Consider the following 56,897-nt stretch of genomic DNA (forward strand, 5'->3'; position numbering starts at 1 on the left):
GCGCGTTCAAGGCGGTGATCCCGACCTTGCGCGAGCATGTGCCCCTCAAGCGCATCGGCACCGAATCGGAGGTCAGCGCGGCAATTGTTTTCCTGCTGAGCCCGGCGGCGGCCTTTATCAGCGGCAGCACCTTGCGCATCGACGGCGCCGCCAGCCTGGGCAGCCGTGCCTGGCCGCTGTACAAGGCCCGCAACAGCGAGTCCTACAACGGCTTCCACCGTGCCTACCTGCCGGACGTCCTCAAGGACAAGGAGTAAGCCATGCCGGTAATCACCTCCCAACTCGACCCCCACAGCCCGCAGTTCGCCCAGAACCGGGCAGCGATGCTGGCCTGCCTCGATCACATCCGCCAGCTGGAAGAAAACCTGCTGCACAAGGCCGCCGAAGCCAAGGCCAAGTTCGAGAAACGCGAACAACTGCTGCCCCGGGAGCGCCTCAATCTGCTGCTGGACCCCGGCGCGCCGTTTCTCGAACTGGCCAGCCTGGCCGGCTACAAACTGCATGACGACAAAGACGGCAGCCAGGCCGGTGGCGGGCTGATTGCCGGCATCGGTTATGTGTCAGGGGTACGGGTGCTGGTGGTGGCCAACAACAGCGCGATCAAGGGCGGGACCATCTCTCCCAGTGGCCTGAAAAAGTCCCTGCGCCTGCAACAGATCGCCGTGGAAAACAAACTGCCGGTGGTGACCCTGGCGGAAAGCGGCGGCGCCAACCTCAACTATGCGGCGGAGATTTTTGTCGAAGGCGCCCGCAGCTTTGCCAACCAGGCGCGCATGTCGGCCATGGGCCTGCCGCAGATCACCGTGGTGCACGGCTCGGCCACCGCCGGCGGCGCCTACCAGCCGGGGTTATCGGATTATGTAGTGGTGGTGCGCGGCAAGGCCAAGCTGTTTCTCGCCGGGCCGCCGCTGCTCAAGGCCGCCACCGGCGAAGTGGCCACCGATGAAGAACTGGGTGGCGCCGAGATGCACGCGCAAGTGGCCGGCACCGCGGAGTACCTGGCGGAAAACGACGCCGACGGTGTGCGCATCGTGCGCGAGATCCTCAGCCTGCTGCCGTGGAACGCCCAATTGCCCCAGCAGGCACCGATCACCTATCGCGAACCGCTGTACCCCATCGACGAACTGCTGGGCCTGATCCCCGACGACACGAAGAAACCCTACGACGCTCGCGAGATCATTGCCCGCCTGGCCGACGGCTCGCAGTTCCTGGAGTTCAAGGGCGAGTTCGACTCGCAGACCCTCTGCGGCCATCTGCAGATCCAGGGCAGGCCGTGCGGTTTTATCGGCAACAACGGCCCGATCACGCCCCAGGGTGCAAGCAAGGCGGCGCAGTTTATCCAGTTGTGCGACCAGAGCCGCACGCCGTTGCTGTTCTTCCACAACACCACCGGTTTCATGGTCGGCACCGAGTCGGAACAGCAAGGGGTGATCAAGCACGGCTCCAAGCTGATCCAGGCCGTGGCCAATGCCCGAGTGGCCAAGCTGACCATCGTCGTCGGCGGCTCCTACGGTGCCGGCAACTATGCAATGTGCGGCCGAGGCCTGGACCCACGCTTCATCTTCGCCTGGCCCAACAGCCGCACCGCGGTGATGGGCGGCGCCCAGGCCGGCAAGGTGTTGCGCATCGTCACCGAGGCCAAGCACGCCAAGGACGGCCTGGTGGCCGACCCGAAAATGCTCGACATGCTCGAACAGGTCACCGCGCAGAAGCTCGACAGCCAGTCCACGGCCTTGTACGCCAGCGCCAACCTGTGGGATGACGGGCTGATCGACCCCCGACAGACCCGTACCCTGTTGGGCTACCTGCTGGATATCTGCCACGAAGCCGAACTGCGTCAATTGATGCCCAACAGCTTCGGTGTGCCACGCTTTTAACCCGGGCGCCCAGCGCGATCAGGAGCAGCATAAAAATGATCTTTACCCAGGAACATGAAGCACTGCGACGCACCGTGCGCCAATTCGTCGACCGCGAGATCAACCCCCATGTGGATGAATGGGAAAAGGCCGGGCGCTTTCCCATCCACGAGGTTTTCCGCAAGGCCGGGGAGCTGGGGCTGCTGGGCATTTCCAAGCCGGAGAAATTCGGCGGCATGGGCCTGGACTACAGCTACTCCATCGTCGCCGCAGAAGAGTTCGGCACCATCCATTGCGGCGGCATCCCGATGTCCATCGGCGTGCAGACCGACATGTGCACCCCGGCCCTGGCGCGCTTTGGCTCCGACGCGTTGCGCGACGAGTTCCTGCGCCCGGCCATCAGCGGCGAACAAGTGGGCTGCATCGGCGTCTCGGAAGTGGGCGCCGGTTCCGATGTGGCCGGGCTCAAGACCCATGCCCGCAAGGACGGCGACGACTACGTGATCAACGGCAGCAAGATGTGGATCACCAACTCCCCCAGCGCCGATTTCATCTGCCTGTTGGCCAACACCTCGGACGACAAGCCCCATATCAACAAGTCGCTGATCATGGTGCCGATGAACACCCCGGGGATCAGCCTCAGTTCGCACCTGGACAAGCTGGGCATGCGCAGTTCGGAAACCGCCCAGGTGTTCTTCGACAACGTGCGGGTGCCCCAGCGCAACCGCATCGGCCACGAAGGCGCGGGGTTCATGATGCAGATGCTGCAGTTCCAGGAGGAACGGCTGTTCGGCGCGGCCAATATGCTCAAGGGCCTGGAGTACTGCGTGAACAGCACCATCGACTACTGCAAGGAGCGCCAGACCTTCGGCAGCCCGCTGATCGACAACCAGGTGATCCACTTCCGCCTGGCCGAACTGCAAACCGAAATCGAATGCCTGCGGGCCCTGGTCTATCAAGCCACCGAACAGTATGTGCGCGGCCAGGACGTGACCCGCCTGGCCTCCATGGCCAAGCTCAAGGCCGGGCGCCTGGGCCGCGAGGTCAGCGACAGTTGCCTGCAGTACTGGGGCGGCATGGGCTTCATGTGGGACAACCCGGTGGCCCGGGCCTACCGCGACGTGCGCCTGGTGTCGATCGGCGGCGGTGCCGACGAGATCATGCTGGGCATCATCTGCAAGCTCATGGGCATCCTGCCGGGGAAGAAAAAATGAACGCCCTGCCCACTTGCCAGACCCTGTTGCTGGAGCCCCATGGCGGGGTCCTGCATATCACCCTCAATCGCCCACACACCCGCAATGCCATGAGCCTGCAGATGGTCAGCGAATTGCGCGCGGTACTGGCGGCAGTGCGCGGGGAACGTCGCGTGCGGGCCCTGGTGCTGAGCGGCGCGGGCGGCCACTTCTGCTCCGGTGCCGACCTCAAGGACATGGTCGAGGCCCGGGCCCAGGGCGCCGAGGCCTACCGCGAGTTGAACCGGGCCTTTGGCCGCTTGCTGGAAGAGGCCCAGCACAGCCCGCAAGTGCTGATCTGCGTGCTGCAAGGCGCGGTATTGGGAGGCGGCTTTGGCCTGGCCTGCGTCAGCGACATTGCCCTGGCCGATCATCAGGCCCAGTTCGGCTTGCCGGAAACCAGCCTGGGCCTGCTGCCGGCGCAGATCGCGCCCTTTGTCGTGCAGCGCATCGGCCTGACCCAGGCCCGGCGCCTGGCGCTGACGGCGGCACGCTTCGACGGGATCGAGGCCGAGCGCCTGGGGCTGGTGCATTTTGTCGAGCGCGACCCACAGGCCCTGGCCGAACGCCTGGACCAGGTGCTGGACCAAGTGCTGCGTTGTGCACCCGGGGCCAATGCGGCGACCAAGGCGTTGCTGCTGGCCAGTGCGCCAGCGTTGGCGCCGGGCTTGCTGGATCAGGCTGCCGAAGCCTTCAGCCAGGCGCTGACCGGTGAGGAAGGCGCCGAGGGCACCCTGGCGTTCGCGCAAAAACGCCCACCGACGTGGGCCGGTTGACGCCCGCCAGCGCTCAGTCAGCGACGTCTGCGCCGTATTAAAACCCGTTCGAACCCCATGGATTCCAGGGAGCCTGCTATGCCCGCCTTCAGCAAGATCCTCATCGCCAACCGTGGTGAAATCGCCTGCCGCATCCAGCGCACGGCCCAGGCCCTGGGCTATCGCACCGTGGCGGTGTACAGCGACGCCGACGCCGACGCCCGGCACGTGCGCATGGCCGACGAAGCCGTGCACATCGGCCCCTCGGCGGTGCAGCAGTCGTACCTGAACCCCACCGCCCTGCTCGACGCTGCCCGGCGCAGCGGAGCCGATGCGCTGCACCCCGGCTACGGCTTTCTGTCGGAGAACGCCGAGTTCGCCAGGGCCTGCCAGGCCGCCGGGTTGACCTTTATCGGCCCCAGCAGCGAGGCCATCGAATTGATGGGCAGCAAGCGCCTGTCGAAGGTGGCGATGCTGGCCGCCGGGGTGCCCTGCATTGCCGGCTACCAGGGCGCCGAGCAAGACGACGCGACGCTGCAACAACAGGCGGAGGGCATCGGCTACCCGCTGATGATCAAGGCCAGTGCCGGCGGCGGCGGCCGCGGCATGCGCCTGGTGCACCACGCCGAGCAATTGCTGGAGCAGATCCGCACCGCCCGCTCCGAAGCCCTGCACGCCTTTGGCAGCGACGAACTGATTCTGGAACAGGCGCTGATCGAACCGCGGCACGTGGAAGTCCAGGTGTTCGGCGACCACCACGGCAATCTGGTCCACCTTGGGGAGCGGGACTGCTCGATCCAGCGCCGCCATCAGAAAGTCATCGAGGAAGCCCCCTGCCCGGTGATGACCGTCGCGTTGCGCCAGGCCATGGGCGAGGCCGCTCTGAAGGCCGGGCGCGCGGTGAACTACGTGGGCGCCGGCACCGTGGAGTTTTTGCTGGACGCCCGGGGCCGCTTCTATTTCCTGGAAATGAACACCCGGCTGCAAGTGGAACACCCAGTGACCGAGTTCGTCACCGGCCTGGACCTTGTGGCCTGGCAACTGCTCGTGGCGGCCGGCGAGCCCTTGCCGTTACGCCAGGAGCAGGTGCAGCTCCGGGGCCATGCGATCGAGGTGCGGCTGTACGCCGAAGACCCGGCCCAGGGCTTTCTGCCCCAGACCGGGCATGTGCTGCGCTGGGAACCGCCGACGGACAGCCCGGTGCGCATCGACCATGGCGTGCTCGAAGGCCAGCGCATCAGCCCGTTCTACGACCCGATGCTGGGCAAGCTGATCGCCCATGGCGCCAGCCGCGAAGACGCTCGCCGCCAACTGCTGCGGGCCGTGGAAGACTTGGTGTTGATGGGGGTGACCAGCAATCAGCGGTTGTTGACCAACCTGCTCAAGCACCCGGTGTTTGTCAGCGGCCACTTCAGCACTGCCTTTATCGCTGAACAGTTCGCCGACGACCCCAGCCTGATTCCGCAGACGCCGAGTGCCGAGCAACTGGCGATTGCCGCTGCCCTGCTCTATCACCACGGCGCCCAGGCGCATGCCGGCCCCCTGGCCGGTTGGCGCAGCACGGCCAGCGTGCCCTTGCACTACCGCCTCGGGCTGCTGGAGAACAGTTGGTCCGTGGCCCTCACACCGCAGCCGTCGGGGGCGCTGCACATTCAGGTTGAGGGGCAGGTGTTGGCTATCGTCCTGCGGGAGGCCGACGGTCGCTGGGCCAGCCTGGAAGTCGACGGCCTGCGCCGTCGCCATGCCTATCTGCAGGACGCCGAGCACCTGTGGCTGTTCACCGCGCCCGGCTGCCTGGCCCTGCAAGACCTGACCCAGGCCCAGGCGCCGGCCAGGCCAGCGCCCATTCCGGCACCCTCAAGGCGCCCATGGACGGGGCGATTGTCGAGGTGCTGGTCAGCGAAGGCACAGCGGTAAGCAAGGGCCAGTTGCTGGTGGTGCTGGAGGCCATGAAGATGGAGCACCCGCTCAAGGCCGGCATCGATGGAGTGATCAAACGCCTGCAAGTCAGCCAAGGCGACCAGGTAAAAAATCGACAGATCCTGCTGGAGGTGGAATAAGCATCTAGGCGGACGTGCCGGCATTGGCTACGCTCAAGCCTCTTCACGATGTTCAAGGCTGGAATTTGCGATGCCCCACTGGCTGGTAATAGATCTGGAAGCCACTACGGATGAAGGGGGCTGGCCGGTGACGGAGATGGAAATCATCGAAATCGGCGCCACCCTGGTCAACCGCGAGGGCCGCGAGCTGGACCATTTCCAGCGTTTTGTGCGACCGCTCAGGCGCCCTGCCCTGACCCCGTTCTGCCGTGAACTGACCCACATTACCCAGGCCAATATCGACAGCGCCGCGCCGCTGACGGAGGTCTGGCCGCTGTTCGAGCGCTGGCTCGGCCCCCATCAGGCACGCCTGGAAGGCTGGGCCAGTTGGGGCGATTACGACCGCAAGCAACTGCTCCAGGAATGGCAGCGCCTGCGATTGACCAGCCTGCTCCAGCCCTTGCCGCACATGAACCTGAAACAGCGCTTTGCCAAGGCCCGTCGCCTGGAGCGCCCCCTGGGCCTGATCAGCGCCCTGCAACTGGCCGGTATGCACTTCAATGGCCAGCAGCACCGGGCCCTGGAAGATGCGCGAAATACCGCGCGCCTGCTGCCGCTGATTCTTCCGGGCTGAACCTTGCGGGCAACAGGTGACGCACCTGAAGCCCTTGTGCATACTGGCCAGCCTTTTTGACCCTTTTCGAGGAATCGCCCATGTTTAAAGTCAACGAGTACTTCGACGGCACCGTCAAGTCGATTGCCTTCGGCACGGCCGAAGGTCCGGCTACCATCGGCGTCATGGCTCCGGGCGAATATGAGTTCGGCACCGCACAGCGGGAAATCATGCACGTGGTCTCCGGCGCCCTGACCGTCAAGCTGCCAGACAGCAGCGACTGGGAAACCTTCGCCGCCGGCAGCCAGTTCAACGTCCCGGCCAACAGCAAGTTCCAGCTCAAGGTCGCAGTCGATACCGCTTACCTGTGCGAGTACCGCGGCTGAGTCGGCCTTAGGCTCCTCCCGCCGGCCAAAAAAAAATGCCCGTATCCTGCGATACGGGCATTTTTCGTCATGGGCCAGCCGTGCTACTCGAGCACGGTCACCGGCATGCCCACCTCAAGCAGGCCAAGGCCATCGTTCACCAGGTTCTGGCCGAACATCGCACCGTCTTCCTGGGCCCGGTATTTCTGCAGGGTTGCCAGGGGCTCCCGGTCAGCGCTGCGCTCGCCGGTCTGCGGGTCGATGGTGGTGAGGATGCAGCGCGAGCACGACTTGACCACGCGAAACTCCACGTCGCCAATACGCACCCGCTTCCATTGGTCTTCGGCATAGGCAGCACTGCCTTCGATCACCAGGTTGGGGCGAAAGCGCAGCATCTCCAGGGGGCGCCCGACTTGACCGGACAGCTCTTCAAGGGACGCCTGACCGATCAGCAACAGCGGGAAGCCGTCGGCAAACGCCACCTGATCATCGTCCTTGCCATAACCGGCCTGGGTGGTGCGCGCCCGCTCCAGGGGCACCTGGACCAACCGCGTAGGCTTGCCGATAAAGTCACTGACCCAGGCCCCCGCCGCATCGCCGGCATCCGGCACGCGCAACGTGTCGCGCCAGATGGTCACGCCACGCAAAGGCGCATCGGCACCGGGCAAATCGACGTCTAGGGTGGGTCGCCCGGCCGCACTCAGGGTCAGACCGCCCTGGGCATTCCACAGGGCCGACAGCTGGCTCATGCGCGGCTCGGCGCGCTGGGTCAGAAAGCGCCCGCTGGCCTCATCCACCAGCATCCAGCGGCGATCCCCGTCCAGGCCCAGCTTGTCCAGGGCGACCTGTTGCAGGGACTCGCCCCGGGCGGACTTCATGGGGTATCGATACAGCGCGCTCAGACGCATGGCAGCTCCCTGGGTTGGGCAAAAAACGCCACCCTATACGAGCTCACCGGCGAATAAAAGACACAGATAGGCGGACAGGTCGGGCGCCTGTCCGCCGGCCAGGGTCAGGCGCTGACTTCATCCAGCAACAGGCGTTGGCGGACCACGTCCACCAGTTTGTCCGGCTGGAACTTGGAGAGGAAGTTGTCGCAACCGACCTTCTTCACCATGGAGTCGTTGAAGCTGCCGGACAGCGAGGTGTGCAGCACCACATAGAGCCCACGCAGGCGCGGGTCGTTGCGGATTTCGGTGGTCAGGCGGTAACCGTCCATCTCCGGCATTTCTGCGTCGGTGAAGATCATCAGCAGCTTTTCGGTCATGTCGACCCCGGTGTCGGCCCAGGCCTTGAGCATGTTCAGGGCCTTGAGACCGTCGCTGGCGATGTGCATCTTCACCCCGAGCTGGCCCAGGGTGTCGCGCAGTTGCGAGAGAGCCACGTTGGAGTCGTCCACCAGCAGCACTTCACGGCCGCGGGCGCGTTCCAGCACCGGATCTTCCAGCTTGTCGCGGGAAACCTTGGCGTTGTAGGGCACGATCTCGGCCAGGACTTTCTCGACGTCGATGATTTCCACCAACTGGTCGTCGACCTTGCTGATGGCCGTCAGGTAATGCTGGCGCCCGGCGCTGGTCGGCGGCGGCATGATGGCTTCCCAGTTCATGTTGACGATGCGGTCGACACCGCCCACCAGGAAGGCCTGCACTGAGCGGTTGTACTCGGTGACGATGATGGTGCTGTTGGGGCCCGGTACCAGCGGACGCATGCCGATGGCCTGGGACAGGTCGATCACCGGCAGGGTCTGGCCGCGCAAGTTGACCACGCCACAGACGAAGGGATGACGCTGAGGCATCAGGGTCAACTTGGGCAGTTGCAGGACTTCCTGCACCTTGAAAACGTTGATTGCGAACAACTGGCGCCCGGCCAGGCGGAACATAAGGATTTCCAGGCGATTCTCACCCACCAGCTGGGTGCGTTGATCTACCGTGTCGAGAATGCCGGCCATTAATGACTCCTGGGCTTGTTCTGATGAATTCACTGAATAGAGTTATCGGCCGATCAAGCCGTAGCTTGACCCCCAGACAAAATGCCATGTAAAGGCATTGATGTCACATTAACATCATGCTTTACTGCGCCCAGCAGCTACCCCGCCCCCCATCCCTCGCGGCACGACCTTTATTTCGCCGTTAGGTTCCCGCGCCTAAGGGAATCCCCTAGTAACAATCAGGTCCAACCTGATATTCGCGATATCCAATAGCCATTAATGTGACGCCATTCTCAGTTGCATGAATGGAGTCAGGCTTTTGTTTTTTCTCGCAGGAACTTGGCTCGGTGCCTACTCATACGGCATGACCCCGACTCGTCGAGCTGCCGAGCCCGTGCGCCTGCGCCACTTGTTCAGTGGCCTGAAGACTCCTTTCAGCCCTCATAAAGACCGGTACGAGCAGCCCTGCGTGCACACAGCAAACACCTCGGCACTGCCTTCAATCGGCCAACCAACAACACGCTCTGCCTTACAACCGTTCAGCCAACGCACTCTCCCTTCAACGGACATCAGGTCATGGAGATAAGCATGCTCAAGGACGGCAAGCAGCCCATTCATCCCCAACCCACCTTCTTCATCGAAGCGCAAACCCTGTTGGCACGCTCGGAAGACTGCCTGAGCCATTTGCACCTGATCCATAACGATGAAGAGGCCATACAGTGCTTGCTTGGCAGCCTGTCGAACCTGGCGCAAACCGCAGCCGACCATGGCGTAGCGCCGCTCTGCGAATTCTCCCGGCATGTGCACAAATTGCTGCATCAGGCCCAGCGATCCATCGACCTGAATGAGCGGCTACTTGAGGTGATCAAGGGCTGCCTGACCTTGATGGCCTGGCAACTGGAACTGATCGATCCGCACGACGGCCAACTCCACATGGATGACAGTGAACAGGCCCTGCTGATTGCCGCACTGGCTGAACACGTCGGAGAACACGGCGCCCTGCCCATGCCCCACGCCAATCACTGATCCCCACCGTGAAACCTGATGCCGCCAAGCCACTCACAACAGCGCGGCCCCCTGCCACTACCCTCTGACTTACGGCGCCATTGCATATGTCGCAATTCAACATCACATGCCTGTAAACGACATAAGCAACTATGACCTTAACTAGGATGTCAGCGCTGATACTTGATCTTTCGCTGCCTTATCGGTTTTGCTGTTAAGCCCGATCAAACAGAGTGACTGATAAATACACTAGGGAGTAATAGCAAGAGCTGGCACTCACGTACCTAAAGCCCGTAATCCTGACCTGCCGGACATATATACCGATGCCCGGACACGCGACCGAGGGTAACCAAGAGTGATAGTATGCCGGCCACTAACCAACACAATTAGTGGCACATTGACTCAGGCTCTTGAGTCACTGCCTAACATGCTCGAAACATTTAGAACAACGTCAATTAACATCGTTTAATAAAACCGTATCGTTTTTAAACAGGGCCCCGTCAGTTTCCCAGGTGGCCTTACCGCAGCGAACATTCATTGGCTCCATCCGTTATGTACGCCAGCCTCAAGTCCGTTATCTGTTGGCCACTCCTGCGCAAAAACCTGCACTGGCTCTGCCTGTTGCTGGGGGTGTGCTCGACCCTTGGCAATTTGTTGATTTTTTACCTGGAGCGCCCCCTGTCCCTGGCGTTGCTGCTGTTGAACATCGCCACCCTGGCTTGCCTGTGGATCCAGTACGACTACTGGCGCAAGTCGATCAAGTTCCAGCCCCAGGAACTCGCCGACCGCCTGCTGCAAGTCCAGGAAAACGAACGTCATCGCCTCAGCCGTGAACTGCACGACGATATCGGCCAACTTCTGACGGCCGCCAAGCTCCAGAACGAGTGGCTCAAGCGCCGCCTGCCCGATGACCTGCAAGGGCATTGTGCGAGCCTGGGCAACACCCTCGACGAAACCCTGGCCAAAGTGCGCGACGTCTCGGCGATCCTCAATCCGCGGCAACTGAGCAGCCTGGGACTGGAAGCCAGCTTGCGCGCCCATTTACTCAAGACCCTGGAAAACACCTCGGTGCACTGGAGCCTGGAGTGCCGACAGCACCTGGCGGGGATCCCGGAAGAGATGGCCGTGGCCGCCTTCAGGATCACCCAGGAAGCGGTGACCAATATCCTCCGGCATTCCCGGGCGACGAACCTGCTGGTACGCCTGCAGCGTTTGCCCGAAGGGCTGTCGCTGCTGATCAGCGATGACGGCCAAGGCTTCTCCCCCGCCACCAACCCGGGCGCCCAAGGGCAGCGCGGCATGGCCGGGATGGCGGAACGCGTGGCGCAACTGGGAGGCACCCTGAGCGTCACCAGCCAGCCCGAGCAAGGCACACTGATCGAAGCACTTTTCCCCTGGAGCCCCCGCGCCCTTGAACGGGCCAGTACCGATAAGGTTCTACATTGACCTGTAATTTACTTCTGGTGGATGACCACTCTCTGATTCGGGCCGGCGTACGTGCCCTGGTAACGGACATTCCCGGCTATGCCGTGATCGGCGAGGCCAACGACGGCAATCAGTTGCTGGAGATGGTCGAACAACTGCGCCCGGACATCGTCCTGCTGGACATCTCGATGAAGAACATCGGTGGCCTGGAGGCCCTGCAACGACTCAAGGCGGCACGCCCCCTGAGCAAGGTGCTGATCCTCTCGATGCACACCGACCCGGCGCTGATCATGCAGGCCCTGGAGTCCGGCGCCCATGGCTACCTGCTCAAGGACACCACCGCCACCGAACTCGAACACGCCCTGGAAGCACTGCGCAACGGCGAGCGTTACCTGAGCCCGGCGATCGCCCACACGGTGATCGACCAGGCGCTGACCCGCACCCAGAAGAACCAGCCCGAGCCCACGCTGGTGCACAACCTGACGGCGCGCCAGCTGGAAATCCTGCGCCTGATCGTGCGCGGCAAATCCACCCGAGAGATCGCCCAAGGCCTGGGCCTGAGCATCAAGACCGTGGAAACCCACCGTTCGCAAATCATGAAACGCCTGCAGATCTATGACGTCGCCGGGCTGGTGCTGTTTGCCGTGCGCGAACAGATCATCAGCCTCGACGACTAACCCTGCTCCACGGCGCCCAGCAGTGGCGAGTCCGCCGGCAAATGCACGCGCAACGCCTGGGGCCGAGCGACAAAACGCAGGTCGTTGCCCTCCAGGGGCTCGCCATCGAGGTTGATGGACAAGCCCTGGGACGCCTTGATCTCGACCCACGGCAAGCGCGCCCGGACAAACATGCTGTCCAGCCCCCAACCATCGGTCATCAGCTCTTTCAGGGTGCCGACCACTTCCTGGGGCGCCGGCAAAATACTCACGTCCAGCAGTCCGTCATCCGCCAGGGCCTGGGGGCATAGCACATGCCCGCCGCCGGCTTGCCGGCCATTGCCGATCCCCAGGGCCAGCAGCTCGCCGCTCCAGTGAAAATCCGGCCCCTGCAACTCGGCAGAGGCCGCGTGCAGTTCGCCGAAACGCGACAACCCGGTGAACAGGTACGCCGCGCCACCGAGGACCTTTTTCAAGTCCTCCGAGGTGTTAGCCGTAACCTGGCTGCCGAACCCACCCGTCGCCATGTTCAGGAACACCTGGCCGCCGACTTCGCCGAGGTCGATGGCCCGCGCGGGCACATCCAACAGGTCGAGGGCAACCGCAGGCTCCAGCGACACGCCGGCGGCCCGGGCAAAGTCGTTGGCGGTGCCCAAGGGTAAGAGCACCAGGCTGGCGTCACCTTGCTCCTCGGCCAGGGCCTCGGCAATGTCACGCAAGGTACCGTCACCGCCGCCCGCGATCAGCTGCGGGTAGCCGGCGGCCAGGGCTTCCTGGACCAGTCGCCGGGCATCGCCCGCCTCCCAGGTCACGCGCACCGCCAACTCCCAGCCCGCCGCGCGCTTGGCTTCCACGGCCTGGCGCACGTCGTCGTTGAGGGCCTGCTTGCCATGCAAAATCAACAGTGCCTTACGCTCGCTCATGGATCACGACTCCCAGGATTCAAAAAGATGCTTGAAGGATGTTGACCCAAGCCGCAAACAAAAAAGTCGGTGCCGCCGAAGATATTTTTTCGCCTGGGTACGAGTGCATCCCGAGCGCACGGGCACTTGGCCCAACGATTACAGGCATCTGAAATTTTTCTGACCCCTTAGCCTGCTTTCTATTCGCCAGTCAGTGTTTCATGGGCTTTACTGAGCCGAAGTTCCTGAGATGACGAGTGGTCGATATCGGCGCGCGGCACTACGCCAGAAATTCAACTGAACTCGTCAAGAACACGGGTCTCTTAACATTCACGGGTCCCATATTGGCCGCGTCAAAGCTATCGTAGAAACATCAGGGATGGTCAGGCGTGACAAGTCGTTTTTTGACGCTCTGGCTGAAGGTGTTTTCAGCCGAGCCTGTCGCCAAGGGTCGAGGGAATTGATCTTATGCGGTTGCAACCAGTCGATAGTTTGTTACTTACCCGGCCGAGCATGGTCGAGTACTTTCTGTTAGGTATCCGCCTGGTCCACGGCGTTACGGCGATCCTCCCGGGGTTGCTGTTGATGATGCTGGTCCCCGATCCAAACCACGCGCAAATCAAGAATGACCTGACCGTCCTGCTGTTTTTCGGGGTCATCAGCGTGATGATTTTCCAGGCGCTGGGGGTCTACGCCGAAAGCATTTTCAGCAACCGGCTGCGCTTCCAACTGACCCTCTTTGCCTGGGCCTCTTCCTTCTGCGTGCTGATGTTCATGCACCGCGCCATGCAGATGTTCGATGACTTCAGCAACAGCGAATTGTTGATCTGGTTCTGCGGCAGCCTGGTGCTGTTCGGCATCGAACGCCTGATTCTCCTGACCCTGTTCCAGCAACTGATGCAACGCGGAGTGTTCCTGCAAAACGCGGTGATCCTCGGCGCCACCGAGAACGGCCAGCGCCTGGCCGAATACCTGGCCCAGCACCAGGACATCCGCTCCGGCGTGATCGGCTTTATCGACGACCGCATCGGCCGCCTGCCCAAAACCCTGTGCAACCTGCCACTGCTGGGCAACTCCAGCGACCTGGAAAAACTGATCCGCGAGGGCCAGGTCACCCAGGTGTTGGTGGCCCTGCCCTGGTCCGCGGAAAACCGCATGGCCTATGTGATTCGTGAGTTGCGCCGGTTGCCGGTCAACGTGCTGCTGGTGCCGGACATGGTCGCCTTTCGGCATGCCCACAACCGCATCACCGAAGTGGCCAGCCTACCGATGTTCAATGCCTCGGAAGTGCCGTTGCGCGGCTGGTCGCCGTTCTTCAAGCGCGCTGAAGACATGCTCCTGTCGACCCTGGCCCTGGTGTTGCTGTCCCCAGTCATGCTCGCGGTGGCGCTGGCCATCAAGCTCGACTCCAAAGGTCCGGTACTGTTCAAGCAGAAGCGTTATGGCTACAACAACCGGCTGATCAAGGTCTACAAATTCCGCTCCATGCACCAGCACTTGGCAGACGCCAATGCCGAGCAGCAAACCACCCGGGGCGACCCGCGCATCACCCGGGTCGGACGCTTCATTCGCAAGACCAGCCTCGATGAGCTGCCGCAACTGCTCAACGTGCTCGGCGGCAGCATGTCCATGGTCGGGCCGCGCCCACACGCCACCGCCACCAAGGCCGCTGGCATTCTTTTCGAGGAGGCAGTGAAGGAATACACCTCGCGCCACCGGGTCAAGCCGGGCATTACCGGGCTGGCGCAAATCAACGGTTATCGTGGCGAAACCGACACCCTGGAAAAAATCGAGAAGCGTGTCGAATTCGACTTGGAATACATCGAAAACTGGTCGGTCTGGTTTGACTTGTACATCCTCTTCCGCACCGTTCCATCCGTGATCATGACTCGCGAGGCCTTCTGAATGAGCACTCTCATTCCCTGCATCATCGCCGGCGGCGCCGGCACCCGCCTGTGGCCCGTATCCCGGGAGGCGATGCCCAAACCCTTCATGCGCTTGCCCGATGGCGAGAGCCTGTTGCAGAAGACCTTCGTGCGCGCCAGCGGCCTGGACGATGTGACGCGCCTGTTGACGGTGACCAACCGCGAGGTGTTCTTCCGCACCGTGGATGACTACCGCCTGCTGAATCGTCGCAAGCTGGACCTGGACTTCATCCTCGAACCGTTCGGCCGCAACACCGCCCCGGCGATTGCCGCTGCGGCGCTGCACGTCAGCCGCCTGTACGGTGAGGACGCGCAGCTGCTGGTGCTGCCCGCCGACCACCTGATCAAGGACCTCGGCGCCTTTACCGAAGCCGTGCACAGTGCCCGGCAACTGGCCGAACAAGGCTGGCTGGTGACCTTCGGCCTGGTGCCGGACAAGGCCGAAACCGGGTTCGGCTATATCGAAAAGGGCCAGGCCCTGAACAGCGACAGCTTCCAGATAAAACGCTTTGTCGAAAAACCCGATGCGGCCACGGCCCAGGGCTATGTCGATGGCGGCCTGCACCTGTGGAACGCCGGCATGTTCTGCATGCGTGCCGACAGCATCCTCCAGGAATTGCGCGAGCACGCCCCCGACGTGGTGAGCGCGGTCGAGGCGTGCCTGGACCTCAGTCATCGCCGTGAAGGCAACCACGAACTGCAACTGGAACTCGACAGCGACAGCTTTGCCCGGGTGCCGGATATCTCCATCGACTACGCAGTGATGGAGCGCTCGAAAAAAGTCGCGGTGGTGCCCTGCCAACTGGGCTGGAGCGACATCGGATCCTGGCAGGCGGTGCGTGAGCTGAGCCCAGCGGATGCCCAGGGCAACCAGTGCAATGGCGAGACCGTGTTGTACGACGTGACCAACTGCTACATCGATTCGCGCAAACGCCTGGTGGGCGGCGTGGGCCTGGACAACCTGATCATCATCGACACCCCCGATGCCCTGCTGATTGCCGATGGCAAGCGCAGCCAGGACGTCAAGCTGATCGCCCAGGAGCTCAAACGCCTGGGGCACGACGCCTACAAATTGCACCGCACGGTCACCCGGCCCTGGGGCACCTACACGGTTCTGGAAGAGGGTTCGCGCTTCAAGATCAAGCGCATCGTGGTGCGCCCCGAGGCCTCGCTGTCGCTGCAGATGCACCACCATCGCAGCGAGCACTGGATCGTGGTCAGCGGCATGGCCAGGGTCACCAATGGCGAGGATGAATTCCTGCTCAACACCAATGAATCGACCTTTATCAAACCCGGCCGCACCCATCGTTTGGTCAATCCCGGGGTGATCGACCTGGTGATGATTGAAGTGCAGAGCGGGGAGTACCTGGGCGAAGACGACATCGTGCGCTTCACCGATATTTACGGGCGGGTTCCCGCCACCTCAACGAGCTGAAACAGGCACCAGGCTTGACCTGCAACCCGACAGGGAGCTGTAACCATGGACGCCAGGAAGAACCCGCAATGAAAAAATGCCTGCTGATTATCAGCGCTCTGCTGCTCTGCGCCTGCAGCATTCCCGCCAAGGTTGAACTGCCCCAAAGCGAGGAACTCAAGGCTGGCCATGAGGCAGGGCTGGCCCTGGCCGGCAAGCCCCTGCCGCCGGAGCGGATCCGCGCCGGCGACACCTTGCGTATCGTGCGCAACACCGGTGAAGCGCCGTCGATCTCGGCCTTCACCGCCAACTCGATCTACGAACTGACCCTGTTCGTCGTGCTCAACGACGGCACTTTTGCCTATCCCTACGTGGGCCGGATCAAGGCCGCCGGGCTGACGCCGGACCAGTTGACCCAGGTGCTGGAAGCCAAGCTGAAGGACATCTATCAGGACTCGGCCCTGACCGTGAACATCTCCCAGACCCCGAGCAACACCGTGTTTATCGGTGGCTTCGTACGTAACCCGGCGTCACTGCCGGTCACGGTGGCGACCACGGTGGAGCAAGCGATCATCGGCGCCGGCGGCATCCTGCCAGTAGCCGACAGCCGCAATATCGCCCTGCTGCGCCAGGAGCAGGACGGTCGCTACAAGACCTACTTCTTCGACTATCGCAACTTCATGATCGCTGGCACCGCCGGTGCCGCGCCGGTGCTGTTGCAACGGGGCGATGTGGTGTTCGTGCCCAAGTCCAGCGTGGGTAACGGCATCGAATGGGTCGACCTGTACCTCAACCAACTGATCCCGTTCACCAAGTCGATCGGTATCGGCGCGAGTTACGAACTGAACCGCAATAACAACAACTGATCGCCAAGGACAGCCCAGATGATCAATATCCGTTCCTTCCGCGATTTGCTGCGTTTGTTCTTCATCTTCAAGCGCGAAGTGAAACTCACCGTGCTGGTGACCTTCATCATCATCCTGCTGGGGGCCTTCCTGCTGCCCAATCGCTTCGAGTCCACGGCGCTGTTGCTGGTCAAGCCCGGACGTGACACCAGCACTTTGCCGATCGAGATTGCCGATCGCCAGGCGGTGGTTATTCCCAGCGCCCAGCGTGACCCGATCATCGACGAGGAGCGCATGCTCAGCGGCGCGCCGATCGCCCGCAAGGTGGCGGAGAAGTACCTCGCCGACCTGTCCCGCCAGCCGGAACAGCAGGGCTTTCTGGCCAGCGTGAAAAACGCGGTGAAAAGCGCACTGGAAGGCATGGTCGAAGGCATTCGCAGCTTCCTGCAATTGCTTGGCCTGGTGGAAAAACAATCCCCGGTCGACCGCCTCACCGAACGCCTGCTCAAGAGCTTCAGCGTGACCCACGCCCCCGGCTCCTCGGTGATGGAAATCAGCTTTTCCTGGAACAACCCCGCCGTGGCCCAGGCCGTGGTCAAGAGTTGGGTCGAGCTGTACCAGCAGGAGCGCACCCAGACCCTGGGGCGAAAAAGCCTGTACGCCTTCTATGAAGGCGAAAGCACCGCCACCAATGCCCGCATCCTGGGCTACAAACAGCAGATAGCCGACTACCTCAATCGCCTGGGTGCGGTGAGCATTGCCGAGCGCTTGAATGACATTTCCCGCAACCTCAACAACCTGCGCGGCGAGCACCTCAACACCACCCGCGCCGTGGCCTCGACCCAGAGCGGCCTGGACACCATCCAGGCCCAGCTCAACAGCATGAAAAAAGAAATCAGCATCGGCCGGCAGATGAGCCTCAACCCGGATCGCCAGGACCTGTCGCAGCGCATCAACGCCAAGCAGATCGAGCGCCAAGAGATGCTCCGCACCTTCAAGGAAGGGGCACCGCCCGTGCGCGCCATGGACACCGCGATCGCCAACCTGCAAGCCCTGCTCAAGGCCGAAAACGCCACGGTGCAACGCAGCGAAAACCTCGCCCCCAACCCGGTGTACACCCGCCTGCAAAACAGCTTCGCCGACCAGCAGGCCAGCCTCAGCCGCCTGAAGACTCAAGCGGCCCAGCAGGAAACCCAGCTGGCCAAACTTGAAGAAGATCGACGCCAGGCCCTGGCCATCGAGCCCGAACTGGCGCGCCTGCAGCGTGAACTGGATGCCGCGGAAAAGAGCTTCGCCCTGTACAGCGACAGCACTGAAAAAGCCCGCATCGACCGTGAGCTCGACCAGAGCCAGATCAGCAACATCGCGGTGATTGAAGAAGCCACGTTCAAGCCCAGCCGCGTCTTCCCCAAAAGCCTGGCCATGCTGTTCCTGGCCCTGCCCCTGAGCCTGGCGGTGGGCCTGATGGCGCTGTATTTCTTCTACCTGCTGGACCAGCGCATCCACGATGGCGACCAGATCGAAGAACGCTTTGGGGTCAAGGTCTGGAGCAGCCTGCAAGACCTCGACAGCCACCTGCCACAACGCAACAGCGCCTTCATCGCCAGCCTCTACCGGCTGTACGGGATCCTGCCTCTGGAACAGGTGGCCGAACGCGGCTTGGCCATCGGCCTGACCTCGGCGCGCAAGGGCGAAGGGGTGACCTTCGTCACCGAGCACCTGCGCAACCTGCTGCAGGAGCGCGGGCACACCGTGCGGGTCAATGGCGCCCCTCCAGCAGCCCCGGGGGAAATCCTGCTGCTGGAGGCCTCGGGCTTCTTCTCCAATCAAGAGGCCTTCGTCACCCTGCGTGAAGCGGACCTGATCGCCCTGATCGTCGAGGCCGAAACCACCACGGTGCCGGTGCTGCAAAATGCCCTGTCGATTCTCAACACCGCTTTCAAGCGGGTCGACGGCATCATCATCAATCGCCGGCGCTTCGGCATTCCCGAGAAGGTGCTGAACGTCATGGCACGATTCAGGAGCCACGGCTGATGCACATTGCCCTGCTGGCCCCCTTGCCGCCGGAACAGAACGGCATCGCCGACTATGCCGGGCATCTGAAGGCTGCCCTGGAAAGCCATGGTGTGCGCGTCAGCACTCCCCTGGCCGGGTCTGGCAACCTGCTGCCCCGGGCGCTGCAACAGGTGGCCGAATTCGACTGGCAAGGCATCGACCTGGTGCATGCCGAAATCGGTGGCGGACGCCTGGCGGAATTCCATGCCTTGCGGGCCTTGCGCCAGCGTTTTCCAAACCTGCCCCTGACTGCCACCGTGCATGACCCGGAACGCCTGGTCTGGCGCCGGGCCACGCTGCCCTGGCCGCTGTCCCTGGCCAGCCGCTGGCCTTCGCCCCTGCCGCAGATCGCCACGGTACTCGCCGACCCGCTTTGCCTGCATGAAGAAAAGCAACTGGCCCGTAGCCTGACCCGGCTGATCACCCTGACCCAAGCCGGCGGCCACAGCCTGCGCCAACGCATGGGCCTGCGAGCCGAGCAGATGGTGGTGATCCCCCACGGCAACCTGGTGATCGAACCACAGCCCCTGCCACCACTGAACCCTATACGCCTGCTGTACTTCGGCTTTATCTACCGCGGCAAGGGCATAGAGGACCTGCTGGACGCCTTGGCCATGACCTTTGCCCAACAACCCGACTTGCGCAACCGCCTGCGCCTGACCCTGGCCGGAGGCAGCGAGCCGGAAATGGCCTTCGGCAGCAGTGGCAGCTACCTCGATCAACTGCGTCAACACATCCAGCGCCTGAACCTGCAAGACAGCATCGACTGGCGACTGGACCTGCCGGCCGCCGACATCCCGCGGGTAATCCAGGCCCACCATGTGATGGTCTTGCCGTACAGGGAATCGAGCAAACTCAAGTTACTCGGCCAACTGCGCGGCACCAGCGGCGCCTTGTCCTGGGCCGTGGCTTGCGGGCGTGGGGCGATCACGTCCGATGCCCGCTCCTTCGCCGAAGAGGTGGCCCAGGACAACGGCGTGATCTTCCCCCAAGGCAACGTCGCGGCCCTGGCGGCAGAGATCAGCCACCTGTGCGCCACCCCGGAACTGGCTGTGCGCTGGGCCGAACACGCCAGCATGATCGGCGCCCAGCGGGTGTGGCAGCACACCGCCGAACGTTTTATCCAGGTGTTCCAGGACGCCTGCGGAGGCCCCGGCCATGTGGCGTAAACCGGTGATCTGGCTGCCAGCGCTGCTGGTGCTGGCGTTCGCCATCAGCAGCCTGCCCTGGTCCGGAACAGCCGAAGCCCAGAGCCCGTTGCGGGCGCCTCGGGCGGTGCAGTGGAAGGATTTTCTCGGGGTCAACGCGCAGTTCCAGTACTTCAACCCAGGCACCTACCAAAAGCAGATGAGCCGCCTCGACGATCTGGGCCTGAACTGGGTACGCCTGACGATCCACTGGGCGATGATCGAGCCGGACCAGGGCCATTATCAACTCGACAGCCTGGATGGCGCGATGAATGCCATCAAAGACCATCGCTACAACACCTTGGCGTACCTGGTAGGTTCGGCGCCCTTTGCCACCTCGGCCCCAGCGGGCGCCAGCAATACCGATCAGTACCCGCCCAAGGACGCCAATGTCTTCGCCCAGCGCATGGCGATGCTGGCCCAGCGTTATCCACAGGTGAACACCTGGCAGGTGTGGAACGAGCCGAACATCGTCTGGCGCCCCAAGGAAGACCCGCTTGCCTACGGCCAATTGTTGAACACCACCGCCCAGGCGATCCGCAGCGCCATCCCCGGTAAACCGGTGGCCACCGCCGGCATGGCCTACTACAGCCAGATGCGCAACACCCCGGGCCTGATGCTGGAAAACCTGCTGCAACAAGGCTTGGGTCAGCAGGATCTGATCGCTGCCTATCACCCGTATTCGGAGCACCCCGAGGGTGACGACCCCGACGCCCGGGACTTTCTGGTGCAGGGCAACTTCCTCAACGACGCCCTGCACGGCCATGGTGTGAAACAGGTCTGGGCCACCGAATGGGGGTGGTCAAGCTACACCAGCGGCGCCCGGGAAATGCAGGCCATGATCGGCGTCGACGGCCAGGCCGACTACACCCTGCGCCGCCTGGCCCTGATGGCCAGCATGGATTATCAGCGGATCTTCCTGTTCAACCTCAGTGACCTGGATGCCCGTGCCAGCAACCGTGACCAGTCCTACGGCTTGCTGGACCTGAACGGCGAACCCAAGCCGGTGTACACGGCCCTCAAACGCTTCCTCGAAACCACCGGCCCGCGCCTGGAACCGGCCGACCCACCGGCCCTGAACGATGCCCCAAGTGACCTCTACAGCATTGCCTGGACCCGTCCCGACGGCTCCCACGTGTGGATGCTATGGAGTGCCAGCGGCACCAGCCTGCACGTGCCTTCGGTGCACAACGCCACCTTGTTCGACCCTCTGGCCGGCACCCAGACGCCTCTTGCCGATGGGCAAGGGGTGCGAGTGCCGCTGAAAACCAGCTTGCAACTCTTGGTGTGGTAACGATGAAAATTCTCTGGACCCTGCCCTATCTGCCCTGGCCGGCCACCAGCGGCGGCAAGACCCGCCAGTACCACCTGCTGCGTGCCCTGGCAGCGCGGGGGCATCGCATCACCTTGCTGGTGCAGTCCAAGACCGCCCTCGATGACGCCACCCGCCAGGCCCTGGAGCCCTGGCTGGAACGCCTGATCGTGCTGCCACGCCGCCCATTGCGCAGCCTGCGTACCCTGCTGGCAGTGCTGCTGGCGCCCTATCCGATGCTGGCCTCTGTCAACGGCCTGGCGCCGTCATTCCAGGCACGCTTTCGCCAGTTGCTGGACGAGCCCTGGGACGTGATCCAGATCGAACACAGCTACAGCTTCCAACCCTTTGAAGCCCCCCTCCAGCAGCTGCAGCGGGACTTTATCCTCACCGAGCACAACGTCGAGTCCGCCCTCGGCGCCGCCAGCTATGATCGCTTGCCCACCTGGGCCAAGCCCTTCACCCTTTATGACCAATGGCGCTACCGGCGCTGGGAGCACCGGGTGTTCAGCCAGGCGACCCAGGTCATCGCGGTCACTGAACAAGACGCTGCCAACCTCCAGCAACTGACCGGCAAACCCACGGCGGTGGTGGTCAACGGTGTGGACTGCGAGCATTACGCGGATGTGCACCCAGACCTGCACAGCCAGCGCCTGCTGTTTATCGGCAACTACGAATACAGCCCCAATCTGGATGCCGTGGAATGGGCCCTGGAAGCGATTCTGCCGCGCCTGTGGCAACTCAACCCGCAGGTGCGCTTTGCCATTTGCGGCTATGCCCTGCCCGACAGTTTCCGTCAGCGCTGGCCTGATCCACGCATCGAGTGGCAGGGGTTTGTGCCCGACCTGCGGGACCTGCAACAAAACTCGGCGGTGTTCTTCGCGCCCCTGCGCCAGGGTGGCGGTTCCAAGCTCAAGGTGCTGGAGGCCATGGCCGCCGGCCTGCCTGTGGTCACCACCGCTCAGGGCAGCTCCGGCCTACGGGTGAAAAACGGCGAGCATTACCTGGGCAGCGAAGACCCTGGCGCACTGGCCCAGATCCTCGCCGATGCCCTGGCCGACCCAGCGCGCCTGCTGCAAGTGGGCGAAGCCGGCCGTGCCTACGTCAAGGCCGAGCATGACTGGGCCGAGGCCGCCGCCCAACTGGAAGCGGTCTACCACCATCTTTCCCCTCTCAAAGAAGAAGTGTCCGTATGCGCATAGGTCTGGATTACCGCCCCGCCGCGGGCTACAGCAACAGTGGCATTGGCCGGCAGAACCTGGCCCTGGAAGACGCCCTGCGCGCCAACCCGCAGGTACGCCTGCAACTGTTCGGCGTGGCACCCGAAGACCACCCGCTGCGCCGCCGCGTGCATTGCCCAAGCTGGGGCGCGCCATTGCAAGGCATCCATCGCCTGCCCGGCCGACTCAGGTTCGAGGGCGCCTTTCTGCCCGACGCCCTGCGCCGGGCCGAGGTCGAGCTGTACATCTGCAACTTCAACATGGGCTTGCCCCTGGGCAAAAAGCCCGCCGGCCTGCGTTATGTCCTGCAACTGCATGACCTGTTCCAACTGACCCTGAACAACAGCCATGGCTCCCGGCTCAAGGAGCGCGTGTACCGGTTCACCGATCGCCTGTCGATCGGCCATTCGGTCAAACAGGCCGACCGTATCTGGACCCCTTCGCAATACACCGCGGATGAGCTGGTCAAGCTGTTCCCCGAAGCCCGGGACAAGGTGCGGGTGTTGCCCAACCTGGTGCCTGGTTTCACCGGTGCCGCGGCCGATATCAGCGACCTGCAACTGCCTGCCCGCTACTGGCTGGCCGTTGGCACCCGCGAGCCGCGCAAGAACATCCCGTGGTTCGTCAGTGCCTGGCACGCTGCTCGGCAGCAGAGCCCCGAGGTGCCGGAACTGGTGCTGGTGGGCGCCGCCGAGCACCTGCCGGATGAACTGCGGCACCTGCCGGGCCTGCACTACCTGAGCGACCTCAGCGATGCCCAGCTACAGGCCGTGTATCAACAGGCCCAGCGCTTGTGGCAACCGTCGTATGCCGAAGGTTTCGGCCTGCCGGTGATCGAAGCCCTGAGTGTCGGCACCGGCGTGGCAGTGGCCAGCGGCTCGGCCCTGGATGAGATCACCCCGCCCCACAGTCCGCGCTTCTCGCCCACCGACAGCCCGGCCCTAACCCACCTGATGGTGCAATTGGCCAGCGCCACGCCGGACAACCCCGACGAGCTCAAGGCCTGGGCCGCACGGTATGCCGAAGCGGCCTACCAGGAACGCTTCAACGCCTTGCTCGAGGAACTCCAGTAATGCCCATGGCCATGCCAATCGCGCTGATCTGCAGCCTGCTGTTCGGGGTGCTGGTCTGGTTGCTGCCGCCGCTTAAAGTGCTGGTGCTGATGGTTGGCATCATGGCGACGGTGACGATCATCCGGCGCCCGTTGCGTGGTTTGCTGCTGTTTGCGGTGATCGCCACCTTCCTGCCTTACTCCACCGTGCAGATCGGCTTGCGCACCACGGTGTCCGAGGCGCTGATCCTGCTGGTCTGGGGCAGCGTGCTGGCCCAGGGGCTGTTCTCCAACCTGACCCGCACCGGCAAATTGCTGCGCACCGAAAAACTCCTGCTGGCGCTGATGGCGTTCAGCGCATTCCCGTTCCTGATCGGCCAACTGACGGTCAATGCCGATGGCAATGGCCCGGTGAACTGGGTGCGCTGGCTGATGAACCTGTCGGTGCTATTCCTGGTGCCGCGCCTGCTGGACCAGGAAAGAACCCGGGAGCAGATGGTCATCGGCCTGCTGCTCGGCACCCTGCTGCTGTTGTTGCTGTCGATCCCGGTGTTCCTCAAGAACGGCACCGCCACCGCCATGACCCCAATCCTTGCCGGCCTTGGCTATGGCGGCATCGACGTACTGGGGGACAGCCTCAGCGCGCTGTCCACGCGCATGGGTTCGCCCTGGATGCACCCCAACGTCACCGGCGGCGCCATGGCCCTGACCTTGCCCCTGGCGTTCTGCTTTGGCCTGACCCGCAGCGGCTGGCCCCGGGCCCTGGGCCTGGCAGTGGCGGCATTGGGCGCGGTCGGGCTGTTGCTGTCCGGGTCCCGCGGGGCGCTGCTCAGCCTACTGGTGGTGCTGGTGTGGATGGCCCGCAACCGCATCCCCTACACCGGGCGCATGCTGATGGCCGGGTTCGCCCTGGGCACCTTGCTGCTGATGCTGTACCCGCCGCTGCAGGATCGCCTGGGGACCATGTTCTCCTCATCCGATGCCAGTACCAGCGTGCGTTTCGACGAGTACTCACACTTCCCCGCCGCCATGGCCATGTTCCCCTTCGGCATCGGTTTCAAGGTCGACCCGCCCGTACCCGGCACCGGATTGTGGGGCATCTCCAACCTCTGGCTGAACTTCATCTATAAGCTCGGCGTGCCCGGCATGCTGCTGTTCGTCGCGGTGATCTGGAGTTGGTGGCGAGAAACCCGCCTGCCGTTCAAACCCCTGACACTGACCCGAGACAACGCCATCTGGCTCGGCACCGGAGCCGGGGTCACGGCGGCGCTGATCAGCGGCGTGTTCGACCACTATTTCAGCTTCACCCAGGTATTGATCGCCCTGTTCTGGCTGCTGCTGGGCCTGAACCTGCACGAGGCCCAGCGCCTCAAGCGCAAAAGCGCCCCTACAGACTTATCTCCTTCAGGAAGCCGCCTATGAAACATCGCCTGATGCACTCGCTGAACCTGAGACAGGCCCTGCCTGAATACGCGCAAAAAATGGCCGTCAGCCTGGAAGAGCTCGAAGCGGCTTATGAGTGGATGCTGGAAAACAACGTGATTTTCGAGCAGCCCCTGAAGGGCAATGTGCTGACGTTCATCAGCTACCTGAACATCGAAACCCGCATCGAGCCGCCTCTGCCCCGGCGTTTCTACGGGGTGTTGGCACGCGAACTCAAGGGCGCGCTGATTCCCCTGTACGGGATCAATTGGCCCACCCTCCGCGACCGCATGCTGCGGGTCTGGGAACAGGCCTACAACATCCTCATCTGCAAGATTCCCAGCCACACCTTGCGCCTGCTGTGGTTGCGCATCGGCGGGGCGAAGATCGGCAAGGGCTCGTCGGTCTGGCGCAACACCGAGGTGCTGGGGGTCGACAGCCTGCGCATCGGTGCGGACAGCACCGTGGGCTGGCACTGCCAACTCGATGCCCGAGGCGGCCTGATAATCGGCGACCACGTCACCATCGCCTCTCATGTGCTGATCATCGCCGGCGGCCACGACTTGCAGGCCCCTGAATTCTGGGCCGTCGGCGGGCCTATCTACATTCATGACTACGCCTGGATCGCCAGCCGGGCACTGCTGTCTTTCGGTGCCGACATCGGCGAAGGCGCCGTGGTCGGCGGCAACTGCGTGGTGAGCAAACCCATCCCGGCCTACGCCATCGTCGGAGGGCCGGATGCCGCGATCAAAGGCGAACGCTGCCGTAACCTGACCTACAAAGTGGGCGGCAAAGGCCTGTTCACTTTGTTTCACTGAGCCGCGCCATGTTCGGCTCGACGCTTTGGCTGACCCTGGCCACCCTGACCGGGCTGGCTGCCGGCTTCGCCCGGGAATGGCTGCTGGTGGCCTCCTGGGGGGCCGGCGGGCAAAGCGACGGTTTCCTGGTGGCGATGTTTCTGCCGGAAGCCTTGCGCATGGCCCTGGCCGCCGGATTGCTCAGCGCCGCAGCGTTGCCCCTCTATCAGCAACGCAACAGCGCTGAGCAGCAGGCCTGGCTCAGCACCCTGGTGCCATGGCTGATGCTGTGCGGCCTGTTGCTCGCGGCGCTGCTGAGCGTCGGAGCCCCTCTGTGGGTACGGCTGATCGGGCCGGGGCTGGGCAGCGACGGCTATGCACTGGCCAGCAGCGGCCTGCAATGGCTGGCGTGGTGCGCCCCCGGGTTCCTCCTCCACGGCCTGTTCTGCGTGCCCTTGCAAGCCCGGGCGCGCTTCGTCCTCGCCGGCCTGGGCTCTTTGCTGTTCAACTTGCCGCCCGTGTTGTACCTGGCGCTGTACCGCCACGCCGCCAGCCCCGATGGCCTGGCGGCGGCCTGCGTGCTGGGTAGCCTGCTGATGCCCAGTGTGCTGTTGCCCAGCCTGTACCGCGACGGCTGGCGCCCCTGGCGCTGGCAGCGGCTGCCGGGCGCTGGCCGGGAACTGCTGCAACGCATCGGCCCGCTGCTTAGCAGCAACCTGGCCAGCCAGGGCCTGGCCCTGCTGGAGCGCATGGCCGCGTCGCTGCTCGGCGAAGGCGCGGTGACCTGGATCAACCTGGCGCGCAAGTTGATCAACTTGCCGCTGATCGCCCTGATGAGCCTCAACCAGGTGCTGCTCGGGCTGATGAGCGGCAGCGCCGGCGAACAGCGCCTAGTCCTGCTGCGTAAAGGCTTGAGCAGCGCCACCTTGCTGACCGTTCCGGCGGTGGTCGGGTTGATCGGCGCCGCCGCGGCCCTGGTGCACCTGCTGCTGCCCAACCAGGCGGCCGACAGCCCGCTGCCGGAACTACTCGCCTGGTTCTCGGTGCCACTGATGTTCGGGGCCTGGAACGCCCTGTTGGCGCGCTATGCCTACGCTGCCGGCGACACGCGCCTGCCCCTCAACTGCGAGCTGCTGGGCAGCCTGCTCAACGCTGTGCTGCTGGGGCTGCTGCCATACTTTTTCGGCTTGATCGGCATTGCCCTGGCAGCCATCGGCGGCGTGATCCTGACCGGGCTGCTGCTGCTACGTCGCCAGCAACTGCTGGGCCTGGTGCCCTGGCGCAGTCATTGGCTGATCGGTGCCGGCGGCATGCTGCTGGCAGCGCTGCTGTTGCATCCACTGCAATCGATTGCCTGGCAACTGGGGCTGAGCACCGCTGTGGGGCTCCTGCTGTTGCTGGTTCTTGCCGCCTGGTTACGACCCTGGCGCGCCCCTGCGTCCTGAAGCTGGAGGGTGAATGATGTCGACACTCAAAGTGGCCGTTGTGATTCCGACCTACAACGGCCGGAACGACCTGGCGCGCCTGCTGGACTCCCTGGAACGGCAGAGCGCACCCTTCGATACGCTGATCGTCGATTCCAGCTCCAGCGACGGCACCTGGGAGCTGGCCCAAGAACGCTGTGCCAACGTGCTGCGCATCGACAGCAAGGACTTCAACCACGGCGGCACCCGGCAACTGATGGTGCAGCGTCACCCCGACTATGACGTCTATGTGTTCATGACCCAGGACGCCTACCTGGCCGATTCGCAAGGGATCGCTGCGATCGTGCGACCCTTTGCCGATGCCCGGGTAGGCGCAGTCTGTGGCCGGCAATTGCCCCACCTCAATGCCACGCCGCTGGCTGAACATGCACGGCGCTTCAATTACCCCGCCGAGTCCCAGGTCAAAAGCCTGGAGGATGCGCCGACCCTGGGCATCAAGACGGCCTTCATGTCCAACTCATTCGCCGCCTACCGGCGTGAAGCGCTGATGCAGGTCGGTGGTTTCCCCGTGCACGTGATCCTCTCCGAGGACATGTACGTCACCGCCAAAATGCTCATCGCCGGCTGGAAAATCGCTTATGAAGGGCAGGCCTGCGCCCACCACTCCCACAACTATTCGCTGAAGGAAGAATTCCGCCGCTACTTCGACATTGGCGTGTTCCATGGCCGCGAACCCTGGATCCGCCAGACCTTCGGCGGCGCCGGCGGCGAAGGCCTGCGCTACGTCAAATCGGAGCTGGCGTTTCTCGGCCCCGGGCGCGTGCTGCAATGGCCCGGCTCGCTGCTGCGCAACGCGGTGAAACTGGTCGCCTACAAACTCAGCCAACAAGAGCGATTCTTGCCGCTGGGCCTGAAAAAGAACCTGGGAATGTACCGGCGTTACTGGGACAGCCCTTACGCTTAAGGCATGCCCGACAGCATGAAGTGACTTGTCTGACAGCATATTGAGAATCGCCTGAATTGACCCCCTTCAGGCAATCGGTGAAGGTTTATCGCAGGCGCAAATGCCTCACACAAGGAAGTGCACCGCGATGAACGACAAGAATATTTATGCTGGATCCCACCCGGTCAATCGCCTGGAAAACCAGGCCTGGCTGGCCAACCACTCCGCACAGCAACTCGATCGGCATCCGGCTCCCGAACGCCGTCAGCGCGCTGCGCGGCACCGGCAGTTGCTCAAGCGGCTCGCCTGGCTCGGTGCCTCGACCACGGTCATGCTGGCCTTGGTGACCTGGGGTTTCCACAGTCGTTTCGGGTTGTTGCTCCTGCTTCTGCTGCGCTGACCGCCAGGGACTCAAGCCCGGTCATTGCCGACCGGGCTCGCTCCGCAGGGTCAACCCAGGACTTCACTCAGCGGAATGAAGTTGACCGAGTCGCCTTCGGCCAGGGTCTGGCCTTCCAGAACTTCCACCAAGCCTTCGGCCCAGGCTGCGCTACGCAGGACGCCGGAGCTCTGATTGCGGTAGATGATTGCTCGCCCATTCTCAAGTCGCCCGCGCAGGTACTCGCGGCGATTGCCCGGCTTGCCCCAGGTAAACCCCGCCGGAACCGGAAACTGCAACGGCCGCACGTCCTGCACGCCCTGACGGCGCAACAGGTAAGGTCGTGCCAGCAGCGCGAAGGTCACCAGTGTCGATGCCGGGTTGCCCGGCAAGCCGATCACCGGCACCCCACGGAAATGGCCAAAGGTCAGGGGCTTTCCAGGTTTGATGGCCAGCTTCCACAGGGCGATCTCGCCCTCTTCACGCAGGGCAATCCCCAAGAAGTCCGCCTCGCCCACTGAAACGCCGCCGGTGGACAGAATCAGGTCGACATCCCCCAATTCCGCCAGGCGCTGGCGGGTGGTGGCCAGGTCATCGGGCAGAATCCCGGCATCCCGAACTTCGCAGCCCAGGCGCTGTAGCCAACTGCACAGCAGGACCCGGTTGCTGTTGTAGATCTGCCCCGGCCCCAACGGCTGCCCGGGCTCCACCAGTTCGTCGCCGGTGGACAACACCGCCACCCGCACCCGCCGAACCACCTCCAGCTCGGCATACCCCAGGGAAGCGGCCAACCCTTGTTCGATCGGCCCCAACTGCGTGCCGGCCTGCAGCACACATTCACCGAAGGTGGTTTCCTGACCCTGGGGACGGATGTTCTGGTCGATGCTCAAGGCCTCGGTGAACACCACGCGCTCGTCAGCCTGGACCTGGGCATTTTCCTGCATCTCAACGCAGTCGGCGCCTTCAGGCACCGGTGCCCCGGTGAAGATCCGGGCACAGGTGCCGGGGGTCAGCGGCTGGGGTGCTTGGCCGGCAAAAATCCGTTGGCTGACCGGCAAGGGCTGGCCTTGCCAATCCGCCACGCGCAAGGCGTAACCGTCCATGGCACTGTTGGGCCAAGGCGGCAGGTCGAGGGTCGAGATCAGGTCTGAGGCCAGCACCCGCCCCTGGGTATCGGCCAGCGGCAAACGCTCGCGCTCAACGATCGGAGCGGCCTCGGCCAGCGCCAGCAGACGTTCCAAGGCGTCTTCAACCGGCATCAAGGCACCGCCCTTGCCCGGCTTACCCACGGGATTCACAAGGAGCGGCCTGCTTCAAATGAGGCACGAAATTGCAGGGGCGGTGGCGTGAGTCCAACTGCTCGGCAAGGATCCCGTCCCAGCCGGTACGCACCGCATTGGTGGAGCCCGGCAGGCAGCACACCAGGGTGCCATTGGCCAGCCCGGCCAGCGCCCGTGACTGCACGGTGGACGTGCCAATATCGGCCACGGATATCTGCCGGAACAGCTCACCAAAACCATCGACTTGCTTGTCCAACAGGCAACTGACCGCCTCGGGGGTGCTGTCGCGGCCGGTGAAGCCGGTGCCACCGGTAATCAGCACCACTTGCACCACGTCTTCGGCGATCCAGTGGGCCACCTGGGCACGGATTTTATACAGATCGTCCTTGAGCAAGACCCGAGCCGCCAGGTTGTGGCCGGCGGCGCCCAGCCGGTCGACAAAGACCTGCCCGGAGGTGTCGGTTTCAAGGGTGCGGGTATCGCTGACAGTCAACACCGCGATGTTCAGCGGCACGAAAGGTACATCAGCCTTGGCTTTCATCGGCTCGTTCCAGTTGTCGGAGAAACAGCCCGGTGTTATATCACAGCGCTCTGTTTCACCGCCCCTCTGGAGACCCGCCATGACCCTGATCGCGCCGCTGCCCCCTTGCTCCGTCCTGCTGCTGGCGGGAGGTCGGGGCCAGCGCATGGGCGGCCGGGACAAGGGGCTGGTGGAGTGGCAAGGGCAGCCACTGATTGCCCACTTGCAGCGCCTGACCCGGGGCGTAAGTGATGACCTGATCATCTCCTGCAACCGCAATAAAGAGATCTACGCGCCGTACGCCGACCAGTTGGTGCATGACGACAGCGACGATTTTCCCGGGCCGTTGGCCGGTATCCGCGCCGGCTTGCGCGCGGCCCGCCACCCGTTCCTGCTGGTGCTGCCCTGCGACGTACCGCAAATCGATGCCACACTGATCCAGGCCATGCGCCACAGCGCCAGCCAGCAGCCGGAGCAGCCATTGATGGTGCGTCACGGCGAGCATTGGGAACCCTTGCTCTGTGTTATTCCCACCGTGCTGCTGCCCGCATTCGAGAACGCCTGGCAGGCCGGCGAACGCAGCCCCGGGCGAGTTATGCGCCACTTGCAGGCCCAAGCTCTGCAATGTCCGGAAAATGACCCAAGGTTAGCTAATCTGAATACACCGGAGCTGCTTCTTCAACCGTACAACGTGGCAGAATGACCGCGGTCAAGGAACTTGCAGACAGCCTATACGTCTGAAGATCAGCATTTAAAAGTACTCATTTCGGAGACACACCATGACTCAACGGACCCTCGCCACGCTGATGCTTGCATTGGGCCTCGGCACACTCGCCGGCTGCGCCTCGCCGACAGTGATCACCTTGAATGACGGCCGTGAAATCCAGGCCGTGGACACCCCTCAATACGATAAGGATTCCGGCTTCTACGAGTTCGAACAGTTGGACGGCAAGCAAACCCGGATCAACAAGGATCAGGTGCGTACCGTCAAAGAGCTGTAAGCCTCAAGACACTGCCCCAGCAATGAATAAAGCCCGACTCGTTCGGGCTTTATCGTTGTTGCGCTAAGAAAACACTTCACCACTGCAAAGTGATGCGGCTGTCGAATGTTCGCTCCTGGCCAGTGACCGGGTCGATAAACCGCAGCCCTTGGGCCAGTAACTTCAGGGGGTTGGCGTAATCATCGGCCGCATCCGGCAAGACCTCAGGGTAGAACGGGTCATTGCAGATACCCGCCCCCAAGGCACTCATGTGCACCCGCAACTGGTGCTTCTTACCGGTCACCGGGTACAGACCATAACGCCAGAGCTCACCGTTCTGTTCCCGAACCTCAATGGCGGTTTCGGTATTGCTCGGTCCCTCCCCCTCTTGCATGCGAAAAAACGGCTGCCCATCCACCAGGCGGCTTTTATGCACCCTGGGAAACGCCAACTCAGGCAGCGCCGGGGCAATCGCCTCGTAATGCTTTTCGATCTGCCGCGTGGGAAACAGTGCCTGGTAGGCCGAGCGCGTCTCGGGGTTGGCGGAAAACAGCACCAGCCCCGCCGTGTGCCGGTCGATCCGGTGCAACGGCACCAGATGGGGGTTATCCAGGCGCCGGATCAAACGGCGCAGCAAGGTTTGCTCAACGTACTCGCCTGCCGGCGTGACCGGCAGAAAATGCGGTTTGTCTGCCACCACCAGATGCTCGTCGGCGTACAGGATCGACTCCTGCACCGGAATGACCTTTTCGTCGGGCACTTCGCGAAAATAATGAATCCGCAGGCCTTCACGGTAAGCCAGGTCGATGGCGATGGGCTGCCCCTGCCCGTCCAGCACCCGGCCACGGGCGATACGGTCCAGCCAGTGTTCACGGCTGATGGCCTTGAAGTGATCACACAGGCAATCAAGCACCGTCAACCAGGAGCCGGGCGGCAGGTAAAGGGTGCTGGCCTGGTGCTGTGCAGCAGAAAAGGGTGCGGTGGACATACAAACGCTCAAGCGATCAAGGCAAGGCGGCATTATCCAGCAAGGGCTGCGGGGAGCCTAGGGGAGTTTCCCCGAACCCGGCACCTGACACACAACCGAGCCTAAGCCGGTGTCCCCTGGGCGTGGGCGGCGGCGTCGGTGAATTCCTTGAGCCAGCGCAGAACATCCACGGCGTCCCAGCGCCCCGGGTCATAGAGCGCATACAGCAGGCCCTGATACCCCACCACATCCAGTTGCCGGTGGTAACCCGCACGCTGGAACAGGGCCTCGATTTCAGCAAAGCAGGTGTTGAAGTGCAGCTTGTTGAAGGGCGTCTTGCCTTCCGTGACCAGGCCATCGAGGCGCAACTCAAGCACCGCCTCACGCACTACGTCGGCGGACATTCGGTTTACGCTGTTTTTCAGTTGTTCGACATTGACCATCATCTGTTCCTTTGTCCTCTTGATTCGCCCTGAGCCTCTGAAGCGGCATACCCTGGCCTCAACTGCGCCCCACATAACTGACCACCCACAACACCACGCCCCAGATCGCCCCCGTCTCCCGGTCATCCAGGGCAATGGATGGGATGGAAGGACGTGAGGCCTTGAGCAACAAGCCGCCCTTGGGGTCCGGCGCCACCAGGCGTACGCCGAAGGGGGCGGCCCCCTCCAACTGCACCACCACGTACTGGTCCACCACCGGGGTGGCCGAACGGTCGACAATCAACCGGTCCCCCGGGTAGATGCCAAAACCCAGCAGGCTGTCATCGTCGACCAGCACCGCACGAATCTGCGGCGCGCCAAGGCCCACGGTGCGATCGAGGGAGAACCCGCCGTCGGCGTGATCCACACCCCGCGACGCCCTGACGCCGTCAGGTTCGATGGAGGATGAGGGCAAATGCTGCAAACGCTCGGCGCGAGCGAGGATGGTGAGAGACATGGCGAGGCATTCCGAATAGCTGTACATGCATACAGTAAACGAATCAGCGGATCTCGCCAATGAATTAGATCAGGGGGCGACCAGCGGAACGCCGATCGTGAGAGGGCTCAACGTACAAAAGCCACCACTTGTTCGGCATCAAAGGGCCAGTCCAGCTCGGCACCGGTGTCAACCCGGCGCAACACCGGAATCCGCAAGCCGTAGGCGTCGAACAGCGCCTGGCTTTCACCGATATCCACCAGTTCGACCATCAACCCATGCTCCACCAGGGGCATCAGCTCGGCCTCGGCGAGTTCACAAAGGTGGCACCCCAGGGTGCCGAACAACTGGCATTCAGATGGCATGACCGTGCAACCAGAAAAGGACAGGCACGTATTCTAGGCCCCTGTAAAAAAGCCGTCGACCGCCACAGCCTCAGAGAATGAACTTGACCCGGCGGCTGGCCAGGATCAGCAGCGGCGCCACCGCGAAGGCCAGTACCAGCACCAGCCCGCTCATCACATTGCCATAGGCCAGCCCCGCGCCCAGCGCCGCGTAAATAAACCAGGGATGCACGTAATACACCGCCGAAGACAGCTTGGCCGGAATGCCGTTGCTGGACGCCCGGTAGTACACGAACGGTAATAGAAACAGCGCCGGGGTGACCACCAGCAATGAGGCAAGAAAATCGAAGTTCTGCTCAACGTCGGCGCGCAGGGCGAAGTTCAATCCGGCCTCCGCCAGGATCAATCCCAGGCCCAGCAGCAACCCAAGCCAGACCGCACGTCGAGTCACCTTTTCCGGGACCTGATGGCGTGCGAACAGAAAGCCGATGGTCATGAACGGAAAGCCCATGAACAGGAAATTGCGTGCGGTGTAGTCGTTCTGGTTGAAGTGCTGCAGGAAGGCGTTGGGCAACTCGTAGTACACCCGCGCATATTGCAGGCACAGGCCGATCGCAAACGCCCCCAGGGCCAGGCCGATCAGCAGCCCCGAGGCGCGCCGGCGCAGTATCAGCAACAGCACGCCGCCACCGAGCATGCCCAGCAGGTACCAGAGGTGGAAATAGCCGATCAGCAGTTTCTTCACCACGCCCAGCACGCCACCGAGACTGAACAGCGTTGCAGGGTCCACGTACTGAGGGCTGTACACCAGCATCCAGAACAGATAGATCAGCAGCCCACGCTTGAACCACTGGGCAAACGAATGCCCGGCGCTCAGCGTCTGGAACAGGTAGTAACCATTGATGATGAAAAACGCCGGCACCGCGACCCGGAACAGGCCATTGCACAGCACATACCCCAGGGCGTTGTAGTTGCCTCCGAGAAACTTGCAATGCAAGGCCACCACCATGACTGCGAGCACGACTTTGAGAAGGTCGAGATTGCCATTCAGGACTTTGGCCATCGAAGCTCCCTGCTGGAACGAGGCAGAACCGGCTTACACCGGATCGTAATGTTTGCGGCTCGGGGCCACGCGGAATCGACGTTTGCAGTAAGCCGTCGCCCGATCGAGGATCGGCTTCTCATAGAAGTGATAACCCACCCAGCCATAACAAAGCACCGCGGTCATCATCAGCACGGCAAAAAACACGTTGTCCCACGGGCTGGAAGGCCAGGCGCCGATCATTTGCCAAGCGCGACCGATCACCCCCAGCACCAGCAGGTGGGACAGATAAAGGGTGTAGGACATGTCGCCTACCGCCGTCAGGAACGTCGGGACCTTGATCAGGCTGCGCCGCTCCAGCAGCGCCAGGGACAAGGTCAGGGCACCAAAGGTCAGGCCCACGGCAACCATCCGCGGCAACCCTTCACTGGCGTACAGGCCACTCAAGTAGATCAACGGAAAGCCCAGCAGCAGCGCCACCGCCAGTGCCACCCAGAGCAAGGAACTCGGCAGCCTGCCACTGTGGGGGCCGTAGAAAAACAGTGCCAGGGCGCTGCCGACAATGAACTCCAGGGCGTAGGGGTGGAGCATGATTTTCAGCGCCGGCGAGTAATCCTGCCAATTGAACAGCAGGTTGAAGACCACGATCACCCCGGCCCAGCCCAGCAACAGCCACGGCAAGCTTTTCTCCCGCAGGCACATAAAGGCGCTGAACAGCAGGTAGAACCACAATTCGAACACCAGCGACCAGGCCACCATCACCAGCAGCACCCGTTCATTGGGCAATAACAGGAACGACATCCACAGGTTGGAACCGCCGTGTGAGCTGTTGACCAGGCTCGGCTGCCAGAGGTAAACGCCCAGGGTGATAAAAAAATACAACCAATAGGTGGGGTAGATCCGCGACAGGCGATTGAACAGGAAGCGCTGGGTCTCGACGACGTTCTGGAAGCGCCCGCGGCTGACGATGACCATGACAAAACCGCTGATGACGAAAAACAGATCGACACCCAATTGAAAGAACTGCAAGAACGCTGGCAACAACACATCGCCCGCGGCGTACTTGAACTCCACAGACGTCATATGAAACAGCACCACTCCCAGCACCGCCGCCCCGCGCAACCCTTGCAGTGAATACAGACGCTCCATAAACCTCTCCGGCTCCTCACTGACAGGCCACCCTGTGCCTGCTGCACCACGACCTTCGCCGGCCGCCCTTGAGCATAGCGAAGCATGTTCAATTTGAGACATCTTCCATAAAGAATGATGCACATCAGCGTCACGTATTCTGGATTGAGCGACCCTCGCGGCCTTTTTGCCGCTACGCTCGGTTATCGCCAGCGCCCCCTGTCGGGAGACATCTGTGTTCGCCAATCTGCTGATCATCCTCGCCTCCTCCCTGGTGGTCATCGCGCTGTTCCGACGCCTGCGCCTGCCGCCAGTCCTCGGCTATCTGTGCGTCGGCCTGCTGGTCGGCCCCACTGCCCTGGACTGGGTGAACGACAGCGAGGACCTGCCGGACCTGGCGGAGTTGGGGGTGGTGTTCCTGCTGTTCTCCCTGGGGCTGGAATTTTCGCTGTCGAAGATGCTCGCACTGCGCCGCGTGGTGTTCGGCCTGGGCAGCGTGCAGGTGCTGTGCACCGGCAGCGTACTCGGCGCCTTGCTGGTGGCGTTTGGCATGCCCTGGGTGGCGGCGTTGATGCTCGGCGCCGGGCTGGCGCTCTCCTCCACCGCCATCGTCAGCAAGGAGTTGAGCAGCCTGGGGGAGATATTCAGCAGTCATGGGCAGAACGCTATTGGCGTGTTGCTGTTCCAGGACGTGGTGGCCGTGCTGTTGCTGACCCTGGTCCCGGTGTTTGCCGGCAGCAGCGACCTGGCCTGGTATTGGGCGTTACCCAGCACCCTGGCCAAGACCCTGGTGCTGTTCGTCGGCCTGCTGCTGGCCAGCCGCTGGTTACTGCCGCGTCTGTTCCATGAAGTCGCCGCTTCCCATTCCGCCGAACTGTTTGTGCTACTGGCCCTGGTCATCGTCTTGCTGACAGCCTGGCTTACTCACCTGCTGGGCCTGTCGCCCGCCCTGGGCGCCTTCCTCGCTGGCATGCTGCTGGGGGAAAGCCATTACCGGCATCAGATCGAAGCGGATATCCGCCCCTTTCGCGACATTCTCCTGGGCCTGTTCTTTGTCAGCATCGGCATGCTGATCGACCTGCAATTGTTCACCAGTCACGCACTGCTGATCCTCGGTCTGACCCTGGCCCTGATGCTGATCAAGGGCGGCGTGGTGGCTGCCGTGCTGATCATCCGGGGCCGCGATGGCGAGACCGCCTGGCGCAGCGGCCTGGCCCTGGCCCAAGGCGGTGAATTCTGCTTCGCACTGATGGCGCAGATGCAACAGAGCAAACTGATGCCCGGTGAAATCAGTGGCCTGCTACTGGCCGCCACCTTCTGCTCCATGCTGCTGACCCCGCTGTTGCTGCGTGCCGCCCCCCGGCTCGCCGCCGCCCTGCACCGCAAGCCGAACCAGGAGGCACAACTGGAACACATCAGTGCCATGACCGCCGAGCTGGCGGGGCACGTGGTGATTTGTGGCTACGGCCGCGTGGGGCAATCCATCGGCCGCTTCCTGCGGCGCGAGCAACAGCGCTTCCTGGCCCTGGACGACGATCCGGTGCGGGTGCAAGAGGCCGCCGCCGGTGAAAGCTGCGTGCACTACGGGGATTCCCGCCGAGGTGAACTGCTCAGCGCGGTGGGCCTGGAACGGGCCCGGCTGCTGGTGATCGCGGTGGATAAAACCGACATCGCCCTGGCCGTCCTCAAAGCGGCGCGACACCTCAACAGCCAGGTGCCCATCCTGGTCCGCACCCGCGACGACAGCCAACTGGCTGAACTGAAGGCGGCGGGCGCCAGCGAAGTAGTACCGGAGTTACTGGAGTCGAGCCTGATGCTCGCGTCCCACGCCTTGATCATGCTTGGCGTGCCGGAGCAGCAGGTGCAAAGCAAGGTCGACGAAGTCCGCCACAACCGTTATCGCCTGCTGCATGGTTTCTACCACGGCGCCCAGAGCAACCTGCTGGATAACCGCGGCCAGCCCAAAGTGCTGATGCATGCGGTGAAGCTGGACATCGACGCCTACGCCTGCCAACGCCCCCTGCGGGACCTCGGCCTGGAGCCGTTAGGGGTGGATGTACAAGGGCTGCAACGGGAGGGCCAGGAGCAGGCCCTGGACACCAACCCGCTGTTGCAGCCCGGGGACACGGTGCTGATGTCCGGCCCCCTGGCGGCCATCGAAGCCGCTGAAGCACGGTTGCAGGGCGGACAGTGAAGACGCGCGGGGCTGAGGCACCGCCCGGCCCTCGCCCGCACCGCCCCCGACCATCAGTCCTGGCTGACAGCGCCGATCTTGTGCACCGACAGATCGGCGCCGTAATACTCTTCTTCCTGGGTCAGGCGCAGCCCGTGCAAGGCCTTGATCGCGCCGTATACGACAAACCCGCCCACCAGTGCCACCACCACACCCAACGCGGTGCCGATCAACTGGCTGATCAGGCTGACGCCCCCCAAGCCGCCCAAGGCGCCCTGGCCGAAAATACCGCAGGCAATGCCGCCCCACACGCCGCACAAGCCGTGCAGCGGCCATACGCCCAGCACGTCGTCGATTTTCCATTTGCCTTGGGCCGCGATAAAGCACCAGACAAACAAGGCACCGGCAATGGCCCCAGTCACCAGGGCGCCCACCGGGTGCATCAGGTCGGACCCGGCGCAGATCGCTACCAGCCCGGCCAAAGGGCCGTTGTGCAGGAAGCCCGGGTCGTTGCGACCGACAATCAGGGCCGCCATAGTGCCGCCGACCATGGCCATCAACGAGTTCACCGCCACCAGCCCGCTCAGGCCTTGCAGGGTCTGGGCACTCATCACGTTGAAACCGAACCAGCCGACAATCAGGATCCACGACCCCAGGGCCAGGAATGGAATGCTCGACGGTGCGAAGGCCACCAGCTTGCCATCGCGGTAACGACCGTTGCGCGGCCCCAGCAACAGCACCGCCGCCAACGCCAGCCAACCGCCCATGGCGTGTACCACGACCGACCCGGCGAAGTCATGGAAGCCGGCGCCGAAGCGGGCCTGCAACCAAGCCTGCAAGCCGAAGTTGCCGTTCCACACCATGCCCTCGAAGAAGGGGTAGACGAAGGCCACGATCAGCGCCGTCGCACACAACTGCGGCACGAAGCGCGCCCGTTCGGCGATGCCCCCGGAAATGATTGCCGGAATGGCAGCGGCGAAGGTCAGCAGGAAGAAGAACTTGACCAGGCCGTAACCGTGGTCGCGCTGATCACCGCCGCCGGCTGCAGGAAGCTCACGCCGTAGGAGATCCAATAGCCTATAAAGAAATAGGCCAGGGTCGAGACGGCGAAGTCGCTGAGGATTTTCGACAGCGCGTTGACCTGGTTCTTCTGCCGGACCGTGCCGACCTCAAGGAAGGCGAAGCCGGCGTGCATGGCCAGCACCATCACGGCGCCGATCAGGATGAACAGGGTATTGGAACCATGGACCAGACTGTCCACAGCGCTTTGCAAATTTTCCATGGAGTTGGCAGACCTGCTATCAGCAACAGCTTCAAGCCAATGATGGCGCCCTCCAAGTCGCACCAAGTTAGCGCCCGGCACGCTATTGAAGCGCGTTTGGCGAACCGTTTTGGCGCACGACGTCGAAGAGCGAAATCCTGCTTGAAGAGGTTTTGTTAAGTTTCTAATTTTTTAGGCTAAGGTTTCGCGCGCCCTGCGCCACCGCATGCGCGTTTTCAGCGCAATCGGCCTCCCTGGCGCACCAGCACAAAGCAAAAGCTGTACCAGACAATTGCAATGAACCTTCAGCCAAGGCTCATACTCGAAGCACACACAAGCCATTACGGAGATAACCATGGCCAGCAAAACGGCAAAGACGGCTCAAGAAATACTCATGGCGGACTTTCAGGCACTGGTCAGTGACACGGAGCGTCTGCTGGAACACACCGCCAGCCTGGCCGGTGATCAGGCCGATGAGTTGCGCGAGCAGATCCACGACAGCCTGCTGCGCGCCCGGGAAACCCTGCAACTGACCGAGGCCTCCCTGCGTGAACGCGGCCAGGCTGCCGTCACCGCCACCGAGGACTACGTACAGGCCAACCCCTGGCAGTCCGTGGGCATCGCTGCCGGCGTGGGCTTTCTGATCGGCCTGTTGGCCACGCGGCGCTGATCATGGCGATCGGTGAATCCGGCTCGTCCTCGACCTCCTCATCGCGGCGCCTGGGCGCGGCTGTCCTGGGCCTGTTGCACAGCCATGTCGAGCTGTTCGGCATCGAGCTGCAAGAACAGAAAGCCCGCACCGTCAGCCTGTTGCTGTTTGCCGGCCTGGCGCTGGTCTTTGCCCTGCTGTTGCTGGTGGGGCTGTCGGCGCTGGTGTTGATCCTGTTGTGGGACAGCTATCGCCTGGCCGGTATCATCGGCCTCTGCGTGTTCTATACCCTGGCAGCGATGTTCTGCGGCCTGCGCCTGAAAGCCGCGATCTATGATGAATCTTCGCCCTTCCACGCCACCCTCGAAGAGCTGGCCAATGACCGGGAGCGCCTGCTGCCATGAGCCTGCCCGAGATTCCGCAAAGCAACTCCCGCCGGGAAATGCGCAAGGCCCTGATCCGCCTGCGCATGGAAATGCACCGCCAGGAAATTCGTCATGAGTCCCAGCAACTCATGCAACCGTTGCAACGCATGCGCGGCCTCGGTCAGAACTGGCAGGAAGGCCTGGGCATCAAGCACGCGCCGTTATGGGGCGTGGCCGTGGTCACCCTGCTGGGGTTCATCACCGGCAAAGGCGCCAAAAGCCGCGGTGTCGGCAGCCTGACTCGTCTGGTGCGCCTGGGCACCGGCCTGCTGCCGCTGATCAAGTTGGTGATGCAAGGCTCCTCGCGCAAAAACTGAGCAGTCACTATCTGGCTACATTCTTGCTAAGCAACCTGGATAGGCCCTTTCGGGGGCCGACTCCTGCCTGTCCCCATGACAGTCACGGCTCCAATTCCAACAAGACTCTTCATAAGGAGGCCCTGTGATCGACGGGCAACCGCTTGCCTGCTTTCAGCCATTTATCGATACCGCCACCGGCCGTATCGCCGGCGTCGAAGCACTGGGACGCCTGCTCCAGGCCGATGGCCGAATGCAGTCGGTGGGGCCCTTGTTCGCCGAACCGAAGACCGCTTCCAGCGCCTTGCGCCGCCTTGACCGGCAGATCCGCGACAACGCCCTGAGCCGCCTGCATGAAGCGCCGCCCGACTGGTTCCTGAGCCTGAACATTTCCCCGCGCTGGATCAGCCGCCTGCGCGCCGGCCAGGCCCTGCCGAGCCTCAAGCAACTGCAACAACACGGGGTCGACCCGCGACGCATTGTCTTCGAGATCACTGAACTGGGCGGCAACAGCCAGCGCCTGGCCGAGGTGGTGGACCGCTATCGCCAGGCCGGAGCACGCATTGCCATCGACGATTTTGGCGCCGGCTACTCGCAACTCGACCGGGTCTTGGCGCTGCAGCCAGACATCCTCAAGCTCGACATGCGCCTGTTCCAAGCCGCTGCCCGTGGCGGCCCAAGCAGCGACGTGGTCAAAGCCCTGGCACAGATGGCTGAGAAAACCGGCTGCTGGATCATTGCCGAAGGGGTGGAAACCGAAGCCGAGCTGAATTTCGCCCTCGAATGCGGCTCACGCTACGTGCAGGGTTTTCTGTTCGCCCGGGCCGAAATCGACTTCTTTGCCACCGATGCCTTTGTCCAACCCTTCGCCCGACTGCGTGAGCGCTACGTGCAACAAAAGCTCATGGAACGCACTCGCCTGATGGACATGCGCCGGCAACTGGCGGAACTGATGGCCCTGCTGCAAGCCTGGGCCCAGGCTCGGGCGCCGATCAGCCAACTGCCGCAACTGGATGCGTTCCCCTGGCTGCTGCGCTTCTACCAATGCGACCGGCATGGCACCCAATTGACCCCCAACCTGGAATGGCGCAATCAGGGCTGGGTGGCGGACAACAGCTACGTCGGCCATAACTGGTCGTGGCGCCCGTACTTCTATCACCTGCTGGCCGAAGGCTGGGACGAGCGCCGCCTGACCCTGTCCAACACCTACCGTGACGCCACCAGCAACCAGTATTGCCTGACCGCCGGGCAGTTTTTCGACAACGGCCAGCGCCTGCTGCTGATCGATATCGACGCGGTCGGCCTGTAATCCCGATCGGTTGCAAGCCGGCTTGCAGGCGAACGCAGCGACCTGATGAATGTGCGACCAACGGGCCCTTTCGCCGGCGAACCGGCCCCTACAGGGGGGCGCAGGCCATGCCATTTCCGTGCAGGAGCTGGCTCGCCAGCGAAAGCGACGGCCAGGTGGGTACACAAGTACAGGCTATGCGCCTCTTGCGGCCAAGCCCGGGAAACCGGAAGCTCTGCCCTTCAGTCTTTTTCGGAGAGACCCCGCCTTGGATTGGCAAACCCTGCTCAACCGCGAACGCCTTGGAAAGCCTGTGCACAGCCCTGAAGAGCTGGGCCGCAGCCCTTTCCACAAGGACCACGACCGCATCATCTTCTCCGGCGCCTTTCGCCGCCTGGGGCGCAAGACCCAGGTGCACCCGGTTTCCAGCAACGACCATATCCACACCCGCCTGACCCATTCCCTGGAGGTCAGTTGTGTCGGTCGTTCCCTGGGCATGCGCGTCGGCGAAACCCTGCGCAGCGCCCTGCCAAGCTGGTGCGACCCCAGCGACTTGGGGATGGTGGTGCAGTCAGCCTGCCTGGCCCACGACATCGGCAACCCGCCCTTTGGCCACTCCGGCGAGGACGCCATACGCCACTGGTTCCAGCAGGCTGCCGGACGGGGCTGGTTGGACGCGATGAGCGAAGCCGAGCGCAATGACTTCCTCAACTTTGAAGGCAACGCCCAGGGCTTTCGGGTCCTGACCCAGCTCGAATACCACCAGTTCGACGGCGGCACGCGGCTGACCTACGCCACCCTCGGCACTTACCTGAAATACCCCTGGACCGCGCGCCACGCCGACTCCCTGGGCTACAAAAAGCACAAGTTCGGTTGCTACCAGAGCGAACTGCCGCTGCTGGAACAGATCGCCCACAAGCTCGGCCTGCCGCAGCTTGAGGAGCAACGCTGGGCTCGCCACCCGCTGGTGTACCTGATGGAGGCGGCGGACGATATCTGCTACGGCCTGATCGACCTCGAAGACGGCCTGGAGATGGACCTGCTGGAGTACGCCGAAGTCGAGTCGCTGCTGTTGGGCCTGGTGGGCGATGACTTGCCGGAAACCTACCGCCAATTGGGCCCGGGGGATTCGCGGCGGCGCAAACTGGCAATCCTGCGGGGCAAGGCCATCGAGCACCTGACCAACGCGGCAGCCCGAGCCTTTGTCGAGCAACAGGACGCCCTGCTGGCGGGCACCCTGTCCGGCGACCTGGTGGAACACATGCACGGCCCCGCCAAACGCTGCGTGCTCAACGCCAAGGACCTGGCCCGCAAGAAAATCTTCCAGGACAAGCGCAAAACCCTGCACGAGATCGGCGCTTACACCACCCTGGAGATCCTGCTTAATTCGTTCTGCGGCGCCGCACTGGAGCAGCATGGCGGTCGCACCCCGTCGTTCAAAAATCGACGGATTCTCGACCTGCTGGGCAACAACGCACCCAACCCCGGTTGGCCGTTGCACACCTCGTTCCTGCGGGTGATCGACTTCATTGCCGGGATGACCGACAGCTACGCCAGCGAAATGGCCCGGGAAATGACCGGCCGCTCAAGTCCCCAATAACCCGCCCTTGCGACGCCGCCCCAAGCCTGGGGCGGCGCACCTCATGCTTCTTCCCCCCTCGAACAGCATTCAAGAAAAAATTCGGCAACCCACGCCTCTTAATACTCGATAAACCTGGTTGTTTATTCACATTTAAATACATGTAGCGCCTTCTATTCCCGAAGCACTGTAATCCCTTCCCTTATTAGCTGTAGGACCCGTCTTAGATTGCACTAATACGGCGTGGGACACGTATATCCACCCTAATGACTGGGCTACTGTTCAGGCCTTATTTCAACTATTGCGAGTTTGGGTATGCGTTCGGTTTTTATCATTGATGACCATCCTTTCGTTCGTCTTTCCATCCGTATTTTGCTGGAGCACGAGGGTTATAAAATCGTCGGCGAAACCGATAACGGGATCGATGCCCTGCAGATCGTTCGCGAATGCCTACCGGACCTGATCATCCTCGACATCGGCATCCCCAAGGTCGATGGGCTGGAACTGCTGGACCGCCTCAATAGCCTGAGCCCGGCGCCCAGGACCCTGGTACTGACGGCACAATCGGCCGCCTTGTTCGCCGGGCGCTGCATGCAGGCCGGCGCCAGCGGGTATGTCAGCAAGGAACAGGACCTGGGTGAATTGGTCGGCGCCATCAAGGCCGTAAGCTCCGGTTACAACTACTTCCCCAGCCAGGCCCTCAGCCCCCTGCGCTCGGAAGACGGCTCCAACCTGGAGTTATTGTTATTCAGGAGCCTGAATAATCGGGAACTCATTGCCCTGCAACTTTTCGCACAAGGCTGCAGCAATAAAGACATTGCCAGCAGCCTGTTTCTCAGCAATAAGACCATCAGCACTTACAAGAAGAAAATCATGCAGAAACTCAACATTTCAACCATGAGCGAAATGATTGATATGGCAAAACGTAATGCACTGGTGTGAAACAGAGCGTCAATAAAGCGTTGCCGCATGAACCACACGGAAACCTCTGATCACGGTTCTGTAGCGCCCTTTGAACACAGGCTGAAAACACCGCCTTGGTCGCCCCGCCAACACTTGGTCGGCCCCTAAAAACAACGACCCGAGCATCTGCCCCTTGCCAGGAAACTATCAAAAAGCCACTATTTCGAGGTTTTCTCCAAGGCCCGCGTTCGCCAGGCCCTAGAGGCCTGCTGTCGTCAAGCTCGCCCCGCCGGTGTGCGAGGGTGCAGTGCTCCCGCTGTAACTACGCTAGACCGTTGAGCCACGCATCATGCCCCTTGGAGAGCGCTGGAATGCAAAGCACGCCACAGCCTGAAAAACGCCGCTTGCCTCTCCATGTTCACATCAGTGCGATGTTCACCTTCCTCCTGCTGCTGACCGGCGTAGTACTGGGCATCTTCAACTACCAGCAAACCACGCGGATCATCCTCTCCAGCAGCGAAAAGCTCTTCCAGCGCATCGAGCAGGACGTACAGAACGACCTGAAGTCCACCTATGAACCTATCCGCCACCTGCTCGACCTGCTGGCCCTGGCCCCGGCGAGCCAGGCACCCAGCCTGGAACAACGCCTAGGCCTGCTGCCGCTCTTCAGCCAGTCGCTGACCGACAATACGCGCCTGGCATCGCTGTACCTGGGGTACGCCAATGGCGACTTCTTCATGGTCCGGCCCTTGCGCAATGCGGCCCTCAGGGAAAAACGCCGGGCGCCGACGATGCCGCCTACGAAGTCTGGAGCATCGAGCGCAATGCCAGCAGCGGGCGGGTCCAGTCCCAGTCGCTGTTCTATAGCCGGCAACTGACGCTGATCAGCCGCCTGGAACACCCCGACGAACGCTACGACCCGCGTAATCGTGACTGGTTTGCCCATGCCCGCAGCGACGACACGCAAATCACCACCAAACCCTATGTGTTCTTTTCCACCCACAACGTCGGCACCACCCTGGCCCGACGCAGCGGCACGATGGCGGTGATCGGGGCCGACCTGACCCTGGAGCAACTTTCCGAAACCCTGGCCAAGCACAAGGTCACACCCGCCACCGAAATCGCCCTGGTGGATGCAGAGGGCAACGCCGTGGCCTACCCCGACAGCAGCAAGCTGATCGTCGAGGAACAGAGCGCGCGCCTGGCCAAGGCCAGCAGCCTGAACCCGGCCCTGGACGCCCTGCTTAAAGGCCAGGCCACCGACGGCCATTTGCAGACCCGGCAGCGTACCTGGATCGTTGCCAGCAGCCATATCGACGAAGGCGGCCCCGGTGGCTTGCAGTTGGCGCTGCTGGTGCCTGAGGACGAGTTGCTGGTGGATGCGTATCGCTTGCGCTGGCAAGGCGCCCTGATCACCTTGACCACCCTGTTGCTGTGCCTGCCCCTGGGCTGGCTGATCTCGCGCATTCTGGTACGGCCGCTGCGTAACCTGGTGCAGGAAGCCGACGCGATTCGCAGCTTCAACTTCAACTACCCGGCCGGCCGCCGTTCACCGGTGCTGGAGGTGGATCAGTTGAGTGTGTCCATGGGCCGGATGAAAGAGACGCTGGCGAGCTTTTTCGAAATCACCGCCAGCCTTTCGGCCGAAACCCGCTTTGACCCGCTGTTGCAGCGGGTGCTCTCCGAAACCGTGAAAATCGCCCAGGCCGAAGCCGGGCTGATTTACCTCCGCGAGAACAACGGACAGCACCTGGAACCCCACGGGCTGATCATCGATGGCCAGCACCAGGCGCTGGCCAGCTTCGATATTCGTACCCAGGACCCGGACGCCGCCCAGGCGCCGGCCTGGCTGCAACGACTGGGCAGCCACGACAACGTGGTAGCCACCCTGGGGTTCGACCAGGCGCAGGACCTGCAAAGCATCCTGCTGGCCCTGAGCTGCCCGAGGGCGCACCTGGTGGGTATCCGTCTGCGCAACCGGCACAACGAAACCGTCGGCGTGCTGGTGCTGTTGCTGGTCGACAGTGGCGACGAGTCGGACCTGGAAAAGCTCCGCCCGGACCGCATCGCCTTTATCCAGGCGATCTCCGGCGCCGCGGCGCTGAGCATCGAAAGCCAGCGCCTGCAAAACAAGCAGAAGCAACTGCTGGACGCTTTTATCCAATTGCTGGCAGGCGCCATCGATGCCAAGAGCCCTTACACCGGTGGCCATTGCCAGCGGGTGCCGGCCCTGACTCTGATGCTGGCCCAGGCCGCCGCCGACAGTCAGGACCCGGCCTTCCGCGCTTACCAGCCCAGCGACGATGAATGGGAAGCCCTGCACATCGCGGCCTGGCTGCACGATTGCGGCAAGGTCACCACCCCCGAGTACGTGGTGGATAAAGCCACCAAGCTGGAAACCCTGAACGATCGCATCCACGAAATCCGTACCCGCTTCGAAGTGCTCAAGCGCGATGCCTGGATCGATTATTGGCAGGCTCGCGCCGAAGGCCAGGAAGAAACCGTCCAGGCCACCAAGCGCGATGCCCGCCTGCAGCAACTGGATGAGGACTTTGCCTTTGTCGCCCGTTGCAACCTGGGCGGTGAAGCCATGGCCGCGGCCGATCTGCAACGCCTGGGCAGCATCGCCGAGTACACCTGGAGCCGCACCCTGGACGACCGTCTCGGCGTAGCCTGGGAAGAAAACCGCCGCCAGGAGCGCTCACCGGCCCCCGAACTGCCCGTGACCGAACGGCTGCTGGCCGACAAACCTGAACACCTGTTCGAGCGCAACCCGGCGGAACTGTTGAGCGCGGACAACCCCTGGGGCTTCAAGCTCGACGCGCCACCGTACAAGTACAACCGCGGCGAGCTGTACAACCTGAGCATCAGCCGTGGCACCCTCACCACCGAGGAGCGCTATGTGATCAACCACCACATCGTGCAGACCATCATGATGCTCAATCGCCTGCCGTTCCCCAGTCATCTGGCCAACGTCGCCGAGATTGCCGGCGGCCACCACGAAAAAATGGACGGCAGCGGCTACCCCAAACAATTGAAACGCGACCAGATGAGCCTGCCCGCACGGATGATGGCGATTGCCGACATCTTCGAAGCCCTGACGGCGGCGGACCGCCCCTACAAGAAGGGCAAGACCTTGAGCGAGGCCCTGATGATCATGGCGATGATGTGCCGCGATGCGCACATCGACCCCGAGCTGTTCGAGCTATTCATCCGCCAGCGGATCTACCAGCAGTACGCCGAACGCTTCCTGGCCCCACAGCAAATCGACACCGTGGACATCGAAGGCCTGCTGGCCAAGGCCGGCCTGCAGGCGTGAAGGCCGATCAGCAGTCGGTCAGCGCCAGGAAAATCGCTGCCAGGCGCTCGATGCCGGCTTGGTCTTCCAGGCTGAAGCGGGCCAGCTTAGGGCTGTCCAGGTCGAGCACGCCGATCAGCCGGTCGTCCTTGATCAGCGGCACCACCAGCTCGCTGTTGGACGCACTGTCACAGGCGATATGCCCGGCGAATGCATGCACATCCTCCACACGCTGGGTTTGCCGCGTGGCTGCCGCCGCACCGCAAACACCGCGACCAAAGGCAATGCGCACGCAGGCCACCTGGCCCTGGAACGGCCCCAGCAGCAACTCTTCATCCCGATTGAGGTAGAAACCCGCCCAGTTCAGGTCGTCCAGTTGGTTGAACAAAAAAGCCGAGAATTGCGCGGCGTTGGCGATGAAGTCCCGCTCATCGGCCAGCAGTGATTCCAGCTGTGCACACAGCAGCCCATAACCTTCCAGGCCCTTGCCAGCGTTTTGCAGATCGATCATGCCTTTTGCTCCAACAGCTTCAGTCCCACCCAATAGCGGGCAAATTGATAGGCACAACGGCCATTGCGGTTACCCCGCCCCGTCGCCCAGCGCACCGCCAGGATGTCCAGCGCCTCGTCACGCTGCCACTCAAGCCCGGCCTTGCCGGCCAGCTCGCCGATCCAGTGCTCGACCACATTGAGGAAATGCTCTTGGGTGAATGGATAGAACGACAACCACAGGCCGAAACGGTCCGACAGGGCAATCTTGTCTTCCACGGCTTCGCTGGGGTGCAGTTCGCCGTCGACGCGTTTCCAGTTTTCGTTGTCGCTCTCTTTTTCCGGCACCAGGTGCCGACGGTTGGAGGTGGCGTACAGCAGCACATTGTCCGGTGCCTGTTCCAGGGAACCGTCGAGGACACTCTTGAGCACCCGGTAATCCCCCTCACCGGCCTCAAAGGACAAGTCATCGCAGAACAGCACAAAACGCTGGGGCAGCTTCTGCAACTGCTCCACCACCCGCGGCAAGTCCGCCAGGTGATCGCGCTCGATCTCGATCAAGCGCAACCCGCCCTTGGCGTGTTCGGCCAGCAGCGCACGCACCAGGGAAGATTTTCCGGTGCCCCGGGAGCCCCAGAGCAGCGCATGGTTGGCCGGCATGCCATCGAGGAACTGGCGGGTGTTGCGGGCCAGTTGCTCGCGCTGGGTGTCGACCCCGATCAGGTCCGACAGGCGCATGTCGAGGCTGACTTCGAGGGGCAGGAGAAAACCACTGCGGCCTTCACGTTGCCAGCGGGCCGCCAGGCATTGAGTCCAGTCGATGGTGTGTCGTGGTGCGGGTAACAGGGGTTCGATACGGGCCAATACGGCATCGGCACGCTCAAGAAATGCATTCAATCGAGAATCCACGACTTTTCCTCAGGCACGTTCACAGTTAATGATGCAGCACACCGAGCAAAGGCCAACCTGAACGGCGGAACATTACGCGACAGTTCCAACGCCAGACCCCGCTGGCAAACACTGATGATCAGCTATGCTTGCGCAGCGAAAGGAAAGGGACGTGACTCAGCACCCCATGGACATCAAATTCACCAACCGCCTGTCTTACAAACAAGCCAGGCTCACTGTGCTGGTCGGTTTCATTCTCGGAACGGCGCTCAGCCTGCTGCAAATCGGCATCGATTATGCCAGCGAAGACGCCTCCATCAATCGGGAAATCAACTCGCTGCTGGAAATCAGCCACAACCCGGCGTCACGCATCGCCTACAACATCGATGCCGAACTGGCCCAGGAACTGACCCTTGGCCTGCTGAGCTCACCGGCGATCATCCGGGCCCAATTGATCGACAACAACGATACCGTGCTGGCCAACGTCGAACGCCCGGCACAACGCAGCGGCTACCGAACCATCAGCGACTCTCTGTTCGGCGCCAGCCGCCAGTTCGAAGACCGCCTGTTTCTCAGCCATCTACCGGAAGAATCCCTGGGCATCTTGCGCCTGGACGTCGATACCTACGCCTTTGGCAGCCGCTTCCTGCGTCGGGCCGAGGTGACCTTGATCAACGGCTTCGCCCGCAGCCTGATCCTCACCGGGATTCTCTTGGCGCTGTTCTACGTGATGCTGACCAAACCGCTGGTCGGGGTCATCCGCGAACTCAGCAGCCGCGACCCGCGCAGCGCAGAACAAGCTCGGCTGGACTGCCCGCCGGGGCATGAGAACGACGAAGTGGGGGTGCTGGTCAAGGTCGCCAACCAGCAGTTCGACACCATGTCCACCGAGATCCAGCAACGGCGCAACGCGGAAAACCGCCTGACCGACTACCTTGAGCAACTGGAAAATATCGTCTCGGCCCGTACCACCGAACTCAAGGCCAGCAACATCCGCCTCAGCCAGTCCAACGAAGAACTGGACATCGCCCGGCGCACCGCCCTGGACATGGCCCAGGCCCGCGCAGCGTTCCTGGCCAACATGAGCCATGAGATCCGTACCCCGCTCAACGGCCTGCTGGGCATGATCGCCCTGTCACTGGACAGTTCGCTGAACCCGGAGCAGCGCCAGCAGCTGTCCATCGCCCATGACTCGGGCAAGGTGCTGGTGGAGTTGCTCAACGATATTCTCGACATGTCCAAATTCGACGCCGGGCAACTGGAACTGGAGAGCATCCCGTTCGACCTCGCAGCCCTGGTCGAAGACACCGCCAACCTGCTGTCGCAGAACGCCGCCGCCAGCGTGGAGTTGGCCTGCCTGATCGCGCCGGACTTTCCGGCACTGGTCCTGGGGGACCCTACGCGGGTTCGCCAAATCGTCAGCAACCTGCTGTCCAATGCCCTCAAGTTCACCCGTTTTGGCCGGGTGGATGTGCGCCTGACCACCCAGGAACAGGGCGTGCGCATCGAGATCTGCGACACCGGCATCGGCATTGCCCTGGAAGCCCAGGTGAAAATTTTCCAGCCTTACACCCAGGCAGGAACCGGAATCACCCGTCAGTACGGCGGCACGGGCCTGGGCCTGGCCCTCACCAACAACCTCTGCGAAGCCATGCACGGGCGCCTGAGCATCAGCTCGGAAGTGGGCTTTGGCAGCCAGTTCTGCGCCGAACTGCCACTGCCCTGCCACACCCCGGCCCTCCCGGTACCGCCCCTGTCGGGCACCGTGATCGCCATCACCGAGTCCGGCAGCGGCCTGGCCGAACTGCTCGGCACCCTGCTGCCCGCCTGGGGCCTGGAGTATCGGCGGCGCGACATTCAGGACTCACGGAGTGGGTTGAGCGCCGACCTGCTGATCACCGACTGCCCGGAGTGCCTGTTCGGCCTGCGCCCGGGCCTGACCGCGCCGATTCTGCTGGTCACCGCCTATGGCAGCTTTCTGCCCAGCGAAGAAGCCAACGCCCTGGCGCCGCTGCAACAACAAGCCCGACCGCTGGCGCGCAACGCGCTGTACCAAACCCTGCGCCGCGCCCTGCGGGCAGAAACCATCACCCTCGACGAAACCTTGCTGGAACTGCGCACCAGCGTCAGCCGCGGGCGGATCCTGCTGGTGGAGGACAACCCGGTCAATCAACTGGTGGCCAAAGGCATGCTGAGCAAGCTCGGCTGCGAGGTCACGGTAGCCGTGCACGGCGCCGAAGCGCTGAACCAGCTTGAGCAGGCGCGCTTCGACTTGGTGCTGATGGACTGCAACATGCCGGTCATGGACGGTTATGAGGCCAGCCGGCAGATCCGCCACAGCGGGCGCTGGCCGGATTTGCCGATCATCGCCCTGACCGCCAACGCCATGCCCGAAGAGCGCGAGCGCTGCCGGGCCGCCGGCATGAGCGACTACCTGGCCAAACCGTTCCGCCGTGAGGAGTTGATCGCCCTGTTGGACCTCTGGGTGCCTATGACGACAAAGCTTTGACCTGGTCCAGCAACCGATCCAGGCCGTTGCGCAACTCGTCTAGGCTATTGAGATCGACTCCGCTGTCGCACAACAGCGCAGCCTTGAGTGCCGGCACCTTGTCGCGCAGGGCCAGGCCGGCCGGCGTCAGGCTCAGGTGCACCTCGCGCTCATCGTGCGCGGCCCGCTGGCGCTGCACCCACTGCAACTGTTGCAGGCGCTTGAGCAAGGGCGTAAGGGTGCCCGAGTCCAGGGACAAGCGCTCGCCCAGGGCCTTTACGGTCGGATACTCCGGCGGAGTCGCCTGCCACTCCCACAGCACCAACATGACCAGATACTGGGGATAGGTCAGGCCCAACTGGTCGAGCATCGGCTTGTAACCGCGGACCACCGCCCGCGAGGCCGCATAGAGTTTGAAGCACAGCTGGCGATCAAGCTTCAGCGAATCGTCGGACAGGTCATTCATTTGAGCAGGGCTTCAATCTCGCGGCTCAGGTCCTGGGGTTTGGTGGCAGGGGCAAAACGCTTGACCAACTGGCCGTCCTTGCCAATCAGGAACTTGGTGAAGTTCCACTTGATGCCTTGGGAGCCCAGCACGCCGGGGGCGCGTTTCTTCAACTGGACGAACAGGGGATGGGCGTCGGAACCGTTGACGTCGATCTTCTTGAACAGCGGGAAGCTGACGCCGTAGTTGAGCTCGCAGAACTCCGAGATCGCCCCTTCATTGCCCGGCTCCTGCTTGCCGAACTGGTTGCAGGGAAAGCCCAGCACCACCAGGCCCTGGTCCTTGTAGGTCTGCCACAGCTGCTCAAGCCCCTTGTACTGCGGGGTAAAGCCGCACTTGCTCGCGGTATTGACCACCAGCACCGCCTTGCCGGCGAAATCGGCCAGGGTCTTTTGTTCGCCCTTGATGGTGGTGCACGGGATGTTCAGCAGCGTGTCAGTCATGTCGTGGACTCCGGGAGGGATTCAAGGCAAACAAAATAGCGATCAATTAAATTGCGTGCAATTTAATTATCGGAAAAGCGATTTCGAAAAATCGCTCGCCTCGGCTAACGCGGCACCAGGTCCAGGCACACCGAATTGATGCAATACCGCAGGCCGGTCGGCGGTGGGCCATCCGGGAACACATGCCCCAGGTGTGCATCGCACTTGGCGCAAACCACTTCGGTACGGATCATGCCGTGGCTGATGTCACGGATCTCGACCATGGCACTGGCGCCGATCGGCTCGTAGAAGCTCGGCCAGCCGCAACCGGAATCGAACTTGGCGCGGGAATCGAACAGGGGTTCATTGCAGCAGATGCAATGATAGACACCGTCAGTCTTGGTGCCGTTGTACTTGCCCGAAAAAGGCCGCTCGGTGCCTTTCAACCGGCAGACGTTGTACTGCTCTGGATCGAGCATGGCCCGCCATTCTTCCAAGGTTTTTTCCAGCTTTTCCATGGTCCGTCCTCTGCAACTGAAAAAGCCCGATCTGTATCTTTTCCACGGATCAGGCGGCACGTATGATTGCGCCTCGTTAGACGCCAGTCTGGCAGTCACGTTACGTGCATTCAAACGGATTTTGCCGCAGCCAACGTCGGCTACAGGCCTGTGTGAAAACGCAGGATTCCCAGTGCGGTCATTCATCCACCGCCTGGATCGTTCATTTTCGGGATCACATCGCCATGCAGTTCAGCAAATCGAACAAGCTCGCCAACGTCTGCTACGACATTCGCGGCCCAGTGCTCAAGCACGCCAAACGCCTGGAAGAGGAAGGCCAACGCATCCTCAAGCTGAACATCGGCAACCCGGCGCCTTTTGGTTTCGAAGCGCCGGACGAAATCCTTCAGGATGTGATCCGCAACCTGCCGACTGCCCAGGGCTACAGCGACTCCAAAGGCCTGTTCAGCGCGCGCAAGGCGGTCATGCAGTACTACCAGCAGAAGCAGGTTGAAGGTGTCGGCATCGAAGACATCTATCTGGGCAACGGCGTGTCCGAGTTGATCGTGATGTCGTTGCAGGCGCTGCTCAACAACGGTGATGAAGTGCTGGTGCCGGCGCCAGACTATCCGCTGTGGACCGCTGCCGTCAGCCTGGCCGGCGGCAACGCGGTGCATTACCTGTGCGACGAAGGCGCCGACTGGTTCCCGGACCTGGCCGATATCAAGGCCAAGATCACCCCGAACACCAAGGCCATGGTGATCATCAACCCGAACAACCCGACCGGCGCGGTGTACTCGAAGGAAGTGTTGCTGGGCATGCTCGAACTGGCTCGCCAGCACAATCTGGTGGTGTTCTCCGACGAGATCTACGACAAGATCCTCTACGACGATGCCGTGCACATCTGCACCGCTTCGCTGGCCCCCGACCTGCTCTGCCTGACCTTCAACGGTCTGTCGAAGTCGTACCGCGTGGCGGGTTTCCGCTCGGGCTGGATCGCGATTTCCGGGCCAAAGCACAATGCCCAGAGCTACATCGAAGGCATCGACATGCTCGCCAACATGCGTCTGTGCGCCAACGTACCAAGCCAGCATGCGATCCAGACCGCCCTCGGCGGCTACCAGAGCATCAACGATCTGGTGCTGCCGCAGGGCCGTTTGCTGGAACAGCGCAACCGCACCTGGGAACTGCTCAACGACATTCCTGGGGTCAGCTGCGTCAAGCCGATGGGTGCGCTGTATGCCTTCCCGCGGATCGACCCGAAGGTATGCCCGATCCACAACGACGAGAAGTTCGTGCTCGACCTGTTGCTCTCGGAAAAACTCTTGGTGGTTCAGGGCACCGCCTTCAACTGGCCATGGCCGGACCACTTCCGCGTGGTGACCTTGCCGCGGGTTGACGACCTGGAACAAGCCATCGGCCGCATCGGAAGTTTCCTCAAGACCTACCGCCAATAGGCTTGCTAACCAGTGCGACTGTTCCGCAGTCGCACTGCGATTAATTCAGCAACACATCTTCACTCCCCTGCACCACCTCCCTTCTATAAGCTTGCACTTTCCGCCAAACCGACGGTCACAAGGGCTGGCAGAAACAACCACCTTCCCGACGTTCCCGGCCACCGTGGAAATGTCATGCAAGCGTCTAAACTCGGCCTATACGACACAGTTTGAAATAGTCACTCTGTTGAATAGCCCGGTGCCGCACCTTATATACCCCGCAGTACGCTACATCTTTAGCATGAGGAGATTTCTACAACCATGATGCGAATCCTGCTGTTTTTGGCCACTAACCTGGCGGTCGTGCTGATTGCCAGCATCACCCTGAGCCTTTTCGGCTTCAACGGGTTCATGGCGGCCAATGGGGTTGATCTCAACCTCAATCAGCTGCTGATTTTCTGTGCGGTCTTTGGTTTTGCCGGTTCCCTGTTCTCGCTGTTCATCTCCAAGTGGATGGCGAAAATGAGCACCAGCACTCAGATCATCACCCAACCGCGCACTCGCCATGAACAATGGCTGCTGCAGACCGTGGAGCAACTGTCCCGGGAAGCGGGTATCAAGATGCCGGAAGTGGGTATTTTCCCGGCGTACGAAGCCAATGCCTTCGCCACGGGCTGGAACAAGAACGACGCACTGGTCGCCGTCAGCCAAGGCTTGCTGGAGCGTTTCTCTCCGGATGAAGTGAAAGCCGTACTGGCCCACGAGATCGGTCACGTTGCCAACGGCGACATGGTGACCCTGGCCCTGGTTCAGGGCGTGGTGAACACCTTCGTGATGTTCTTCGCGCGCATCATCGGCAACTTCGTCGACAAGGTGATCTTCAAGAATGAAGAGGGCCAGGGTATCGCCTACTACGTGGCGACCATCTTCGCCGAACTGGTACTGGGTTTCCTCGCCAGCGCCATCGTCATGTGGTTCTCGCGCAAGCGTGAATACCGCGCGGACGAAGCCGGTGCCCGCCTGGCCGGTACCAGCGCCATGATCGGCGCCCTGCAGCGCCTGCGTTCGGAACAAGGCCTGCCGGTGCATATGCCCGACACCCTGAATGCCTTCGGCATCAACGGTGGCCTGAAACAAGGCCTGGCTCGCATGTTCATGAGCCACCCGCCGCTTGAAGAGCGTATCGAGGCCCTGCGCCGCCGCGGCTGATAGCCACTGGCGCAACACCCAAAAGGGCGACAAAAGTCGCCCTTTTGCATGGCCACCCAAAAACCACGCGCTGGTTACCCTGCGGTGTGAAAGTCCCCCAGGCGATAGGCCCGCTCTTCCAGACGCGGTACGCCGGCTTGCAGAAACTTCCCACTCTCGCCCAAGATGTCGCGCTGCCCCTGGACCGCCACCTGCCAGCGCGCAGCCAATAGACGCTCGACTTCCTCATCGAGCACGGCAAAGGGTGGTCCCTCGATCAGCGCCTGGTCGTAGTCCATGGTAATCAGCAGGCCATCACAGCACCGGGGAAGAATGGTGCGCAGGTGCGCGGCATAGCGCTCACGCATCTCAAGAGGCAAGGCAATCAGCGCCGCGCGGTCATAGAAGCCGGCAACGCCCGCAACATCCTCTGCGCGCAAGGCAAAGACGTCACCGCACCACAACTGGATCAAACCGTCCTGGTAGACCTTGAACGCCCCCTGTTGAGTGACCGTTGGCGCCAACCCTTGTTCGTGGAAGAAGCCTTCCACCGCTTTCTCCGAGAGCTCTACGCCCAGTACGCGATGCCCGCGATTGGCCAGCCACATCAGGTCCAGGCTTTTGCCGCACAGTGGCACCAACACCTGCGCCCCTTGGGCCACGGCCAACGACGGCCATAACGACTGCAGATAAGGGTTCACCTGCGCCAAGTGGAAGCCGATCTGGTCGCTCGCCCAACGCTTGTGCCAAAACTCCGGCTGCATAAATCCTCCCGTGAATTCGATTAAAAAGCCCTAAAACTTATATTAGATTTAGATCAATGATCTGATTGAAGATGGCGCATCTTAACGCTCAGGACCTTATTCATGCTGCCCAGCCTGTTTATCTCTCACGGTTCACCGATGCTGGCCCTGGAGCCCGGCGCCAGCGGCCCTGCCCTGGCCAACCTGGCAGCACAGTTGCCACGACCCAAGGCGATCCTGATGGTTTCAGCCCACTGGGAAAGCCAGGACCTGCGGGTCAGCGCCCACCCTCACCCGGAAACCTGGCACGACTTCGGCGGTTTCCCCCCAGCCCTGTTCGCCGTGCAGTACCCGGCCCCGGGAAACCCCGAGCTGGCGGCACAGGTGGTGGAGTTGCTCCAGGCGGATGGCCTACCCGCACAGCTTGATCACAAGCGCCCC

General features: G+C 62.6%; 53 protein-coding genes and 3 pseudogenes (2 of these 56 cut by a window edge). 38 read left to right on the plus strand and 18 right to left on the minus strand.

The window, feature by feature from the left end; genetic code table 11:
- From M1B35_RS06785 to ppnP, 8 genes and pseudogenes are all read left to right on the plus strand, one after another.
- Positions 1-257, plus strand: the final stretch of a protein-coding gene (locus M1B35_RS06785) for an SDR family oxidoreductase (protein ID WP_123328178.1). The gene continues 613 nt to the left of window position 1, outside the view; the window shows 257 of its 870 coding nt (coding positions 614-870); the start codon falls outside the window, past its left edge; its stop codon occupies positions 255-257.
- A 3-nt stretch (positions 258-260) separates the two neighbouring features.
- Positions 261-1,877 (plus strand): geranyl-CoA carboxylase subunit beta, encoded by a 1,617-nt coding sequence (gene atuC, locus M1B35_RS06790; RefSeq protein WP_268261561.1) that lies wholly within the window; start codon positions 261-263, stop codon positions 1,875-1,877.
- A 35-nt stretch (positions 1,878-1,912) separates the two neighbouring features.
- Positions 1,913-3,070 carry a citronellyl-CoA dehydrogenase gene (gene atuD / locus M1B35_RS06795; RefSeq protein WP_123328180.1) on the plus strand — a complete coding sequence of 386 codons (1,158 nt, stop codon included), beginning with the start codon at positions 1,913-1,915 and terminating at the stop codon, positions 3,068-3,070.
- A complete protein-coding gene (locus M1B35_RS06800; RefSeq protein WP_268261562.1) occupies positions 3,067-3,864 on the plus strand; it encodes an enoyl-CoA hydratase/isomerase family protein in 798 nt (265 codons plus the stop codon). The genes atuD and M1B35_RS06800 overlap by 4 nt, the downstream gene beginning before the upstream one ends.
- Before the next feature lie 78 nt (positions 3,865-3,942).
- Positions 3,943-5,619 (plus strand): annotated as a pseudogene (locus M1B35_RS06805) (acetyl-CoA carboxylase biotin carboxylase subunit); the annotation flags it as partial.
- A gap of 92 nt (positions 5,620-5,711) precedes the next feature.
- Positions 5,712-5,903, plus strand: a complete 192-nt coding sequence (locus M1B35_RS32525) for a biotin/lipoyl-containing protein (RefSeq protein ID WP_482827995.1) — start codon at positions 5,712-5,714, stop codon at positions 5,901-5,903.
- Positions 5,904-5,973: 70 nt separating this feature from the next.
- Positions 5,974-6,516 carry a 3'-5' exonuclease gene (locus M1B35_RS06810; protein WP_268261563.1) on the plus strand — a complete coding sequence of 181 codons (543 nt, stop codon included), beginning with the start codon at positions 5,974-5,976 and terminating at the stop codon, positions 6,514-6,516.
- 80 nt (positions 6,517-6,596) lie between these two features.
- Positions 6,597-6,881: a pyrimidine/purine nucleoside phosphorylase gene (gene ppnP / locus M1B35_RS06815; RefSeq protein WP_003226701.1), complete on the plus strand. Its 285-nt coding sequence runs from the start codon at positions 6,597-6,599 to the stop codon at positions 6,879-6,881.
- Positions 6,882-6,964: 83 nt separating this feature from the next.
- Here the strand turns inward: ppnP and M1B35_RS06820 are convergent, their stop codons facing one another.
- On the minus strand, positions 6,965-7,768 hold the full coding sequence (locus M1B35_RS06820) for an MOSC domain-containing protein (RefSeq protein WP_268261564.1): 804 nt from the start codon (positions 7,766-7,768) through the stop codon (positions 6,965-6,967).
- 104 nt (positions 7,769-7,872) lie between these two features.
- Complete coding sequence (locus M1B35_RS06825) at positions 7,873-8,808, minus strand: chemotaxis protein CheV (RefSeq protein ID WP_123328185.1); 936 nt, start codon at positions 8,806-8,808, stop codon at positions 7,873-7,875.
- 555 nt (positions 8,809-9,363) lie between these two features.
- On the opposite strand from M1B35_RS06825, the gene M1B35_RS06830 reads away from it, so the two are divergent.
- The 3 genes from M1B35_RS06830 (at position 9,364) to M1B35_RS06840 (ending at position 11,894) form a co-directional block, all read left to right on the plus strand.
- Positions 9,364-9,813 (plus strand): hypothetical protein, encoded by a 450-nt coding sequence (locus tag M1B35_RS06830; protein ID WP_268261565.1) that lies wholly within the window; start codon positions 9,364-9,366, stop codon positions 9,811-9,813.
- Between the two features lie 531 nt (positions 9,814-10,344).
- The gene (locus tag M1B35_RS06835; protein ID WP_123328187.1) at positions 10,345-11,238 is read left to right on the plus strand and encodes a sensor histidine kinase; all 894 of its coding nucleotides are present in this window, start codon (positions 10,345-10,347) and stop codon (positions 11,236-11,238) included.
- The gene (locus M1B35_RS06840; RefSeq protein WP_123328188.1) at positions 11,235-11,894 is read left to right on the plus strand and encodes a response regulator; all 660 of its coding nucleotides are present in this window, start codon (positions 11,235-11,237) and stop codon (positions 11,892-11,894) included. The genes M1B35_RS06835 and M1B35_RS06840 overlap by 4 nt, the downstream gene beginning before the upstream one ends.
- On the opposite strand, the gene yegS is transcribed toward M1B35_RS06840, so the two are convergent.
- Entirely contained in the window at positions 11,891-12,796 is a 906-nt protein-coding gene (yegS, locus tag M1B35_RS06845; protein ID WP_123328189.1) for a lipid kinase YegS, read from the minus strand. The genes M1B35_RS06840 and yegS overlap by 4 nt on opposite strands.
- A 447-nt stretch (positions 12,797-13,243) precedes the next feature.
- Here yegS and M1B35_RS06850 point away from each other — a divergent pair, with 447 nt between their 5' ends.
- The 13 genes from M1B35_RS06850 (at position 13,244) to M1B35_RS06910 (ending at position 28,770) form a co-directional block, all read left to right on the plus strand.
- Complete coding sequence (locus M1B35_RS06850; protein WP_123328190.1) at positions 13,244-14,680, plus strand: undecaprenyl-phosphate glucose phosphotransferase; 1,437 nt, start codon at positions 13,244-13,246, stop codon at positions 14,678-14,680.
- Complete coding sequence (locus M1B35_RS06855) at positions 14,681-16,135, plus strand: mannose-1-phosphate guanylyltransferase/mannose-6-phosphate isomerase (RefSeq protein WP_268261566.1); 1,455 nt, start codon at positions 14,681-14,683, stop codon at positions 16,133-16,135.
- Positions 16,136-16,203: 68 nt separating this feature from the next.
- On the plus strand, positions 16,204-16,980 hold the full coding sequence (locus M1B35_RS06860) for a polysaccharide biosynthesis/export family protein (protein ID WP_268261567.1): 777 nt from the start codon (positions 16,204-16,206) through the stop codon (positions 16,978-16,980).
- An 18-nt stretch (positions 16,981-16,998) separates the two neighbouring features.
- The gene (locus tag M1B35_RS06865; RefSeq protein WP_268261568.1) at positions 16,999-18,993 is read left to right on the plus strand and encodes a GumC family protein; all 1,995 of its coding nucleotides are present in this window, start codon (positions 16,999-17,001) and stop codon (positions 18,991-18,993) included.
- Positions 18,993-20,183, plus strand: coding sequence for a glycosyltransferase (locus M1B35_RS06870; protein ID WP_268261569.1), 1,191 nt, complete (start codon positions 18,993-18,995; stop codon positions 20,181-20,183). Before M1B35_RS06865 ends, M1B35_RS06870 begins: the two co-directional genes overlap by 1 nt.
- Positions 20,173-21,495, plus strand: a complete 1,323-nt coding sequence (locus tag M1B35_RS06875; RefSeq protein WP_268261570.1) for a beta-galactosidase — start codon at positions 20,173-20,175, stop codon at positions 21,493-21,495. Before M1B35_RS06870 ends, M1B35_RS06875 begins: the two co-directional genes overlap by 11 nt.
- A 2-nt stretch (positions 21,496-21,497) precedes the next feature.
- A complete protein-coding gene (locus M1B35_RS06880; RefSeq protein ID WP_268261571.1) occupies positions 21,498-22,715 on the plus strand; it encodes a glycosyltransferase family 4 protein in 1,218 nt (405 codons plus the stop codon).
- Positions 22,706-23,806, plus strand: coding sequence for a glycosyltransferase family 4 protein (locus tag M1B35_RS06885; protein ID WP_123328197.1), 1,101 nt, complete (start codon positions 22,706-22,708; stop codon positions 23,804-23,806). Before M1B35_RS06880 ends, M1B35_RS06885 begins: the two co-directional genes overlap by 10 nt.
- Positions 23,806-25,206, plus strand: coding sequence for an O-antigen ligase family protein (locus M1B35_RS06890; RefSeq protein WP_268261572.1), 1,401 nt, complete (start codon positions 23,806-23,808; stop codon positions 25,204-25,206). Before M1B35_RS06885 ends, M1B35_RS06890 begins: the two co-directional genes overlap by 1 nt.
- On the plus strand, positions 25,203-26,024 hold the full coding sequence (locus tag M1B35_RS06895) for an acyltransferase (RefSeq protein WP_123328199.1): 822 nt from the start codon (positions 25,203-25,205) through the stop codon (positions 26,022-26,024). Before M1B35_RS06890 ends, M1B35_RS06895 begins: the two co-directional genes overlap by 4 nt.
- Before the next feature lie 8 nt (positions 26,025-26,032).
- Entirely contained in the window at positions 26,033-27,448 is a 1,416-nt protein-coding gene (locus M1B35_RS06900; RefSeq protein ID WP_268261573.1) for a lipid II flippase MurJ, read from the plus strand.
- A 16-nt stretch (positions 27,449-27,464) separates the two neighbouring features.
- Positions 27,465-28,391, plus strand: coding sequence for a glycosyltransferase family 2 protein (locus M1B35_RS06905; RefSeq protein ID WP_123328795.1), 927 nt, complete (start codon positions 27,465-27,467; stop codon positions 28,389-28,391).
- A 127-nt stretch (positions 28,392-28,518) separates the two neighbouring features.
- Positions 28,519-28,770 (plus strand): hypothetical protein, encoded by a 252-nt coding sequence (locus tag M1B35_RS06910; protein ID WP_268261574.1) that lies wholly within the window; start codon positions 28,519-28,521, stop codon positions 28,768-28,770.
- Positions 28,771-28,820: 50 nt separating this feature from the next.
- Here M1B35_RS06910 and M1B35_RS06915 read toward each other — a convergent pair whose 3' ends face one another.
- Positions 28,821-30,047, minus strand: a complete 1,227-nt coding sequence (locus M1B35_RS06915; RefSeq protein WP_268261575.1) for a molybdopterin molybdotransferase MoeA — start codon at positions 30,045-30,047, stop codon at positions 28,821-28,823.
- Entirely contained in the window at positions 30,031-30,570 is a 540-nt protein-coding gene (moaB, locus tag M1B35_RS06920; protein ID WP_268261576.1) for a molybdenum cofactor biosynthesis protein B, read from the minus strand. Before moaB ends, M1B35_RS06915 begins: the two co-directional genes overlap by 17 nt.
- A gap of 79 nt (positions 30,571-30,649) precedes the next feature.
- Between moaB and mobA the strand changes: the two genes are divergently transcribed.
- On the plus strand, positions 30,650-31,252 hold the full coding sequence (gene mobA, locus M1B35_RS06925) for a molybdenum cofactor guanylyltransferase MobA (RefSeq protein WP_123328204.1): 603 nt from the start codon (positions 30,650-30,652) through the stop codon (positions 31,250-31,252).
- 76 nt (positions 31,253-31,328) lie between these two features.
- A complete protein-coding gene (locus M1B35_RS06930; protein ID WP_123328205.1) occupies positions 31,329-31,550 on the plus strand; it encodes a YgdI/YgdR family lipoprotein in 222 nt (73 codons plus the stop codon).
- Positions 31,551-31,626: 76 nt separating this feature from the next.
- Here the strand turns inward: M1B35_RS06930 and M1B35_RS06935 are convergent, their stop codons facing one another.
- The 6 genes from M1B35_RS06935 to M1B35_RS06960 all read right to left on the minus strand — a co-directional run bounded on the left by M1B35_RS06935 (position 31,627) and on the right by M1B35_RS06960 (position 35,949).
- Positions 31,627-32,517: a pseudouridine synthase gene (locus M1B35_RS06935; protein WP_268261577.1), complete on the minus strand. Its 891-nt coding sequence runs from the start codon at positions 32,515-32,517 to the stop codon at positions 31,627-31,629.
- A 101-nt stretch (positions 32,518-32,618) separates the two neighbouring features.
- Positions 32,619-32,939 (minus strand): transcriptional regulator, encoded by a 321-nt coding sequence (locus M1B35_RS06940; protein WP_268261739.1) that lies wholly within the window; start codon positions 32,937-32,939, stop codon positions 32,619-32,621.
- A 58-nt stretch (positions 32,940-32,997) separates the two neighbouring features.
- Positions 32,998-33,435: a S24 family peptidase gene (locus tag M1B35_RS06945; RefSeq protein WP_268261578.1), complete on the minus strand. Its 438-nt coding sequence runs from the start codon at positions 33,433-33,435 to the stop codon at positions 32,998-33,000.
- Between the two features lie 107 nt (positions 33,436-33,542).
- Complete coding sequence (locus tag M1B35_RS06950) at positions 33,543-33,779, minus strand: glutaredoxin family protein (RefSeq protein ID WP_123328208.1); 237 nt, start codon at positions 33,777-33,779, stop codon at positions 33,543-33,545.
- Between the two features lie 70 nt (positions 33,780-33,849).
- Positions 33,850-34,821, minus strand: coding sequence for an acyltransferase family protein (locus tag M1B35_RS06955; protein ID WP_268261579.1), 972 nt, complete (start codon positions 34,819-34,821; stop codon positions 33,850-33,852).
- Between the two features lie 33 nt (positions 34,822-34,854).
- A complete protein-coding gene (locus M1B35_RS06960) occupies positions 34,855-35,949 on the minus strand; it encodes an acyltransferase family protein (RefSeq protein ID WP_268261580.1) in 1,095 nt (364 codons plus the stop codon).
- A 214-nt stretch (positions 35,950-36,163) separates the two neighbouring features.
- On the opposite strand from M1B35_RS06960, the gene M1B35_RS06965 reads away from it, so the two are divergent.
- Positions 36,164-38,122, plus strand: a complete 1,959-nt coding sequence (locus M1B35_RS06965) for a monovalent cation:proton antiporter family protein (RefSeq protein WP_268261581.1) — start codon at positions 36,164-36,166, stop codon at positions 38,120-38,122.
- 53 nt (positions 38,123-38,175) lie between these two features.
- On the opposite strand, the pseudogene M1B35_RS06970 reads toward M1B35_RS06965, so the two are convergent.
- A pseudogene (locus M1B35_RS06970) lies at positions 38,176-39,383 on the minus strand (ammonium transporter).
- Positions 39,384-39,717: 334 nt separating this feature from the next.
- On the opposite strand from M1B35_RS06970, the gene M1B35_RS06975 reads away from it, so the two are divergent.
- The 7 genes and pseudogenes from M1B35_RS06975 (at position 39,718) to M1B35_RS07005 (ending at position 47,821) form a co-directional block, all read left to right on the plus strand.
- Positions 39,718-40,032: an ElaB/YgaM/YqjD family protein gene (locus M1B35_RS06975; RefSeq protein ID WP_123328213.1), complete on the plus strand. Its 315-nt coding sequence runs from the start codon at positions 39,718-39,720 to the stop codon at positions 40,030-40,032.
- 2 nt (positions 40,033-40,034) lie between these two features.
- On the plus strand, positions 40,035-40,415 hold the full coding sequence (locus M1B35_RS06980) for a phage holin family protein (RefSeq protein ID WP_123328214.1): 381 nt from the start codon (positions 40,035-40,037) through the stop codon (positions 40,413-40,415).
- A complete protein-coding gene (locus M1B35_RS06985) occupies positions 40,412-40,753 on the plus strand; it encodes a hypothetical protein (RefSeq protein WP_123328215.1) in 342 nt (113 codons plus the stop codon). The genes M1B35_RS06980 and M1B35_RS06985 overlap by 4 nt, the downstream gene beginning before the upstream one ends.
- Positions 40,754-40,877: 124 nt before the next feature.
- Complete coding sequence (locus M1B35_RS06990; RefSeq protein ID WP_268261582.1) at positions 40,878-42,041, plus strand: EAL domain-containing protein; 1,164 nt, start codon at positions 40,878-40,880, stop codon at positions 42,039-42,041.
- A 247-nt stretch (positions 42,042-42,288) separates the two neighbouring features.
- On the plus strand, positions 42,289-43,620 hold the full coding sequence (locus M1B35_RS06995; RefSeq protein WP_123328217.1) for a deoxyguanosinetriphosphate triphosphohydrolase: 1,332 nt from the start codon (positions 42,289-42,291) through the stop codon (positions 43,618-43,620).
- 294 nt (positions 43,621-43,914) lie between these two features.
- On the plus strand, positions 43,915-44,541 hold the full coding sequence (locus M1B35_RS07000) for a response regulator transcription factor (RefSeq protein WP_268261583.1): 627 nt from the start codon (positions 43,915-43,917) through the stop codon (positions 44,539-44,541).
- Between the two features lie 332 nt (positions 44,542-44,873).
- Positions 44,874-47,821 (plus strand): annotated as a pseudogene (locus M1B35_RS07005) (HD domain-containing phosphohydrolase).
- Positions 47,822-47,828: 7 nt separating this feature from the next.
- Here the strand turns inward: M1B35_RS07005 and M1B35_RS07010 are convergent.
- Together M1B35_RS07010 and M1B35_RS07015 are read right to left on the minus strand one after the other, a co-directional pair.
- Positions 47,829-48,311: a GAF domain-containing protein gene (locus tag M1B35_RS07010; protein ID WP_268261584.1), complete on the minus strand. Its 483-nt coding sequence runs from the start codon at positions 48,309-48,311 to the stop codon at positions 47,829-47,831.
- Positions 48,308-49,198, minus strand: a complete 891-nt coding sequence (locus tag M1B35_RS07015) for an ATP-binding protein (RefSeq protein WP_268261585.1) — start codon at positions 49,196-49,198, stop codon at positions 48,308-48,310. The genes M1B35_RS07010 and M1B35_RS07015 overlap by 4 nt, the downstream gene beginning before the upstream one ends.
- Before the next feature lie 166 nt (positions 49,199-49,364).
- Between M1B35_RS07015 and M1B35_RS07020 the strand changes: the two genes are divergently transcribed.
- Positions 49,365-51,686, plus strand: coding sequence for a hybrid sensor histidine kinase/response regulator (locus M1B35_RS07020; RefSeq protein WP_123328222.1), 2,322 nt, complete (start codon positions 49,365-49,367; stop codon positions 51,684-51,686).
- On the opposite strand, the gene M1B35_RS07025 is transcribed toward M1B35_RS07020, so the two are convergent.
- The 3 genes from M1B35_RS07025 to msrB form a co-directional block, all read right to left on the minus strand.
- Positions 51,667-52,131 (minus strand): MarR family winged helix-turn-helix transcriptional regulator, encoded by a 465-nt coding sequence (locus M1B35_RS07025; protein ID WP_268261586.1) that lies wholly within the window; start codon positions 52,129-52,131, stop codon positions 51,667-51,669. The genes M1B35_RS07020 and M1B35_RS07025 overlap by 20 nt on opposite strands.
- The gene (locus M1B35_RS07030; RefSeq protein ID WP_123328224.1) at positions 52,128-52,613 is read right to left on the minus strand and encodes a glutathione peroxidase; all 486 of its coding nucleotides are present in this window, start codon (positions 52,611-52,613) and stop codon (positions 52,128-52,130) included. The genes M1B35_RS07025 and M1B35_RS07030 overlap by 4 nt, the downstream gene beginning before the upstream one ends.
- Positions 52,614-52,717: 104 nt before the next feature.
- The gene (gene msrB, locus M1B35_RS07035) at positions 52,718-53,110 is read right to left on the minus strand and encodes a peptide-methionine (R)-S-oxide reductase MsrB (RefSeq protein WP_123328225.1); all 393 of its coding nucleotides are present in this window, start codon (positions 53,108-53,110) and stop codon (positions 52,718-52,720) included.
- Positions 53,111-53,334: 224 nt separating this feature from the next.
- Between msrB and M1B35_RS07040 the strand changes: the two genes are divergently transcribed.
- Positions 53,335-54,546 (plus strand): pyridoxal phosphate-dependent aminotransferase, encoded by a 1,212-nt coding sequence (locus M1B35_RS07040; RefSeq protein WP_123328226.1) that lies wholly within the window; start codon positions 53,335-53,337, stop codon positions 54,544-54,546.
- Between the two features lie 300 nt (positions 54,547-54,846).
- The gene (htpX, locus tag M1B35_RS07045; protein ID WP_123328227.1) at positions 54,847-55,734 is read left to right on the plus strand and encodes a protease HtpX; all 888 of its coding nucleotides are present in this window, start codon (positions 54,847-54,849) and stop codon (positions 55,732-55,734) included.
- Between the two features lie 74 nt (positions 55,735-55,808).
- On the opposite strand, the gene M1B35_RS07050 is transcribed toward htpX, so the two are convergent.
- Positions 55,809-56,477 (minus strand): thiopurine S-methyltransferase, encoded by a 669-nt coding sequence (locus M1B35_RS07050; RefSeq protein ID WP_268261587.1) that lies wholly within the window; start codon positions 56,475-56,477, stop codon positions 55,809-55,811.
- A 102-nt stretch (positions 56,478-56,579) separates the two neighbouring features.
- On the opposite strand from M1B35_RS07050, the gene M1B35_RS07055 reads away from it, so the two are divergent.
- Positions 56,580-56,897, plus strand: partial view of a DODA-type extradiol aromatic ring-opening family dioxygenase gene (locus tag M1B35_RS07055; protein WP_268261588.1) — the 5' end (the start) only. 450 nt of this gene lie beyond the right edge of the window; 318 of the gene's 768 nt are visible here — the first part of the coding sequence; the start codon lies at positions 56,580-56,582; the stop codon falls past the right edge of the window.

Origin of the sequence: Pseudomonas morbosilactucae (genome assembly GCF_023241665.1) — a bacterium.
Taxonomy (GTDB): domain Bacteria; phylum Pseudomonadota; class Gammaproteobacteria; order Pseudomonadales; family Pseudomonadaceae; genus Aquipseudomonas; species Aquipseudomonas morbosilactucae.

Coding starts and splice junctions, on each gene's coding strand:
- atuC (WP_268261561.1), top strand. CDS start 261: ATGCCGGTAATCACCTCCCAACTCGACCCCCACAGCCCGCAGTTCGCC.
- atuD (WP_123328180.1), top strand. CDS start 1,913: ATGATCTTTACCCAGGAACATGAAGCACTGCGACGCACCGTGCGCCAA.
- M1B35_RS06800 (WP_268261562.1), top strand. CDS start 3,067: ATGAACGCCCTGCCCACTTGCCAGACCCTGTTGCTGGAGCCCCATGGC.
- M1B35_RS32525 (WP_482827995.1), top strand. CDS start 5,712: ATGGACGGGGCGATTGTCGAGGTGCTGGTCAGCGAAGGCACAGCGGTA.
- M1B35_RS06810 (WP_268261563.1), top strand. CDS start 5,974: ATGCCCCACTGGCTGGTAATAGATCTGGAAGCCACTACGGATGAAGGG.
- ppnP (WP_003226701.1), top strand. CDS start 6,597: ATGTTTAAAGTCAACGAGTACTTCGACGGCACCGTCAAGTCGATTGCC.
- M1B35_RS06820 (WP_268261564.1), bottom strand. CDS start 7,768: ATGCGTCTGAGCGCGCTGTATCGATACCCCATGAAGTCCGCCCGGGGC.
- M1B35_RS06825 (WP_123328185.1), bottom strand. CDS start 8,808: ATGGCCGGCATTCTCGACACGGTAGATCAACGCACCCAGCTGGTGGGT.
- M1B35_RS06830 (WP_268261565.1), top strand. CDS start 9,364: ATGGAGATAAGCATGCTCAAGGACGGCAAGCAGCCCATTCATCCCCAA.
- M1B35_RS06835 (WP_123328187.1), top strand. CDS start 10,345: ATGTACGCCAGCCTCAAGTCCGTTATCTGTTGGCCACTCCTGCGCAAA.
- yegS (WP_123328189.1), bottom strand. CDS start 12,796: ATGAGCGAGCGTAAGGCACTGTTGATTTTGCATGGCAAGCAGGCCCTC.
- M1B35_RS06850 (WP_123328190.1), top strand. CDS start 13,244: ATGCGGTTGCAACCAGTCGATAGTTTGTTACTTACCCGGCCGAGCATG.
- M1B35_RS06855 (WP_268261566.1), top strand. CDS start 14,681: ATGAGCACTCTCATTCCCTGCATCATCGCCGGCGGCGCCGGCACCCGC.
- M1B35_RS06860 (WP_268261567.1), top strand. CDS start 16,204: ATGAAAAAATGCCTGCTGATTATCAGCGCTCTGCTGCTCTGCGCCTGC.
- M1B35_RS06865 (WP_268261568.1), top strand. CDS start 16,999: ATGATCAATATCCGTTCCTTCCGCGATTTGCTGCGTTTGTTCTTCATC.
- M1B35_RS06870 (WP_268261569.1), top strand. CDS start 18,993: ATGCACATTGCCCTGCTGGCCCCCTTGCCGCCGGAACAGAACGGCATC.
- M1B35_RS06875 (WP_268261570.1), top strand. CDS start 20,173: ATGTGGCGTAAACCGGTGATCTGGCTGCCAGCGCTGCTGGTGCTGGCG.
- M1B35_RS06880 (WP_268261571.1), top strand. CDS start 21,498: ATGAAAATTCTCTGGACCCTGCCCTATCTGCCCTGGCCGGCCACCAGC.
- M1B35_RS06885 (WP_123328197.1), top strand. CDS start 22,706: ATGCGCATAGGTCTGGATTACCGCCCCGCCGCGGGCTACAGCAACAGT.
- M1B35_RS06890 (WP_268261572.1), top strand. CDS start 23,806: ATGCCCATGGCCATGCCAATCGCGCTGATCTGCAGCCTGCTGTTCGGG.
- M1B35_RS06895 (WP_123328199.1), top strand. CDS start 25,203: ATGAAACATCGCCTGATGCACTCGCTGAACCTGAGACAGGCCCTGCCT.
- M1B35_RS06900 (WP_268261573.1), top strand. CDS start 26,033: ATGTTCGGCTCGACGCTTTGGCTGACCCTGGCCACCCTGACCGGGCTG.
- M1B35_RS06905 (WP_123328795.1), top strand. CDS start 27,465: ATGTCGACACTCAAAGTGGCCGTTGTGATTCCGACCTACAACGGCCGG.
- M1B35_RS06910 (WP_268261574.1), top strand. CDS start 28,519: ATGAACGACAAGAATATTTATGCTGGATCCCACCCGGTCAATCGCCTG.
- moaB (WP_268261576.1), bottom strand. CDS start 30,570: ATGAAAGCCAAGGCTGATGTACCTTTCGTGCCGCTGAACATCGCGGTG.
- mobA (WP_123328204.1), top strand. CDS start 30,650: ATGACCCTGATCGCGCCGCTGCCCCCTTGCTCCGTCCTGCTGCTGGCG.
- M1B35_RS06930 (WP_123328205.1), top strand. CDS start 31,329: ATGACTCAACGGACCCTCGCCACGCTGATGCTTGCATTGGGCCTCGGC.
- M1B35_RS06935 (WP_268261577.1), bottom strand. CDS start 32,517: ATGTCCACCGCACCCTTTTCTGCTGCACAGCACCAGGCCAGCACCCTT.
- M1B35_RS06940 (WP_268261739.1), bottom strand. CDS start 32,939: ATGGTCAATGTCGAACAACTGAAAAACAGCGTAAACCGAATGTCCGCC.
- M1B35_RS06945 (WP_268261578.1), bottom strand. CDS start 33,435: ATGTCTCTCACCATCCTCGCTCGCGCCGAGCGTTTGCAGCATTTGCCC.
- M1B35_RS06950 (WP_123328208.1), bottom strand. CDS start 33,779: ATGCCATCTGAATGCCAGTTGTTCGGCACCCTGGGGTGCCACCTTTGT.
- M1B35_RS06955 (WP_268261579.1), bottom strand. CDS start 34,821: ATGGCCAAAGTCCTGAATGGCAATCTCGACCTTCTCAAAGTCGTGCTC.
- M1B35_RS06960 (WP_268261580.1), bottom strand. CDS start 35,949: ATGGAGCGTCTGTATTCACTGCAAGGGTTGCGCGGGGCGGCGGTGCTG.
- M1B35_RS06975 (WP_123328213.1), top strand. CDS start 39,718: ATGGCCAGCAAAACGGCAAAGACGGCTCAAGAAATACTCATGGCGGAC.
- M1B35_RS06980 (WP_123328214.1), top strand. CDS start 40,035: ATGGCGATCGGTGAATCCGGCTCGTCCTCGACCTCCTCATCGCGGCGC.
- M1B35_RS06985 (WP_123328215.1), top strand. CDS start 40,412: ATGAGCCTGCCCGAGATTCCGCAAAGCAACTCCCGCCGGGAAATGCGC.
- M1B35_RS07000 (WP_268261583.1), top strand. CDS start 43,915: ATGCGTTCGGTTTTTATCATTGATGACCATCCTTTCGTTCGTCTTTCC.
- M1B35_RS07010 (WP_268261584.1), bottom strand. CDS start 48,311: ATGATCGATCTGCAAAACGCTGGCAAGGGCCTGGAAGGTTATGGGCTG.
- M1B35_RS07020 (WP_123328222.1), top strand. CDS start 49,365: ATGGACATCAAATTCACCAACCGCCTGTCTTACAAACAAGCCAGGCTC.
- M1B35_RS07025 (WP_268261586.1), bottom strand. CDS start 52,131: ATGAATGACCTGTCCGACGATTCGCTGAAGCTTGATCGCCAGCTGTGC.
- M1B35_RS07030 (WP_123328224.1), bottom strand. CDS start 52,613: ATGACTGACACGCTGCTGAACATCCCGTGCACCACCATCAAGGGCGAA.
- msrB (WP_123328225.1), bottom strand. CDS start 53,110: ATGGAAAAGCTGGAAAAAACCTTGGAAGAATGGCGGGCCATGCTCGAT.
- M1B35_RS07040 (WP_123328226.1), top strand. CDS start 53,335: ATGCAGTTCAGCAAATCGAACAAGCTCGCCAACGTCTGCTACGACATT.
- htpX (WP_123328227.1), top strand. CDS start 54,847: ATGATGCGAATCCTGCTGTTTTTGGCCACTAACCTGGCGGTCGTGCTG.
- M1B35_RS07050 (WP_268261587.1), bottom strand. CDS start 56,477: ATGCAGCCGGAGTTTTGGCACAAGCGTTGGGCGAGCGACCAGATCGGC.